Origin of the sequence: Idiomarina sp. UBA3162 (genome assembly GCF_002364475.1) — a bacterium.
Classification (GTDB): Bacteria; Pseudomonadota; Gammaproteobacteria; order Enterobacterales; family Alteromonadaceae; genus Idiomarina.
Window position 1 is genome coordinate 62,627 of record NZ_DEYI01000019.1, and the last position, 56,043, is coordinate 118,669.

The following is a 56,043-nucleotide window of genomic DNA, read 5'->3' on the forward strand; positions in this document are numbered from 1 at the left end:
ATGATTAATACCTTCCAAGCAATTACCTTGTTTGGTACGGGTGACCCGAAAATGATGGCGGGTGGTATCTCGCAAGCATTGGTGACTACAGTACTCGGTCTTGTTGTCGCGATTCCGATGACGTTGCTATTCGCAATGTTACATACACGCAGTAAAAACATGATCCACATTTTGCAGGAGCAAGCATCAGGCATTATTGCTGAACGCTCTGAGCGAGGAGAATAGTCGTGTTATTTCTGATTGAATTCAGCAATGCGATTAGAGATTTCATCGAGGCCGGCGGGCATGTCCTGCTGGTCATCGGAATCCTAATCTTCAGCATGTGGCTGATGATACTCGAGCGAATTTTCTACTTTTTCAATGGCCACCGTAAAGCGGTCAAAGATGCGCGCAAACGCTGGAAAGAGCGTGACGATAAATCGTCGTGGAATGCTGAACAAATTCGTCAGGCGATGATTTCTCGTGTTGCGCTGGGGCTAGGCGGCAACCTGCCAGTGATAAAGGCATTAGTCGCTTTGTGTCCTTTGCTTGGATTAATGGGTACCGTGACCGGCATGATCGAAGTGTTTGACGTGATGGCTATCACAGGTACAGGAAGTGCTCGCTCAATGGCATCGGGTGTTTCTAAAGCCACAATCCCAACGATGGCCGGTATGGTCGGAGCACTATCTGGAGTATTCGCCGCAACTTGGTTGCAACGGACGACACGCCGCGAGCGAATGAAACTAGAAGATCGAATTTTATTGGAGCGTCACTGATATGAAACAGCATTTTGCCAACTTAGTTGAAGAAGAAGAGAGCGCTATCGACATGACGCCGATGCTCGACGTCGTTTTTATCATGTTGATCTTCTTCATCGTGACAGCCTCATTCGTGAAAGAGTCGGGTATTGATGTTAACCGTCCAGACGCAGCGACTGCTGTGCAGAAGAATCGCGCCAATATTTTGGTGGCAATCAGTGACTCGAATGAAGTTTGGATTAATAAGCGTCAGATTGATTTACGTGCGGTTCAAGCGAATATCGAACGTCTTTATGCCGAAAATCCGCAAGGATCCGTCGTTATTCAAGCGGATGAGGAATCAAATACTAAGACCTTAATTGAGGTCATGGATGCGGCACGTGCTGCCGGCGTGTTTGATGTTTCAGTAGCAACGGATGAGCAGTAACTATGAGATATATTGCCGCGCTATTAGTTGCCGCCGCAGTCACCATTGGGCTGTTCTATTTAATGCAGTCGTTAATTAGCTCAGGCGAGGGCGCGATGTCGGAGCCGGTAAAGGGCAGTGTTTTGGACTTTGTGCGCACACCTGAACCTGAACAGGTGCAGGAAAAAGAACGCAAACCAGAACGTCCGCCGGAACCTGAGCAGCCACCGGAAGACTTACCACAACCCGACATGAGTTCGGATGTTGATACGGATAGCTCGGGGTCGTATGACTTTAGCGCCGATGTCAGCGCCAGTGCGGATATTGGTAATGGCGCGTCTCTACAAGCGAGCGATGGCGAGTATTTGCCTATCGTTAAAGTTCAGGCGACGTATCCTCGTCGTGCGCTGCAACGAGGAATTGAGGGCTATGTGGTAGTCGAGTTTACTGTGACCAAACAGGGCTCGGTGAAAAACCCCGTGGTTGTTGAAGCAGAGCCACAGGGGATATTTGAGGACTCAGCCATGGAAGCGGTGTTGAAGTTTAAGTATAAGCCACGGGTTATCGACGGTGAGCCGGTAGAAGTAGAAGGGGTCCGCAACCGCATGACCTTCGAAATGAATTAAGGTGAGGTGAGCAATGAAACATCTTTTATTAAGTGGCGTAATTGCTTGGGTTGTAGGTACAACGCTCGTTCAGCCTGTGCTGGCCCAGACAACGGAACGCGTACCGGCATTGCGTGAGAAAGTATATAGCCAGTTAGCTCGTGCACAAAAAGAAGCAGAAGATAATGGTGTGCAAGCCGGTTTAGCTGCGTTGAAGTCGGTCGAGGATCGTGCAGATAGCATGAATAGCTATGAACGTGCGATGCTCTGGAACTTCTACGGCTACACCTATTACGACAACGAGCAAGTGGATAAAGCCATCGATTACTTTGCCAAGGTGGTTGAGGAGTCGCCGATTCCTGTCTCTTTAAAAAAGAACACATTGTTTAGCCTGGCACAGTTAAGTCTGACCCAAGGCGATTTCGAGGAGACACTCGGTTACTTGGACCGTTGGGAAAAGGTCGCTAAGGCGGACGAGTTGAGTAAAGCGTGGGTACTTAAAGCTCAAGCATTATACCAAGCTGAACAGTTTGCTGAAGCATTGCCATTTATTCAGAAAGCAATTACGGCAGCTGATCAAGAAGACAAAGCGCCACAAGAGAACTGGTTAATACTCGCTCGCGCTATTCATTATGAACTGAAGCAAACTGAGCAAGTGGCAGCGGTACTGGAGCGTTTAGTAAAACTCTATAGTAAACCGGAATATTGGCTACAACTAGCAGGAGTTTATGGCCAACTTGAGCAGAGTAAAAAGCAACTGGCAGTGCTTGAAGCCGCAAACCAGCAAGGGTTCATCGATACGGCAGGAGAATTACGTAATCTTGCTCAGGTTTATTATATTAATCAGTTGCCTTACAAAGCTGCAAAAATTATGCGAGATGGCTTTGACGCTGAAAAAATGGAAGCGAATTTAGCCAACCGTAAGTTCTATGCGCAAAGTTTGATGCAGGCGCGGGAATATCAGCAAGCGCTGGATGCTTATTTATGGGCTGACGAAGTTAGCGAAGATGGTGAGATGCTAGCTCAGGCAGCACACGTTGCACTCAATCTGGACAAAAACGAGCGCGCGACCATGTTAGCTAAAAAGGCCCTTGAGAAGGGTGAGGTGCGTAATGAGGGTAACTTATGGTTACTTCAGGGAATGGCCGCAGTTAACCAGCGTCATTATGAGGACGCTGTTGACTCATTTGCTAAAGCCATTGAATTCCCCGAGAGTAAGGCGGCAGCGCAGCAGTGGCAGCGGTACGCAAAGAGTCAGGTCGATTACCAACAGCGCGTTAACGAAACCGCAATGAATTAGTCACACTTTTGCAATAAAAGGTACATAAAGTAAGAAAACTGTAATAAAATCTACACGGTGTTTTAACTAAACGTTCATTTTTAGGCGTAGTTTCCTAAGAAGCCCGTAAACTACGATTAATAACTGAAACAATCGTGTGGATTTTATGTTTCGATATTTTATGTATGCAGCACTGGTGTGCAGCTCGGTAAGCGCATACGCTGACGATAACAGTGATGCGCTTACTGTTTATGGTCGTGCCAACGTCGGCTTGTTATACAGCGATATTGCGGACCAAGATGATACGGAGGTCAAAAGCTACTCTTCACGCTTTGGCTTAAAAGGCCAGCAGTCGCTCGATAATAATCTTGAAGTGTTCTATCAATTTGAGTGGGGCGTAGACCTCGCAGGCTTTGATGAAGATGACTCTATTAGTGACCGTAATCAAATCGTTGGTTTACGTGGCGACTTTGGTACTGTCATGCTGGGCCGTTACGATACCTTCCTGAAAGACTCTCAAGGCGCTATTGACCAGTTCAAAGACTATACCGCAGACCTTAAGTACTTGTTCGAAGGTGAAGTTCGCGCTGATAACAGTCTGACTTATTACTCGCCCGCCTATAAAGGCTTCAAACTGGGCTTTACCTACGTGTTTTCGGACGATGAAGGCGTAGATAATGGTCAATCCTTTGGTCTGATCTACGGTGATGAGAAGCTCAAAAGCAGCGACATCTATGCCGCGCTAGCATTTGATAATGAGGTCGATGGCTTTGACATCGTGCAATTCTCTTTCGCTACTAAAGTGAATGATATTAAGCTCGGTTTTGCTGCGCAAGATTATCAGTCAGTTGATGGTATTATCAGTGCTCAGGGCGTTTTGGTCAGTGCCGCAAAACGCTATGGGGCGTGGGTGCCTAAGATTCAGTATCAAGTTATTAAAGATGACGACCGAGATCATTCGATCTCTGTCGGAAGTGATTATTATCTCGGCGACAATACGCGTTTGTTTGCTTTTTACACCGCGCGTAACCGCGATATCCGGCAGCAGTTAACAGAAGACTACCTTTCTATCGGTATACGTCACGATTTTTCTTGGTAAGATAGATAGGCGATGAGCAGCCACCCTTTGGCTGCTCTATCTATTGAGCCAGATAATCGAGTGACGTCATGACGAATCTTATTGTACTTGCCATCTATTTGTTGATTGGAGTGGTGATTAAACGCGCTGGGAAGTTCCCTGATAACACTGCGCAAGTGCTCAATTTGTACGTCATTTACGCTGCTTTACCGGGGGTTATTTTTACCAAGATCCCTGATTTACACTTTTCTTCCGATCTCATTATTCCAATTATTACCCCGTGGCTATTGCTGGCAATGAGTGCAGTTATGGTGTTGCTGCTAAGTCGTTGGTTCAATTGGTCGCGCGAGGTGACGGGTGCGCTGCTGATCTGTGTACCACTTGGAAACACATCATTTTTTGGCTTCCCGATGATTGAAGCCTTCTATGGTAGTGATGCGATTGTATATGGACTGCTCTACGACCAGTTCGGCTCTTTTTTTGGATTAGCTATTTATTCAACAATTATCATAGCGCTGTATCGTCCGCTTGCTGCCGGTGAGTCTGCAGAGCGTCCGCGCATTATGGATATCATCAAGAAAATCGTGCTGTTTCCACCGTTCATTGCGCTGATAATCGCTCTAATTATCAAGGATATGGCTTACCCCAAGGTGTTCTCGGTACTCACCGAGTCGCTGGCAGTCACGTTGGTGCCTGTCATCATGGTCGCTGTCGGGTTTCAGTTAAAATTCCGTTTACCGAAAGGCAGTAAAACACCACTCACCGTCGGCTTGCTGCTGAAATTACTGGTGATGCCCGCGGTGACATTGTTGGTATTGGCATCTACCACGGGTATTGAATCCACTCTGGTGCAAGTCACTATTTTTGAAGCCGCAATGCCGCCCATGATTACGGCGGGCGCCGTTGCCATAATGGCCGGTTTGGCACCCATATTGTCGGCCGCCATGGTCGGCTATGGAATCTTACTGGCGTTCGTGACGCTACCGCTTCTACATCAGTTACTGCAGTGGCTGCAATGAAATCGTGACAATGTCACAAAAGTGACCTAGTTTAATAAAACTGTCATAATAATTGTTAATACTATGTCGCATAGTTTAACGAGTCAGGAAACCAATCAATGCCGCGTAGAATTCTCATAGTAGAAGATGAAGCACCAATTCGCGAAATGCTGAGTTTTGTTATGGAGCAACACGGCTACCAAGCCGTTGAAGCTAAAGACTATGACAGTGGTCTAGCAAAAATTGCAGAACCTTATCCAGACATGGTTCTTCTGGACTGGATGTTACCGGGGGGCTCAGGCATTCTACTCGCTAAGAAAATCAAAAGCGATGATTTCACCCGTAATATTCCGATTATCATGCTAACAGCACGCGGTGAGGAAGAAGATAAGGTGCGCGGACTCGAAGTCGGTGCCGACGACTACATCACTAAGCCATTTTCTCCGAAAGAACTCATGGCACGTATGCGCGCAGTTTTTCGTCGCGTTGCTCCGACGGTACTTGATGAGCCGCTCGAGATAGAAGGTTTGAAACTCGACCCTGTATCACACCGCATCTCTACTCAGGAGAGTAGTATCGACATGGGCCCTACCGAGTTTAAACTGTTGCACTTTTTCATGACTCATCCCGAGCGTGTTTATAGCCGCGAACAGTTACTTGACCAAGTTTGGGGAACTAACGTCTATGTAGAAGACCGTACGGTTGATGTCCACATTCGTCGCCTCCGTAAAGCATTACATGAGCACGGTTACGATCGTTTGATTCAGACGGTTCGTGGCGTCGGCTATCGCTTTTCGAGCCGGTAACTAGACGTTTATGGATAGGGAATATAGTAGCTTCGGCGCACTTAAGGGGTTAGTGCTTTACTTAGTGCCTTTTGCTATTGTCGGTGCCATTTTCGATATATTTTGGCAGGCGATGTCGCTATCCATGGCGGGTCTATTGGTCTGGCATTATTACTACCAACAAAAGCTGACCGATTGGCTTTGGAATAGCCGCAATATGATGCCACCGACGGCACCTGGTAGTTGGTCTTATATCTACGATGGCATTTACCGTAATCAACGTCGAAGCCAGCAAAGGCGTCGATCGTTAGCTCAGTTACTCCGTCGCTTCCGTGAGGCGGCCGAAGCGTTGCCAGATGCAGCCATCGTGTTCCGACGCGATGGCTCACTATTGTGGAGCAACCAACTCGCGCAATTCTATTTTGGGCTAAAATGGCCAGATGATGCCGGCATGAGGTTATCAAACCTAATTCGTCATCCTGAGTTTTTCAGTTATCTGAGTAAAGGTAACTTTGAGGAAGCACTTACGATACCTTCTCCAGCGCGCGACTCGCTTGATATCGAAATTCGCGTTATGCCTTACAGTGACGACCAGTACCTATTGGTTGCGCGTGATGTAACGCAAATAAAGCAGTTGGACAACTTACGTAAAGATTTTGTCGCCAATGTTTCACACGAGTTAAAGACCCCATTGACGGTACTGCAAGGTTACCTAGAAATGGTCGAAGATCCCTCAATGACACCGCCGGCGATGATGACTAAAGCGGTCGGTGAGATGCAGCGTCAAAGTGAACGCATGCGTCTACTGATCGATCAATTATTAGAGCTGTCGCGCATGGAAACGCCTTCTCATGATGTATTTGATCGGGTCGTCGATGCGCCAGTGCTATTGCAGCAACTACAAACTGAAGCTGAAAAGTTAGCAAAAGCAAAATCAATTAATGTCCACTTCGAAGTTGCTCCAATTAAGGTCTATGGTAAAGAGGATGCGCTACGAAGCGCTATGCAAAACCTTATCACTAACGCGATTCGATATAACCAAGAAGGTGGTGATATTCGCGTCACGTGGCAAATGGTTGGTAGCGAAGTTGAGTTTAGTGTTGAGGATACCGGTCCAGGAATTGGCTCCGAGCATTTACCTCGTTTAACCGAACGTTTTTACCGTGTTGATAAAGATAGAAATAGTGAGCGAGGCGGAACGGGCTTAGGTTTGTCTATCGTTAAGCAAGCGCTGCAACATCATAACTGTGAGCTACAAGTTAATAGCGCGCTGGGTAAAGGTTCGCGCTTTTGGTTTAGGCTGCCGGCGGGACTCAGAGTGACTGGTAAACGTCACTAAACTGACTTTTTTTTGTCATAATTGTCATCAAACTGTCACACAAATCTCATAAACTGCTGAAAATACGATCAACTCGTTTCGTGAAGGTCACATAAGGACACATACCATGAACAGGTTCAACAAGGCAGTCAAACAGCTCTTAGGCGTCAGTGCGGTAATCGCTCTGGCAGGTCCTGCACACGCGACAGATGATTTACCTAAATATGAGAAAGTGTCGGGCTTGTCCGGCAATCTATCCTCTGTAGGTTCTGATACCTTAGCCAACATGATGACATTCTGGGGTGAAGAGTTTAAACGCATGTACCCTAGCGTAAACATCCAAATTCAGGCTGCGGGCTCCTCGACGGCACCTCCCGCATTGACCGAAGGTACAGCGAGCTTCGGTCCGATGAGCCGCGCGATGAAGTCAAAAGAAATAGAAGCATTTGAACAGCGGCATGGTTATAAGCCTACACCGATTCGCGTGGCTATTGATGCGCTCGCGGTGTTTGTTCATAAAGATAACCCGATTGAAGGGCTGTCGATTGCAGAAGTGGATGGCATCTTTTCTTCGACACGCAAATGTGGCTTTTCAGAGCCAGTCACCCGCTGGGGGCAACTCGGCTTAACAGGTGATTGGGCGAGTAAAGATCTGCAACTGTACGGTCGTAATTCGGTGTCAGGTACTTATGGTTACTTTAAAGAAGCGGGCCTATGTGACGGTGACTTTAAGGCCAATGTAAATGAGCAACCTGGCTCTGCCTCTGTTGTACAATCGGTCTCAACGTCGCTGAATGCCGTGGGTTACTCAGGCATCGGTTACGTGACTTCAGGTGTTCGGGCGGTACCGATTGCACGCGGTGACAGTCACGAATTTGTTTCAGCAACCCGTGAAAATGCATTGGCGGGTAAATATCCGTTGGCGCGTTTCCTATATGTGTACTTGAACAAACATCCAAATCAACCGTTGAGTAAAGCGGAAGCTGAATTCGTCAAAATGATTCTGTCGCAACAAGGACAGGATATTGTCGACAAAGACGGCTACATTGCATTGCCACGTGCGGTTGTTGATGCCGAGTTAAAGAAGCTGGGCTTACATAACGCAGAATAGAGTAGTGTTAGAATGTAAATAGCCAGCGCTTATGCGCTGGCTTAACACGTTAATAGGAAAGGTATGGAAAGTCAGACAGAACAGCAGCTTAAAGCGAACCAAACGCGCCTAATAAAAGATAGACTCGCTCGTGTCGGCGTTACGACAGGTGGTGTGCTGGTACTTGTTGCGCTGTTGTTGATATTTTTCTATCTACTTTACGTTGTACAACCCATTTTTGAGTCGGCTTCGGTTAAGCCGATACATAGCTTTGAAATCAAAGCCAACGACCAAACCTTAGCGCTCGGGATGGAAGAACAGGCCGAAATTGGTTATCGCTTTGGCGCATCGGGTCAGGGCGAGTTTTTTGCCTTACAAGATAATAAGTTTGCAGACCGCAATACGGGCGACATCATCGAACAACGTATGTTGGTGCCAGAGGGGCAAATTACCAGTTTTGCGCGGTCCTTACCGGTCAATCAACAGTTCGTCTATGGTTTGGATAATGGTGAAGCCATTATCGTGCAACCCAAGTTCACAGTAACTTTTCCTGAAACAGCTCGTACTCAAGGCACTCGTCAAGTCGAACGACTCATTGTACCGCGCTTTGAGACACTCAATGACGAGCGACCTCTGCAAGTTGATCAGCAAGGGCGTGCACTGGAACAGTTAGCCTATGCCACGGATGGAGAGGGCATGTTGATGGCCGCTGTCACTGGCGCTGATACGTTATTAATCACAAAGTTTGCGGCAGAGCAAAACTTTTTGACGGGTGAGACATCACTCACACCTAAATATGAGCAGCGTACACTGAACGCTGCTATACGCGATATCGCGGTTACGCCCGATTTAAACAAAGTGTTTGCGCTTATAAATAACCGTATTGTGGTATATGCCGTCAGCATGTCGGGTACAGTCAGTGAAAGCCAAGTAATCACGCTTAACGGACGGCAGTTCGGCCAGGCACAGTCATTACACTTGATGCCGGGGGCCGCGACCGTATTGGTCACGCATGAAAGTGGCATTATCTCACAATGGTTTGAAGTCCCCACCGATGAAGGCCGAACGTTTAAGTATATTCGTCAGTTTGATGCAGGCGGGCCGATTATTGATTTAGAAGTCGAAGACTACCGTCGTACGTTTTATGCGGTGACCAATGATGGCAAACTCAACGTGTTTCATACCACATCAGAGGCCGATCTGTATCATGAAGCACTGCCTAACCTAGACACACAGATGATCACTATTGACCCGCGTGCTAACCACCTGTTAGCCGAAGCGGGGAATGAGCTGACGTTGTTTAAACTGAATAACGAGCATCCTGAAGTGACTTGGAGTGGGCTGTGGCAACAAGTGTGGTATGAAGGTTATCCAGAACCTTCTTACACCTGGCAGTCGACATCGGGCTCAGATGACTTCGAGCCTAAGTTTAGTCTGGTACCTATTTCATTTGGTACAATAAAAGCCGCTCTTTATGCGATGTTGTTTGCCGTGCCGATTGGCTTGGCGGCGGCGGTTTACACGGCTTACTTTATGTCGCCTTCAGTGCGCAAGGTGGTTAAGCCGACCGTGGAAATCATGGAAGCCTTACCCACGGTTATCCTAGGTTTCTTGGCGGGACTTTGGCTAGCACCAATCATTGAAGCTTACTTACCCGGTGTGCTTGCGGTGATTATCTTAACGCCGTTGTCGATTATTGGCTTCGCAGCACTTTGGCAGTTACTGCCGTCCCATATCCGCACTACGTTAGGCGAGGGACGTGCGTCGCTCATTCTTGTGCCGCTTGTATTATTCGTTGGCTGGTTATCGTTCTCGATGAGTCCGTGGGTGGAAGCACAGTTATTTGATGGTAATGTGCGTGGCTATTTGACCAATGAGCTTGGCGTCACCTTCGATCAGAGGAACTCATTGGTCGTCGGGATTGCAATGGGGTTTGCCGTGATACCGACCATTTTCTCTATTGCTGAAGATGCGGTATTCAGTGTCCCTAAGCATCTTTCCAATGGCTCGTTAGCGCTCGGTGCCACACCTTGGCAGACCCTGACAAAAGTCGTGTTACTGACAGCTAGTCCGGGTATCTTCTCGGCGGTGATGATGGGTTTAGGACGCGCCGTCGGTGAGACTATGATTGTACTGATGGCGACCGGCAATACACCGATTATGGATTGGAATATTTTCGAGGGTATGCGCACCTTATCAGCAAACATCGCGGTGGAGATGCCAGAGTCTGAAGTGGGGAGTTCGCATTACCGCATCTTGTTCTTAGCTGCATTCGTGTTGTTTATCTTCACGTTCTTCTTTAACACCATCGCCGAATTTGTCCGTCAGCGGTTACGCGACAAATACAGTTCGATGTAGGCTGACAGTTAGAGGTTACTCATGAAGCAATGGTTTAGAACTGGAAAGCCTTGGATTTGGTTGACGGCTGGCGCGGTAAGCGTGAGCTTGGTGGCGGTCATAGGCTTAGTGTTAATGATTGGCTGGCGCGGATTATCATTTTTCTGGCCGACAGCGATTCATCAAATGACCATCGAAACGACAACGGGCGAGACACGTACGTTAATTGGCGAAGTCTACGATAGCGAGGAAGTGCCTATTGACCGTGTTCGTCAATCGGGTGTTGAGGTCGATGCAAGCGAAGGTGAATTAATTACACGTTACTTGATGAAAATCGGTAACCGTGAATACGTGCCGTTGGATTTTACTTGGGTCGTTGAGCCAACCATCATTGACGATCAAACACCAACCGATATGGCGATAATCGAACGTACAAAAGACGGCAACTTTTATGGTCGTATCGTCGCCATTGAACAACAGGGTGAGCGAATTGCTAATCACCAAGAGCGTGATTTTCGCGACGTCTTATTTGAACGTGTTGAGCGCGCTGTCGAACTGCATGAGCAAGGTCTGGATCTGCAAGAAGATGAGATCGGTCGTATTAACTACCTGCTGAGTGAGTTAGGTCTCGAGGAGCGTCGCTTAAAATTAGAAGGTCAATTAACTGAACAGGCGCTGGCAGAACTTGATGCGGAGCGAGAACGGCTACAAGCCGATTATCAACAGCTAGAAAAGCAGCTGTTTGCGATACGCGATAAAGCCTCGCGCGATACGCTTATTGTCGAGGACTTTCGAGGAGAAGAGGTCGCTATCCCGTTGTACCGTGTGTTGGATGTTAACTTCCCGAACGATATGCATTTACTTGCAAAGATCGGCCACTTCTTCCAACAGATTGGCAAGTTTGTCTCTGAACCACCCCGCGAGGCGAATACTGAAGGCGGTGTTTTTCCAGCCATCTTTGGCACGGTTTTCATGGTGTTGTTGATGTCGGTCATTGTCACACCTTTTGGTGTGGTTGCGGCGATTTACTTACACGAGTACGCAGGCAAAAATCCGGTGACCAAGCTGATTCGGATTGCCGTGATTAACCTCGCCGGCGTGCCTTCAATCGTTTATGGGGTATTTGGTCTCGGCTTTTTCGTCTATATGGTGGGGGGAAGCATTGACCAGGTGTTTTATCCTGAGGCATTACCGAATCCAACTTTTGGTACACCAGGCGTGCTGTGGTCTGCGATTACCTTAGCGATCTTAACCTTGCCAGTGGTGATTGTATCAACGGAGGAAGGGCTTGCCCGTATTCCAAGTACCTTGCGTGAAGGTTCGCTTGCGCTAGGCGCCACCAAGTGGGAAACCATCTGGCGAATTATCGTGCCAATGGCGTCTCCGGCAATAATGACCGGCCTTATTCTTGCTGTGGCACGGGCGGCAGGCGAAGTGGCGCCGTTGATGTTGGTGGGCGTGGTTAAATCTGCACCAATGCTTCCGGTTGATGGTAACTTTCCTTACTTCCACCTTGATCGCAAGTTTATGCATTTAGGATTCCATATTTATGATGTCGGCTTTCAGAGTCCAAACGTAGAGGCTTCGCGGCCATTGGTTTATGCCACATCGTTTTTACTGATTACTGTGATAGTAGGGCTCAACCTTACGGCTATCGGTGTGCGTAATCACTTACGCGAGAAATATCGTGCACTTGAGCAATAATCACTTACCAATAGAAGGGCAGCATTGATGATTTCGGTTAGTCCAAATAGCGCCAGCGAAAAATTGGATCTGGCGAATTTAACAGACGAACAGCGCGCACTCGAAATTAAGAATTTGAGTCTATACTATGGAGAAGATCGTGCGTTGCACGACATCTCGATGAGTGTCCCTAAACACGGTGTCACTGCATTCATTGGTCCATCTGGCTGTGGTAAATCGACATTGCTGCGCTGCATAAACCGCATGAACGATCTGGTTGAGAGCTGCAAAGTTAAAGGCGATATTTTACTGCACGGTAAAAACATCTATGACAAGGGCGTGGATGTTGCCGCGTTACGACGCCGTATTGGTATGGTTTTCCAGCGCCCAAATCCTTTTCCAAAATCGGTGTATGAGAACGTGGTCTATGGTTTGCGTTTGCAAGGCGTTAAAGATCGCCGTGTGTTGGACGAGGCTGTTGAGCGCTCGCTGAGAGGCGCGGCACTGTGGGATGAGGTAAAAGATCGACTGAATGCGAGTGCCTTTAGCTTATCGGGTGGTCAGCAGCAGCGCTTGGTCATTGCTCGGTCGATCGCGATTGAGCCGGAAATTTTACTGTTAGATGAGCCGACCTCAGCGTTGGACCCGATTTCGACATTGACGATTGAAGAGCTCATCACCGATTTAAAGCAAAAATATACCGTCGTGATTGTCACGCACAACATGCAACAGGCGGCACGTGTGTCTGATCAGACCGCATTCTTGTATATGGGTCAGCTCATTGAATATGCCAACACCGACACGTTGTTTACCACGCCCATGGAAAAACGTACGGAAGATTACATCACTGGACGGTACGGTTAAGGAGTACAGGCATGGATAAATTAAACATGGGTAAGCACATTTCCAACAAGTTTAACGAGGAGTTGGAAGCCGTGCGTAACCGCGTATTGAGTATGGGTGGTTTAGTTGAGCAACAATTAAGCGATGCCATTACCGCGATTCAAACCGCTGATGTTGAGTTAGCTGAAAAAGTGCTGAGTAATGACCACAAGGTCAATAAACTCGAAGTCCAAATTGACGAAGAATGCGTGCACATTATTGCCAAACGACAGCCCGCCGCCAGTGACTTGCGGTTAGTTATTGCCATTATCAAGACGATTGCTGATTTAGAACGTATTGGTGATGAAGCTGAGCGCATTGCTAAAGTGGCGAAGGAGAGCTTCAGTAATGATCAACAGCAGTTACTGGTCAGCTTAGAGAATTTAGGTCATCAAATTTTGACAATGTTACGTAAGGTACTCGACGCGTTTGCCCGCATGGATCTTGATGCTGCCTATGAAGTACACCGCCAAGATGAGCAGGCGGACCGTCAGTATGAGGCACTGACACGTCAGTTGATGACTTACATGATGGAAGATTCGCGCTCAATTCCTAAAATTATGAACGTATTGTGGTCCGCGCGTTCACTGGAGCGCATGGGCGATCGTTGCCAGAATATTGCCGAATACATCATCTTTTTTGTTAAAGGAAAAGATGTGCGCCATGTCTCTCCCGAGAGCATCGAGCGCACAGTCAAAGGTGACAAGGCCCCTTAGAACAATTGCCGGGCACGGATCGTGCCCGGAATCGCTTTCATTTTTTCGAGCAGTTCGGTGCCATTGTCGGTATCGATATCCATCACCACATAACCGACGTTTTCATCTGTCTGTAGATATTGGCCTGCGACGTTAATCTCAAAATCACTTAAGATACCGTTAATCGCATTCATCATACCGGGTTGGTTTTTATGGATATGCAATAAACGACGAGCGGTTGCGTGCTGTGGTAATGAGACCTCCGGAAAATTCACCGCCGACAGCGTTGAACCGTTATCAGAGTAATGCACCAGCTTACCGGCGACTTCGATACCAATATTTTCTTGTGCCTCAACAGTCGAGCCACCAATATGCGGCGTTAGTAAGCAGTTTTCGATACCACATAACGGTGATTCAAAGGTGTCTTGGTTGCTCTGCGGTTCGACTGGGAATACGTCGATTGCGGCTCCGGCTAAATGACCGCTAGTTAATGCTTCAGCAAGCGCTTCGATGTCAACGACGGTGCCACGAGAAGCATTAATCAGCAAACTATTTGGCTTCATTTTAGCCAGTTGGGCAGAACCTATCATCCAGCGAGTTGAGGGTGTTTCTGGCACGTGCAAAGTCACCACATCGGCTTTTGCGAGTAGATCATCCAGGCGTTTGATAGAGCGCGCGTTACCCATAGGCAGTTTGGTCTCGACATCGTAATAGATAACCTGCATGCCGAGCTGCTCAGCCAATACGCTCAATTGACTACCGATATGACCATAACCGACGATACCAAGCACTTTTCCGCGCACCTCGTACGCATGGTTGGCCGACTTCAGCCAGCCTCCCTTATGCGCTTGTGCGTTTTTTTGCGGAATTCCACGCAACAACATAATGGTTTCGGCTAGCACCAATTCAGCGACGCTGCGTGTATTTGAAAACGGTGCATTGAATACGACTACGCCGTGCTTTTGTGCGGCTTTTAAGTCGACTTGATTAGTACCAATACAAAAGCATCCAACCGCGATAAGCTTCTCTGCCGCAGCGAACACTTTCTCAGTTAACTGCGTGCGCGAGCGGATACCAATCATGTGTACGTCTTTGATTTTCTCGCACAGTTCATCTTCATCGAGTGAGCCTTTGAGAATCTCGAGCTGATCATAGCCTTGTTGCTTAAGTAACTCGATGGCGCTGTCATGGACACCTTCGAGTAGTAGTACTTTAATCTTATCTTTTGCGAGTGATGTAACGGTCATTTAGTTTCCCCAAGTCAGCTCTTTAACACCCGCTGAGGTTGCCAGTAAGGCAACATCGGCAGAACGGGCTGCAAAGAGTCCGTTGGTGACAACACCGACGACATTGTTCAGTTGTTCTTCGAGTTCAACGGCATTAAGGATATCGAAGTTGTGCACATCAAGTATCCAGTTACCGTTGTCGGTGGTCACGCCTTGACGCCAAACAGGATCGCCGCCGAGTTTGACTATTTCACGCGCAACATAGGAACGTGCCATGGGAATCACCTCAACGGGCAACGGAAATGTACCCAGTCGACCGACTAATTTGCTTTCATCTGCGATGCAGACGAACTTTTTGGCAACCGCAGCGACGATTTTCTCACGTGTAAGCGCGGCACCGCCGCCTTTAATCATTTGACCGTGTTCGTCAATTTCGTCCGCGCCATCAATATAAACAGGAACCTCGGGGGCGCTGTTAAGTTCGAAAACCTCAATGCCATGTTGTTTTAATCGTTCGGTTGAGGCGTCGGAGCTTGAGACAGCGCCTTCGATATCGTCTTTGATCTTAGCCAGTTCATCAATAAAGAAGTTAACAGTAGAGCCAGTACCGACGCCGACAATAGCGCCTTTCTCGACATACTTAATGGCAGCTCGCGCGGCTTGTTGTTTTAACTTATCGGAAGCGGACATAGCGGGGTTCCCATACAGATTGTTGTGATACTTGATGGCACATCAGTATACCTATTTTGATGACTCATCGCTAAGAAAACTTAGGCTCTTGTTTAAAGCACCAATGGCGTGTCGGTGTGATCACTTCAGGTATCGCCACATCCCACGCTTGTATTGGTAATTGTTCAACATATTGCTCATCGTAGGCGATACCAATCGGTTGCAGTTGAGGTAGTCGACCGGCGCGCCAAGCGGCGAGTGTGCGGTCATAGTAACCACCGCCCATGCCTAAACGGTTACCCTGTGGATCGAACCCAACCAACGGCATAAACATACAACCAATGTCGCTAAGCGGAACCACGTTGTCGACACGCAGTTGTGGCTCTTCTATGCCATATCGGTTTTTAGTCAGTCGCGTATCGGGGGTTAACTTTAAAAATAGTAAATGACCAGGGCTAAATGGGTGTAAGACAGGCACCACGGTAGCCATGTTGGCTTGCCATAATGCCTCGATAGCCGGTGTCGTATTGAGCTCGTTGGCAAAACTTAAAAAAATGGCAGCGTATCCCGATGATTGTTGTGCGCGCTCTGCAACACGAGCGGCAACATCGTGGCTCGCTTGCCGTTGCATCGGTTCAGAAATAGCGGCTCGACGTGCTTTTAACTTGCGTCGCCATTCATCTCGGGTCATGCTTACTCCGATCTTTTTAACATGAAACAGAGCATACCTTATGAAAATGATAAAAACGATATGCCTTTTGTGTGGTTTTATCATCGCGTCCAGTGCAGTGGCGCAACAGGGACCACCGAAAGCACCTGAGCGTGATCGCGGCGAAGGTCCATATGAGCGCTTGATCTTGCGCGGAGCAACTTTGGTCACTGGCGAGGGTGCACCACCACAGGGACCGGTTGATATCGTGATCGAGAATGATCGAATCGTAAATATCGTCAGTGTCGGGCATCCCGGTGTGCCCATTAAACCCGACGGTCGCCCAGAGGCTAGATCGGGTGATAAAGAGATGGACGTTAGTGGTCATTACATCTTACCTGGGTTTGTTGATATGCACGCGCATATTGGTGGCTCAGCGGAGGGAATTCCCGCTGAATATGTACTCAAATTGTGGCTGGCGCATGGCATTACTACCATTCGTGAGCCCGGCAGTTTTAATGGCTTAGACTGGGTGAAATGGCATCAACAACGCGCAGCAGATAACCGCATTACGGCACCGCGGATCGTACCGTATGTAGGATTTGGTATGGGACGTGAAGAGCCTATCTATACGGCTGAGCAAGCTCGCGATTGGGTGCGTTATATCAAATCGCAGGGCGCAGCAGGGATTAAGTTCTTTGGCGCTTCACGACGTGTCATGGAAGCAGCACTCGACGAGGCGAACAAACAAGGTTTAGGTACCATGATGCATCATGCACAACTGAACGTGAAATCGATGAATGCATTGGATTCAGCGCGACTGGGCCTGACGTCGATGGAGCACTGGTATGGCTTACCCGAGGCATTATTTGAAGACCAAACGATTCAGAACTACCCGGCTGATTATAACTACAACGACGAGCAGAATCGTTTTGAGGAAGCCGGTCGCCTCTGGAAACAAGCAGCAGAACCGGGGTCTGAAAAATGGAATGCGGTGCGTGACGAGTTAATTGAACTCGATTTCACTATCGATCCGACGTTAACCATTTACGAGGCGTCACGAGACTTAATGCGTGAGCGTCAAGCAGTATGGCACGAAGATTACACCTTACCGCGTTTATGGGATTTCTTTGAGCCAAGCCGCTATGCACACGGTTCCTATTGGTTTGATTGGACGACGGAAGATGAAATTGCTTGGAAGCATAATTACCAAAAATGGATGACCTTCTTAAATGATTTTCACAACCACGGTGGTCGACTCACGCTGGGTTCTGATGCGGGTTACATTTACAAGATTTACGGCTTTGGCTACATCCGAGAAATGGAACTGCTGCAAGAGGCGGGGCTCAATCCGCTCGAAGTTATTTATGCGGCCTCCATGGGCGGTGCTGAAGCGCTCAACATGGATGATGATATCGGCAGTGTCGCGATTGGCAAAAAGGCGGACATGGTCATTGTAAAAGAGAATCCGTTAGCGAACTTTAAAGTGCTGTATGGTACAGGCCACTTTAAGCTTAATGAAGATAACCAGCCGATCCGCACGCAGGGCATTCGTTATACCATTAAGGACGGCATTGTTTTTGATGCGCAACAATTGCTCAAGGATGTGCGTGAGATAGTAGCCAAAGAAAAAGCCTCACGAGAATCGTGAGGCTTTAAGCAAACAAAGGGTGGTTTCCCGGTGACGCCGCCATCTGACGGTAGCCCTTGAACCCATTGGTTCAAGGCGGGGAGCAAGTGGGATCCATCGTAGGCTTCCCGGTGCGTGCCGGGCTTGCTCATGACGGGCCAGTGATCCCCTTAAGTAAAAGCATCGGCTCAGGGACATACGTCTATTAGCGTACGACCCAGGAAACCCTAAACTGTTAACGCTGCGGGCCGCGTTGAGCGCGTTGTTCGCTCATGGCTTGTTCAATCGTTGCCTGCAGCAATTGAATCTTTTCTTCAAGCTTCGCCGTTTTAGCGGCTTGCTCTTTTTGATCGTTCATCCACTCATGACACAAGTTCAGCGCTGTCATGACGGCAATTTGCTCAACATTGTGCAAATTGGTGCGTTCTTTTGTGTCATTAAGCCGTTCGTTCAACGCATCAGCCGCTTCTTGCAAAGCACTTTCTTGACCTACCGGACAGTTTACCCGATAGCTTCGGTCCAATAAAGTGATGTCCATTGTGCGACTCGCCATGATGCCGACTCCCTGCTACACATTGTGTTAAATGCATGCGCTGCATGCGTTCTGATGCTTATTATGGCATGTCTTAGCGATGTTTGTCAGCTAGCGAATTGCAAAGCCGAGTGTTAGGATGACAACACCAGATTTTAAATAGAACGATATCTATGACAGCTCGATTTAACTATGATCGCATCTCATCACTTTATGCGCAACATGATGTGACGCCGCAGCCTGCCGAAGTACAAGGGATACTGGCTGGTCTCGTGGCAACAGGTACACAGCCCGATTCACCCGATCTTGACGGGTTGCTCAGTGACCTGATTTACGACGGTCAACAACTACCTGCGGAACTTGCCAAGTTATTAAAGCAGCAGGCCACGGAAATTCAACATGCTTTGGCTGACCGTGACCTCGGCTTTCAACTGTTGTTGCCGGAAGACAATGCCCCCTTGCAAGAGCGCTTAAATGCGCTAGCGGGTTGGGTGCAATCATTTTTAGTAGGCTTTGGGGTTAACCAAGCGAATATCGCGGCCACCAGCGGTGACTTGCGTGAGGCGCTCGATGACATGATCGAGATCGCCAAGCTGGAGTTTGAAGTTGATGACTCAGAAGAGTCCGAGCGCGCTTACTTTGAAATCGTAGAATATTTACGTGTATCAGCGATGATGTGTTTTACAGAACTCGGTGCACGTGAGCTAGCTCAATCTAAACCCGATTCAAAAACGTTACATTAAGTACAGACTTCATAGGAGCGGCTATGCAACCGGTTATTCCTCAAGATGAGTTTTTACAGCGTCGTGAACGAGTATTATCTCGTATGCCTCAAAACACCGTCGCAATTGTATCGGGACACAGTGAGCTGACGCGTAGCAACGATACAGAGTACCCGTTTCGGCAGAACAGCTACTTTCATTATCTGACTGGGTTTAACGAGCCGGATGCCGTGTTGGTACTGAGTAAAATTGAGGGACAGCCAAGAAGTCTTCTTTTTTGTCAAAATAAAGATCCAGAGGCCGAGGTCTGGCATGGGCTTCGGTTAGGTTTCCACAATGCGGTGCATGCGTTGGCGGTCGACGAGGGTCGAGATATTGATAGTTTCGAGGATGATGTCAGCGAACTGCTCAATGGTGCGAGCAGTGTGCTTGTGTTAATGGGTGAAGACAGTGTGCTTGAAGCACAAGTGCGCGATGCCATTGATTTTCTTCGTGCCAATGAACGCAAAGGGTACGTTGCTCCGCACCGTATTGAGGATTTACGTCCGACATTGGATGCTATGCGGCAATTTAAGTCGACTCAGGAGCTTGCAGTGATGCGTGAAGCTGCGCGTATTAGTAGTGATGCGTTTAAGCGCATCATGAAGTTCTGCAAACCCGGCGCCATGGAATACCAACTTGAAGCAGAATTGCAGCATGAGTTTGCGATGCAAGGCGCGCCAGCACCTGCCTATGGCATTATCTGTGGCGGTGGTGCTAATGCTTGCATTTTGCATTACACCGACAACCGTGACGTTCTACATGACGGAGATTTAGTACTGGTCGATGCGGGGGCAGAGTATCAGGGCTATGCTGCGGATATTACGCGTACGTTTCCGGTTAACGGCCGCTTCTCTGAAGAACAAGCGATGATTTACAATATCGTGTTAAAAGCACAACAAGCGGCATTTGCGCACATTAAGCCTGGTGACACACTCAAGGCGGCCACCGAAGCGGCGGCAAAAGTCATTAATGATGAGCTGACTTTATTGGAAATATTGTCAGGTGATGCCGAAGAGAACTTTGCCAACAACCGTTGGAAGAAATTCTTTATTCATGGGCTGGGTCACTGGCTAGGATTAGACGTTCATGATGTGGGTCGCTATAAGTCGACCGATGGCGAGCCGCTTACATTCCAACCCGGTATGGTGCTAACGGTCGAACCGGGCATTTATATTTCACGTGAATCAGGCGTCGATGAACGCTGGCGCGGCATCGGCGTGCGAATCGAAGACGATTTAATTGTGACAGAGGACGGCTTTGAAAACATGACTCAAGCCGTACCAAAAACTATTGAAGAGATAGAGTCTTGGATGCAAAACAAATAACAGCTGACGTTGTCATTGCCGGCGGTAGTTTGGTCGGCGCTTTGACCGGTGTGATGCTGGCGCGACAACGTCCAGATTGGCAGGTCGTGGTGTGCGAACCGCGCTTAGAGGGGCCACCTAACGATAAGCGTATTATTGCTCTTGCAGCTGCTTCGGCTGCGCGACTACAACGGCTTGGCGTATTGGGCGAGCTGACCGATGCCACGCCCATTCGACATATCCATATTAGCGATAAGGGCTACTTAGGGGCGACAGAAATCCATGCAGAGCAAGAGCAGGTAGACGCATTAGGCTATGTCGTATCCGCCGCAGAGCTCGTTAATCGCTTTTATTTAGCCTGTCAGCAACTGGATAACGTCACCTGGTTAGCGGGAGAGTCAGTTGAACAGCTGCATCACGAGACCGACAAAGTGCAGGTTGAAACCGTAAGCGGTGCAGTCATCGATGCTCAGCTCGTGATTGGTGCGGACGGACAGAACTCAAAGATCCGCTCGTTATGCCAGTTACCTTGGCAGGTTGAGGATTACCAACAAATTGGCTGTATCAGTACCGTTAAACTCGATCGTGATTTGCAAGGCTGGGCGTACGAACGCTTTACCGAGTTTGGTCCCATGGCACTTCTGCCCATGGCAAACCAACAGGCATCGCTCGTCTGGACCTTCAATCCGGAACAGGCCGAGACCGCGAAACAATGGAGTAGCGCGGAATTTTTGACCCGCTGTCAGCGCGCGTTTGGCTACCGCGCAGGGCGCCTTACAGCCCGTTCAGAGCCGGTGTTCTATCCACTACAACTTAAAAAGGCATTGCGCTCGACCTATCACCGAACAGTGATTATCGGCAATGCATCGCACGCATTGCACCCAATCGCGGGTCAGGGCTTTAATCTGGGTTTACGTGATGTGGAATGCCTTGTGCAAGTGCTCACAGAGGCAGTTGATCCGGGAGCATTTGCCGTGCTTGATGCTTATCAGCAGTCACGCACGCGGGATTATGACGCCATCATCAACTTGACGGACGGCTTAGTGCGGGGTTTCTCAAATAATAATCGCTTGATGGTGGTGCCACGCAACTTAGCTTTAATGACGTTACAGCACTGCGCACCGTTACGTAGTCGCTTTGCACGACTTACCATGGGAATGAAGTCATGAATTACGATGTGATTGTCATCGGTGGCGGCATGATCGGGCTCACCATGGCGCTAGGACTAAAGCAACAGGGTCGCTCCGTGATGGTGATTGAGCAGCATGAGCAGCCCGCATTACCCAATGAGTTAGAATTGCGTGTTAGCGCACTTAATCATCGTAGCCGAGCGTTACTCGATGAGTTAGGTGTCTGGCCGTTGGTCAGTGCTTTTCGCGTCGGTCCCTATACCGATATGCATGTATGGGATAAAGACAGCCCGGCCGACATTCATTTTTCAGCAACCGAGGCTAATGCCGAAGACTTAGGCGCGATTACAGAAAACCGAGCGCTCGAGCACTTTTTGTGGCAACGCGCAGAAGCCGCCGGTGTTGTGATTGCGAAAACCGCACAATGGCGCTTGCGTGACAGTGGTAGCGCACATCAGCCTGCAGAAATTGAGTACGGAGCGCAACAACGCGCGCAAGCTCATTTGGTTATTGGCGCTGACGGCGGACGCTCGCGATTGCGACAACAAGCGGGTTTATCGGTGCGATTTTGGGATTACGAGCAAGTGGGCGTAGTTGCGAACCTCCGTATGGAGAAACTGCACAACGGTGTTGCACGCCAAGTGTTTTTACCCACGGGGCCATTAGCCTTACTGCCAACTCCTGATGCCGATGTCGTATCTATTGTGTGGAGTATGGATAGCTCACTGGCGCAGGCGCGCTTAGCGAATAAGGCACAGCTGGCGCAGTTTGTAACCGCCGAAAGTGGACGGTGCCTAGGCGAAGCTGAGCTGATTTCTGATGTGAAAGGCTTTCCTCTACGTATGCAATATGCACAACAGTGGCATGCGCAACGCGTCGTGTTGGTAGGTGATGCCGCGCACACCATTCACCCCCTTGCGGGACAAGGCGCTAATTTAGGGTTTGCGGACTGCGTTTGCCTATTAGAGAACTTAAAGCAGCGTGAGCTAGCGGACCTGAATAGCCTGACCCGTAGCCTTGGGCGTTATCAACGCGAGCGCAAAGCCGATACACAAACGATGATCGCAGCGATGGAGCTGTTTAAACGAGGTTTTGGTACGTCGAATCCGTTAATCAAAGCGGTTCGCTCGCTTGGGTTTCTCGCCGCAGAGCGAATCACGCCGCTCAAACAAAAGTTAGCAGAGGTCGCGCTCGGCCGCTAAGCGCCGAGTTAAATCCGAGCGCTTAGGTACTCGGCAAGCTGTTTTGCTGCGGATGACGCACGGCTATCCAAACGTAATACGATATTAATATCGCCTGGTGAAGGTAATCGTTCCTTCAACTGTGGACTACTGATTAAGCTTTGGCTATCCGGAATGGTACTTTTGGCGAGTACCGTAACGCCTAAGTTACTGTTTAGGGCGGCGGTTAAGCCGGAGTAGTCTGAGTTCGTATAGCTAATGCGATAATCGATGCGCGCACGTTGCAACGCTTGTTCAGCCCGTTTGCGATAGATACAGCCTTCCGGTGCAACGACCAATGGTAGCGGGCGTTGCTCAAATGCAGCGGGTGTGCCGACCCAGACTAAGGCATCGTTTTGTAACAGCATGTCGTTGGGGTTACGTTGCTCCCTGAGCGCCAAAATCATATCAAAACGCTCACCTAAACCCGCAAAGAGATCCTTGCTCAATGCCGAGGTGACCTGCAATGCGATTTGTGGATAAACCTGCGCGAACTGGCCCAGCACGTTGGGTAACAAGCTCGACGCGAATTCGCTGGTAATCCCCAGCCGGATATCACCGGATACCGCTTGCGGCTGAAACTGCGCAAGCAGTTGCTCATGTAAACTGATAATACGTTGCGCATAATCGTAAACGCGCTCGCCATCGGGGGTGAGCGATAAGCGTTGCCCTTGGCGCTGCAATAATTCAGCACCTAATTGTTGCTCCAGTTTTTTGATTTGGATCGAGATGGCCGGTTGTGAGCGACCTAAACGTTCGCCGGCGGCGGTAATGCCTCCAAACTCAATCACTGCAACGAAACTGCGCAGGGCATCCGTGGATAAATGTTTCATAAATTAAATGCTTAAATAGTTAACGTTTCGGGTATTTAAAAAATAAATGCAATTATAAGCATTATTGATTTTAAACTTAAGTGCAAGACGCCTATAATTTGCGCCCATATTACTGGCTAAATTTAAAGCAAAAGGATGTCTTATGGGCAGCAGAACTCCGCTCTATGATGCGCACGTTGAAGCCGGCGCAAAAATGGTCGATTTTCACGGTTGGGATATGCCGTTGAACTATGGCTCACAAATTGAAGAGCACCACGCCGTTCGCCGTTCTTGCGGCATGTTCGACGTGTCGCACATGACCATTGTTGATGTAGCGGGGCAGCAAGCCCAAGCGTTCTTACGCTACTTATTAGTCAACGACGTTGCTAAATTAAAAACCGAAGGCAAGGCGCAGTACACCAGCATGCTGAACGAGCAGGGCGGCGTCATTGATGACCTGATTGTTTATCACTTTAGCGACACCTCTTACCGTTTAGTGGTTAACTCAGCGACTCGCGAACGTGACCTCGGTTGGATCGAAAAAGTCGCTGCTGACTTTGATGTCACCATTAACGAACGTGACGACATGGCGATGATCGCCGTGCAAGGCCCCGAGTCAGAAGCTAAGTTAAAAGCTGTGTTGAGCAGCGAAGACTTCGCAACCATCGAAGGCATGAAGCCTTTCTTGGGTAAGCAAGTGGGCGATTTATTCATCGCAACCACGGGCTACACAGGCGAAAAAGGTTACGAAATCATCGTGCCTGCTGACCAAGTCAATGATTTGTGGAAGCAACTACTCGCTGCTGACGTGGCCCCTTGTGGTTTAGGTGCGCGCGATACGTTGCGTTTAGAAGCCGGTATGAACCTTTACGGACAAGACATGGATGAGTCGGTCACCCCACTTGAGTCAAATATGGGCTGGAGTGTTGCATTTGAACCGACTGACCGCGACTTTATTGGTCGCCAAGCGCTCGAACAGCAAAAACAAGCCGGTCACCACAAACTGGTTGGCTTGGTGATGGAAGACAAAGGTGTCCTGCGCCACGGTCTGAAAGTGATCGTTGATGGTGGCGAGGGTGTCATCACTTCTGGTACATTCTCACCATCACTTGGTTTTTCAATCGCAATGGCACGCGTGCCTGCGAACGTGGGTGATACCGCACAAGTTGAGATGCGCAAAAAACAGGTCACTGTGAAGGTTGTGAAACCTGCATTCGTGCGAAACGGTCAATCTGTTTTATAATAGCGTCAGAATTTAGTTAAATAGTCAGACAACCTGCCAGCGGCAGTTGGATTGAGAAGGATAGAGTTATGAGCAACATTCCAGCGGATCTTAAATATGCGTCAACTCACGAGTGGGTACGTGACGAAGGCGATGGCACTTTCACTATCGGTATCACCGAGCACGCGCAAGACCTTTTGGGCGACATGGTGTTTGTTGAGTTACCCGAAGTGGGTGACAAAGTGTCAGTCGGCGATGACGTAGCGGTTGCGGAGTCTGTTAAAGCAGCTTCAGACATCTACGCACCGATTAGCGGTGAAGTTATCGCGATTAATGAAGACCTTGAAGACGCGCCAGAAAACGTCAACAACGACCCGTATGGTGACGGTTGGTTGTTCCGCATTAAAGCGGAAGACAGCGGTGAGCTAGGTAACTTGCTCGACGCCGACGCGTATGAAGCGTCTATCGACGAAGATTAAGCGTTAATGTAACGCCACAAGGAAAGTGAAGGACCCCGGCATGCTCCGGGGTTCCGTGTTTTTTTGCACTGTTCGATTCCCAATTTGTACGAGGCCGAGGTAAATGACCAGTACTACCCTTACGCAGTTAGAACATCACGATGAATTTATTGGCCGTCACATCGGTCCCAGTCATGATGAGCAGCAAGCCATGCTCAAAGAGCTTGGCGTAGATACTTTAGAAGCGTTGACCAAAGATACGGTTCCAGGCTCTATTTTACGCGACCCCTTTTTAAAAGTCGGCGAGCCTAAAACTGAGCGTGAAGCATTGGCTGAACTCAAAGCCATTGCGAAAAAGAACCAGATCTTTACCTCGTACATTGGTATGGGTTACTACGATACGGTAACGCCCAACGTTATTTTGCGTAACGTATTAGAAAACCCAGGTTGGTATACCGCATACACGCCTTACCAGCCCGAAATCGCACAAGGTCGTTTAGAAGCCTTATTGAACTTCCAACAAATGACCATGGACTTAACCGGTTTAGATCTTGCGAGTGCCTCATTGCTTGATGAAGCCACGGCAGCTGCCGAAGCAATGGCGATGGCGAAGCGAGTATCGAAAAACAAAAAATCAAACGCGTTTTACATTGCGGACAACGTGTACACGCAAACCATCGACGTGGTGAAAACTCGCGCTGAATACTTTGGCTTTGACATTATTGTCGGCCCGGCGCGCGAAGCATCTGACCACGATGTGTTTGGTGCGTTATTGCAGTACCCCGACAAAACCGGCGAACTGCACAACATTGAACAGCTGATTGGCGAGCTACAAGAGAAGAAAGCGATTGTTTCGGTGGCTTCCGATCTGATGAGCTTGTTGATGCTGAAATCTCCGGGAGAAATGGGTGCGGATATCGTATTTGGTAACGCACAACGCTTTGGTGTACCAATGGGCTATGGTGGTCCACACGCCGCATTCTTTGCAACTCGTGATAAGTTCAAACGTTCACTGCCCGGCCGTATCATTGGTGTGTCTAAAGATTCACGTGGTCGCCCTGCGTTGCGTATGGCAATGCAAACTCGCGAACAGCATATTCGTCGCGAGAAGGCTAACTCGAACATCTGTACCGCGCAGGTATTACTGGCCAACATGGCATCGTTTTACGCGGTGTATCATGGCCCACAAGGCTTGCGTCGCATTGCTAACCGTATCCACCGATTAACCGATATCGTGGCGCTGGGCATGCAAGATAAAGGCGTGCAAATCACCAACGCACATTGGTTTGATACGCTGACTTTTGAGATGAAAGAGAACGCGACCGACGTGTTGGCGCGCGCTAAAGCGGCTGGCATTAACCTGCGTAATGACGGTGAAGCCGTGTTTGGTATCAGCATGGACGAAGCCAAAACACGTGCAGACGTTGAAGTTCTATTTAACGTCTTGTTCGGTGATGACCATGGTCTGGATGTTGAAGTCCTCGATAGCCGCGTAGCGAGCAAAGAAGTCGAATCAATTCCAGCGCAATTGGTACGCGAATCGGACTACCTAACGCACCCCGTATTTAACGAGTATCACTCAGAAACCGAGATGCTGCGTTACATCAAAAAGCTGGAAAACAAAGATTTAGCATTGAACCACTCAATGATCTCTTTGGGTTCATGCACCATGAAGCTGAACGCCACCGCTGAGATGATCCCAGTGACTTGGCCTGAGTTTGCTCAGTTGCACCCATTCTGCCCTGTCGAGCAAGCGCAAGGCTACGCAGAAATGATTTCATCATTGTCTGAGTGGTTGGTTGATATCACCGGTTACGATGCGCTTTCAATGCAACCGAACTCAGGAGCGCAGGGCGAGTATGCTGGCTTATTGGCGATTCAGAAATACCACGAAAGCCGTGGTGAAGGTCACCGTAATATCTGCTTGATCCCAAGCTCAGCGCACGGTACCAACCCGGCTTCAGCACAGATGATGAACATGAAAGTGGTCGTGGTTGATTGCGATAAAAACGGTAACGTGGATATGGCAGACCTGAAAGCTAAAGCCGAAGAGGCGGGCGATCACCTGTCATGCATCATGGTGACCTACCCATCGACACACGGTGTGTATGAAGAAGGCATCCGCGAAATTTGTGAGCTAGTTCACGAGTTTGGTGGCCAAGTTTACATGGACGGTGCCAACATGAACGCGCAGGTGGGTGTTACTTCTCCAGGCTATATTGGCTCGGATGTATCGCACTTGAACCTACATAAGACCTTCTGTATCCCACACGGTGGTGGCGGTCCAGGTATGGGTCCGATTGGCGTGAAAGAGCACTTAAAACCGTTCTTGCCAAACCACAGCATCATCAACTTGAAGACCACTGAGTTGGGTAATGGCGCGGTATCAGCAGCACCTTATGGTAGTGCAAGCATTTTGCCTATTTCGTGGATGTACATCGCGATGATGGGCGGTCGTGGTTTACGTGAAGCGTCAGAAACTGCGATTCTGAATGCTAACTACGTTGCCGAGAAACTCAGCAAGCACTTCAAGATCTTGTACCGTGGCCGTAACAACCGCGTTGCGCACGAATGCATCATCGACTTGCGTCAAATGAAAGAAGACGCGGGTATTGCCGAGATTGATGTGGCTAAGCGTTTGCAGGATTACGGCTTCCACTCACCAACGATGAGCTTCCCAGTTGCGGGCACCATCATGGTTGAGCCAACGGAATCTGAATCTAAAGCGGAACTCGATCGCTTTATTGAAGCGTTGGTTTGCATCAAGCAAGAAGCCGACAAAATCGCCGCAGGCGAATGGCCGCAAGACAACAACCCGTTGGTTAATGCACCGCACACGCTCGCCGACATCACCGATGCTGAGTGGGATCGTCCATACGACCGTCACACCGCAACCTATCCGGTTGACGCGGTAAGCTACGACAAGTTCTGGCCAACCGTAAATCGTATTGATGACGTATATGGCGACCGTAACCTGATGTGCTCGTGCCCGAGTATTGAAGAATATCGGTAAGTTGATGGGTTAGTTGTTCCCATAGTCGCAAAAAGCGAACCTCCGGGTTCGCTTTTTTTATGCCTGACGCAGAGCTTTGCATAAACCTTACCGAGCCTTTACAGAAGCGGTTGGCGGAATCGCGTATGCTACGCGCGGTTCAATTAAGCGGAGATAATAATGAAATACGTATGGCTTGGTATGGTGTCGCTATTGATGTCGGCGTGTAGTTCTATTCCAACGCATAGCCCAGCGCATTTGGTGGGTCAGGTAGAGACTGGTAAGGCGTCTTATTATGCGATGAAGTATCAATTTCGCACCACCGCCAGTGGCGAGCGTTACAGCCATTTTGACGATACCGCAGCACATAAAACCTTGCCGTTCGGCACCTTGGTGCGTGTGACCAATCTCGCCAATGGTGAGTCGGTGGTGGTGAAAATCAATGACCGGGGTCCGTTTATCAAAGGGCGTATTATTGATCTTTCCCGTTCCGCTTTTGACGAAATTGCCGACCTCGATGTCGGTATCATTGATGTAAAAATGCAAGTGATTACTGACTAACTAAAGCACATGCCAGGGCTCTGCGCGTAATACGTCGCGGAGCTCTTCCTCATAGCTCGGTTTAAGATGTGTTATCCAGACGTTGCGTGGCGGCTTTTCGAGTCGCTCTAATAAGCGGCTGACTAATGACGGTGTCATGTGTTGGGTTTTGACCGCAACTTCCTCCAGTCTGTCTGGGAACGAACATTCCACCATCAGTGTGCTAATGGGCGGTAATTCATTGAGCGTTGAGACAAGGGCGTCGGTCACGATGCAGTCGGCACAAAAAACAAAATGTGAGTGTTCACTGACTTTGGGTTGTTGCACTGCGTACCCAATGGTGGGTATGGCGTGTGGCACTTCGAACGCGGTGAGCGTCATGCCTTGATGCTCAATGACTTGGCCTGGCTTAATCTCCACCAACTCGAGCATGGACGTGCCGTTATCTTGCACCTGAGTAAAGTCGGGCCAAATATCATTATTAAAAATATGCTGTTTAAGGCGCGCTAAGCTATGGGCGAGGCCATACACTTTGAGCGGTAAACGACTTTGGTCAAATAGGTTACTGACGAAAGTTGGCAGAGCAGCGATATGGTCCATGTGGGCATGGGTCAAAAAAATATGGCGAATGGCTTTCATTTCGCTGAGTTGTAGCGACGATAAGCCGGTTCCGGCATCAATGAGCGTTTCACCGTTTAATTGGATGCAGGTCGACCCTTTTTGCGGGTTACCGCTGAGCCCACCACTACTGCCTAGCACTCGAAACATTGCACACCTGTTATAAAAAGAGGACACTTATCGTTACAACTATAGTATCGATTTAATTGCCAGTTCGAAATAGGATTCGTTAGGATTATTCCAGACAACTCGAAGGAGAATGAGATGATAAAAACAACAACTGCAACCATCCAGGGTCATGAAGTAGAACAGTATCTCGATATTGTGGTAGGTGAGGCGATCCTAGGTGCCAATGTATTCAAAGATATTTTTGGTGCGGTACGCGACATCGTCGGCGGACGCGCTGGCGCTTATGAACGTGAGATGACCCGGGCGCGTGAAATTGCGTTTGCAGAGGTTGAAGAAAAAGCCAAGTTATTAGGCGCTGATGCGGTGATTGGCATTGATATCGACTATGAAGTGGTTGGTCAAAAAGGTGCTATGATGATGGTCAGCGTCAGCGGTACCGCCGTTAAACTTAAAAAATAAGGAGCAACAGTGCAGACATCAACACCCGATCACACGTCCGCAAAACAAGCGATGACGCCACAACTTGTGGTGGTATCGATTTTTTGGCTGGGCTTACTGTTGGTGGCAAGCTGGGTTAAACCCGATTACAGCCACATGAGCCAATACATCAGCGAAATTAATGCCACCGGCACAACGGCAGCCGGCGTTCTAGGCTGGGTGGGCTTTGTACCCTTTGCGATTGTGGTGTTAAGTTTCTTGGTGTCTGCGCGTAGCCGAGTACGTGTTGAGGGTATCAGTGCACTCGGCTACGCATTACTGTTCTTTTACCCCTTTGCTTATTTGGGCGCAGCGCTTGCGCCTTGCGATGCGGGTTGTCCGATTGACGGTTCGGCATCGCAGACGATTCACAATTGGATCGGTATTCTAAGTTACTTGGGCTTTGCCGCCGGTACGTTGTTGCTCGCCTTTACCCCTCGCGCGCATTGGGTGTTGCGAATTGTCTTTGTGTTATTGGCGATCATTATCGGGTTAGGCTTTTTCATCATGCCAACCGAAAATCTCGAACCGGTTCGAGGCGCAATTCAACGGTACCTCGAAATTGCCCAGTTAGCTGTATTCTGGCTACTACTTGGAATCACCGGTAAACACTCCTCAAACGAATAGAGGGCAGTATGGCACGCACACAAATACGTTTATCGGTCGAAGGAATGAACTGCGGCTCCTGTGCGAGTCGCGTTGATAAAGCGTTAAATAGTGTCAAAGGTATTGAGGATGTAAGTGTTAACTTAGCGTCTGATGCCGCAGAAATGACGCTAGTCACCGCATCAAAAGAGGATGCGATTCAGGCGATAAGGGACGCAGGTTATGACGCCCATGCAATTGTCGATCGCGAGGCGGAAATGGCGCGACAAGAGCAGCAAAAGGCGAACGAATTTAAACAATTAAAGCGCGACCTGATCATCGCAGTGCTGTTTACCTTGCCCGTTTTTGTTATTGCAATGGGCAGCCATTTGATCCCAGCATTTGGCGAGTGGGTTGACTCCAGCTTAGGCCAAACCACCAATTTTTGGATACAAATGCTGCTGACAACAGTGGTGTTGGCATGGCCTGGGCGTCGCTTTTATCAAATAGGTATTCCTGCGCTACTGCGTCGTGCGCCTGATATGAATTCACTTGTCGTGCTAGGTGCGACGGCTGCGTGGGGATATTCGGTTGTCGCCACGCTCATGCCACAGTGGCTTCCTGCGCATGCGGTGAATGTCTATTTCGAAGCCTCCGCAGTGATAGTAACGTTGATTTTGGCTGGTCGCTTTCTAGAAGCGCGAGCGAAAAGTCACACGTCCGATGCGATTAAACGCTTATTGAACTTACAAAGCAAAACGGCGCGTCGTGTCAGTGACGACGACAGTAGCGAGACTGTTGATATTAAGTCACTGAGTAAAGGCGATATTATCGAAGTACGTCCGGGCGAGCAGGTGCCTGTCGATGGCACCATCGTGAGTGGCGACAGTTATGTGAATGAGTCGATGATTACCGGCGAGGCCGAGCCTGTCGCGAAAGAAACCGGCGACAAGGTGGTTGGCGGCACCATTAATCAGCAGGGAAGTTTCCGCTTTAAAGCAACTGCGATAGGCGAAACTACGGTGCTGGCGCAAATTATCCGCATGGTTGAACAAGCACAAGGCGCGAAGCTACCTATTCAAGATACCGTTAACCGCATCACGCTGTGGTTTGTCCCAGCGGTTATGGCGGCGGCGGCATTAACCTTTTTGGTGTGGTTCTTTGCTAAAGGCGACAATGCGCTCACGTTTGCCTTAATTAACGCAGTAGCGGTACTCATTATTGCCTGCCCTTGTGCTATGGGGCTTGCTACACCGACTTCGATCATGGTTGGCACCGGGCGAGGTGCCGATGAGGGCGTATTGTTTCGACAAGGCAGTGCGTTACAGCAAATTGAGAACGCGCGTATTGTAGTATTTGATAAGACTGGAACGCTGACCGCGGGTCACCCCGAGGTGGTGAGCTGGGAGGCAATACAAGCCGATAATGATGCGTTAATGCTAGCGGCGAGTCTAGAGCAACGCTCAGAGCACCCAACGGCTCAGGCGCTGGTTAATTACGCTGAAGAACAAAGCAAGCAGTTGATCCAACCGAATAACTTTAATGCTCTAGCAGGCCTTGGTGTTGAGGGCGAGGTTGATGATCGAGCGCTATTAGTCGGCTCACGTACCTTAATGGACGAGCAGTCTATTGCAGTTGACAACGCGCAGAAACAGACTCAAACCATCGAGCGCAATGGTCAAACGCCCCTTTATGTAGCCATTGATGGCCAGCTAGCCGCGGTGTTCTCGGTCGCTGATCCTATTCGACCTTCGGCCAAGACTTTGATTGAACATTTAGCGGAACAGAACATACGTACCGCGATGGTCACCGGCGATGCCGAGGCGACCGCACAAAAAGTAGCAAAAGAACTTGGTATCAGTGACGTGGTGGCCGGTGTTAAGCCCGATGGCAAAGTGGCTGCGGTGGAAAAGCTGCAAGCTCAGCACGGTAAGCTCATTTTTGTCGGTGACGGTATTAATGATGCGCCCGCACTGGCGGCTGCGGACATCGGTATTGCCGTTGGAACAGGTACAGACGTGGCGATCGAAAGTGCTGATGTAGTGATGATGTCAGATGACTTGAATGGAGTGCGTAATGCATTCAGTCTATCGCGTCAGACCATGCGCAATATCCGCCAAAATTTATTTTGGGCGTTCGCCTACAATACGGCGTTGATTCCAGTGGCGGCAGGCTTATTGTACCCGTTTTGGGGCATTACGCTGTCACCAATGCTAGCCGCAGGCGCTATGGCGCTCTCAAGTGTTTTTGTGATCTCTAATGCGTTACGTCTTAAACGTATTACTTTGTAAGGAGCCTCAGTGAAGTTAGGCGTTTTTGATAGCGGGGTGGGCGGTTTGACTGTTGCCCGCTCATTGCAACGGAGTCGTTATTTTTCCGAATTACTCTATTTTGGAGACACGGCGCGCGTACCCTACGGTAGTAAGGATAGTAATACCGTGACTCGCTACGCACTCGAAGCGGTCGAGTTTTTTAACGGTACCGATGTCGATGCCTTAATCGTTGCCTGTAATACGGTCAGTGTAGTGGCGCTGGAAACCATGCAGAAGTTTTCTAATAAACCCGTGTATGGGGTGTTAGAGCCGGGCGTGATGGCGCTTGAACAAGCAACCGAAGTAGACCATGAAAGCCAGGTACTGGTGATTGCAACACGCTCGACGATTCAATCCGGCGAATACCAACGGCGTATAAAGCAGCTTGGTTTTGAGCATGCCACGGCGATGGCGACGCCTTTGTTTGTGCCGATTGTCGAGGAGGAACTTTACGACGGCGCGATTTTACATGCCACCTTTGAGCATTACTTTAGCGCGCTAGAGCGGCCAGACGTTGTGCTGTTAGGATGTACTCACTTTCCACTGATTAGCGATGCGATCAGTGAATATTTCAGTGGCGCAAAAACGATCCATTCGGGCGAAGCAATGGTACAGTGGTTAAGTCAGCATTTAGAACTAAAACGTCAGTTTGACGAAACACCGATAACCATCCACGCTTCAGAAAATGTCGAAGCGGTGCGTCGGGTGGCAAAACGGTGGCAACTTAACTTATAAGGAAGAGCCATGTTTGAAGCGTACAATGGAACCTTTATTGCCCTTGCAGTGATATTGGCAACGGTCCTACTACAATGGTTGATTGCCAGTGGTAGGAAAGCAAAAGAAGACGGTGCAATTCCAGGCAAGCCGCCTCAGCAACAAGGCCATGAGAGTTTTACCTTTAGAGCGTGGCGCACGCACCAAAACAGCATCGAAAACTTAAGTGTCATGTTAGGCACGGTATTTTTAGCCGTACTAAGTGGCGCCAACCCGTTTTGGACCGCTTTACTGACGGGCTTTTTTGCGGTCGCGCGTATTCTTCACATGATTCTTTATTATGTGATAGCGACAAACAAAAATCCGAGTCCGCGTAGCTACTTTTTTATGTTGGGTTGGTTAGCTAACGTGGCTCTATTAGTGTTTACGCTTGTTCACTTAGTGACGAAGTAAGGCTAAAGCGGTTTCTTATCCGGGCTCACGAACGTACGTCTGGCTGTTGGTGAGTCCAGTGTCTCTGGCTTATAGTGCTGTGCGAGTACGGCTTTTAAGTCGTTGACTAAGTCAGCGTTCTGTTGTTTAAACTCTGTGAAGTCAGAGCAGGGTTGCTCGCTTAAACGTTGGCTCATAATACGTAGTGTCGCGACCGTTAAGGTATGATGATAGCGTTCGTTCAATGACATGATATGTTGGTTGGCACGCAACGTGGCGACCACCTCGGCAAGTGCGATCGGCCAAGGTGCACGTTTTAAATGTATCCATGCCAAACGCAAGTGCCAACTGTGATCGGTACTATCTCGAGAAAACTCGCCTTGTTTAATTGCGTTAAGAAACGCCTCGTCTGATAGCGTACAGTTATCCATAACTCTTAAGTTCTAAAAAATTTAATCTATTGTGCATCAGATACTGGTTTCTTGTCGAATAAGTTCATCTATTATTATAGGAGATTAACCGCATCTGGTCAGTCCTGTTTTTTGAGTGTGTGTTTCGTTCAACCTAACCGCTGGATTTTCTGCTATCATCTCGGCAGTCAATTTATCTTGGTTTAGGAGTCCGAGCGCATGTCTGACGAACAAAAACGTCCTTTGTATATTCCCTATGCTGGACCATCGTTGTTAGAAACACCGTTGCTGAATAAAGGCAGCGCGTTTAGTAAAGAAGAGCGAGCGGCATTTAACTTAACGGGCTTGTTACCGCCCCGTTATGAATCCATTGAAGAACAGGCCGAACGTGCCTATATGCAGTATAAAAGCTTTGAGACTCCACTCAATAAGCATATCTATTTGCGCGCCATTCAAGATAACAACGAAACCTTGTTTTATCGCTTGCTGACCGATCATTTAGAAGAAATGATGCCGATTATTTATACTCCTACAGTAGGCGATGCGTGCGAAAAATTCTCTGATATTTATCGCAGTTCACGAGGCTTGTTTATCTCCTATTCCGAGCGCGATCAGCTCGACGATATTTTACGCAATGCGACCAAGCAAAAAGTTAAAGTTATCGTGGTCACCGACGGTGAACGTATTCTTGGTTTGGGTGACCAAGGCATCGGTGGGATGGGCATCCCCATTGGTAAACTGTCGCTTTACACTGCCTGCGGCGGCATCAGTCCAGCGTATACGCTGCCCGTGATGCTTGATGTCGGCACGAATAATGAAAAATTGCTGAATGACCCGATGTATATGGGCGCACGTCACAAACGCATCAATCAAGAGCAGTATGATGAGTTCTTAGAGAAGTTCATCAAGGCAGTAACACGGCGTTGGCCGGGCGTCATGTTGCAGTTTGAGGACTTCGCCCAGCCTAATGCAATGCCGTTGCTTCGCCGCTATCGTGATGAAGTGTGTTGTTTCAACGATGATATTCAAGGCACTGCGTCTGTCACAGTCGGTACGTTGCTCGCTGCGTGTCGTCAGAAAGGCAAAAAGCTGAGTGAGCAGAAAGTCGTGTTTGTTGGCGCAGGGTCGGCCGGTTGTGGTATCGCTGAACAAGTGATGATTCAGATGGTTGCTGAAGGGCTGAGCGAAGAACAAGCTAAAAAGCAGATTTTCATGGTCGACCGCTATGGCTTAGTAGTCGATAGCATGAGTGACCTACGTGACTTCCAGCAGGCGTTAGCGCAACCGATTGATAGCCTAAAAGACTGGCAATACAGTGGCGACTATCCGTCGCTGTTGGATGTGATTCATTGTGCTGAACCGGATGTATTGATTGGTGTTTCGGGTCAGGCGGGGTTATTCACTGAACAAGTAATTACCACGATGGCACGTTACGTGGAGCAGCCGATTATTTTCCCACTATCGAACCCGTCTAAACACGTTGAAGCGCATCCCCACGACGTAATTAAGTGGACGCAGGGCAAAGCGATTGTCGCAACCGGCAGTCCATTCGGCGAAGTTGAGTGGGAAGGTACCACGTATCCGATAGCGCAGTGTAATAACAGCTACATCTTTCCGGGCATCGGTTTAGGTGTTATCGCGGTGAAGGCGACACGTGTCAGTGATGAGATGTTCCGAGTGGCCAGCAAGACGCTGGCGAAAGCCTCGCCGAGCGCCAACGGTAAGAATAAGAACTTATTACCCGGTTTTACCGAGCTGGCTCAATTGAGTAAAGACATTGCCTTTGCGGTTGCGAAAGTGGCACAAGAAGAGGGCGTTGCGCTTGAAATCGACGATGAGGTACTCAAGCAACGTATTGAGAAAAACTTCTGGTCACCTGAGTACCGTCGTTACAAGCGCGTCAGCATTTAAGCTGACGCCTCGATGGCATGAACTAAATCGGCGAGTAAATCTTCTTTTCGCTCAATGCCAACAGACAGCCTGAGTAAGTCGTCGGGTACAGGCGTGCCCGACCCTTCAATACTGGCACGATGCTCAATGAGGCTCTCGACGCCGCCAAGCGAGGTGGCGCGGTGCCATAGCCGTGTTTTGGCAGCAGTGCCGACCGCTTGGTGCTCGCCCCCGACTAATCGAATCGATAGCATGCCACCAAAGCCGCCTTGCATTTGTTTAAGGGCGATTGCATAACCAGTAAAAGACGGTAACCCTGGGTAGAGCACTTCGCAAACCATGGGGTGTTGCTCCAATTGCTCAGCAAGAAACATGGCCGAGTCACAGCTTTCGCGCACACGCAGATATAAAGTACGCATCCCTCGTAATAGCTGAGCTGCATCCATCGGGGACGGTACTGCGCCGCCTTGTGCACGTATTGCCAAAATACGCTGCCAGAAATCATCTTTTTCTCGCGTGGCGAGTGCGCCGGCGATAACATCAGAGTGGCCGTTCAGATACTTAGTCGCAGAATGCATAACGATATCAGCGCCCAATTCGAGTGGACGTGTTAGTATCGGTGTGGCTACGGTTGAATCGACAGCTACTCGCGCGCCATGTTGCGTAGCAATATCGGCAATGGCGCGAATGTCACTCACGGTCCACATCGGGTTGCCGGGCGTTTCGAGCCAAATCAGTTTGGGTTGGAGCTGCGTGACTTTATTTTCGACTTTATCGAGTTGCGTCATATCGACAAAGTGAACGTTAAGCCCGGCATCGGTTGCCAAACCCTTTAACCAATTACGTAATGCCCAGTACATGATGTCTGGCGCCAATACCGTGTCGCCGGGCTTCAGTGCTTGAAATACAGCGGTCGCGGCTGCCATGCCCGAGGCAAATAGTTTCGCGTCGGCGGCGTGCTCTAGTTGAGCGATTAACTTTTCTGGCGCATCGTAAGTTGGATTATCGGCGCGAGAATAGACTCTTCCGCTACGATATTGATTATCCTCATCTCTTTGATAGGTCGTTGATGTAAAAATACCCGGGATAATCGGCTTGAAAGGTTGTGTAGTGTTCTCACCGCCTTGTGCGAGAGATGTTTGAAAACTGTCATCTATCTTTTTTGTCATAAAATCGCTTACTCAGTAATCTAATTTAGCTCAATTGCGTATGATCTGAGTGTATTTTGGTCTCAAAATGAGAGGTAATGCAATGCGTTTGTTAAAAGCTTTAATCGCGGGTTCAGTGTTGTTAGTCGCAAACTCAGCACTTGCTAACGAATGTGAACTTACAATCACTGGTACGGATAACATGCGTTATGATAAAAGTGAACTTTCTGTACCTGCTAGCTGTTCTGAAGTAACCCTTACTTTAGAACACTCAGGCAAAATGGGTAAGAAAGTAATGGGTCACAACTGGGTGTTGAGCAAATCAAGCGATATGCAGTCAGTAGTGCAACAAGGTATGTCGGCAGGCCTAGATAACCAATACGTGCCTGACTCGGATAAAGTGATTGCTGCAACTGATGTTATCGGTGGTGGTGAATCAACGAGTGTGACTTTTTCTACTGAAGGAATGAGCGCAGGTGGAGACTATATGTTTTACTGCACATTCCCAGGTCACTCGGCGATCATGAAAGGTCAGTTTAAACTGACTCAATAATCTGAATCCAAGCGAGTTAAAAGACCCGCGGTTGCTCTGCACCCGCGGGTTTTTATAGGGAATTATGAAACGTTTTACATGGTGTTTGCAGGTTACTGCGTTAGTCTCATTATTGGTTGCATCGGCTGGAGCAACCGCTCAGAGCTACGGTGCGCGTGAAGCACTCGTTAATGTTGCGCCGGTTCAATTTGAAAATGAAAAAAATCGCGTTGAAGCTGTTGGTACGGCCGAAGCGCAGCGTGCTGTCACGCTATTTTCACCGGTCAGTGAACGTGTTACTCAGGTTAATTTTGAACCGGGTGATCGTGTGCAAGCGGGCGACTTACTCGTGCAACTTGATGACCGACGTGAGCAAGTTGCTTTGCGACAGGCACAAATCAGTTTAAAAGATGCCGAGCGCACAGTAGAACGTCTAAAACAAAGCTTCGAACAAGGTGCGGTGCCACAATCGGAGCTTGATAATGCTATCTTGTTGCGTGATTTGGCAGAAGTAGAAGTCGATCGCGTAGAGACCGAGATAGCTGATCGAAAGATTATCGCACCCTTTGATGGTATCGTGGGTATCACCGATGTTGAAGAAGGCGACCGTATCAATGAACAGACGCAAATCGCGACAATAGACGATCGCGATACGCTGCTCATTAATTTTCAAATCCCTGAAGCCGCGGTCTATTTACTTAAGCCGGGCGTGACACTTGAAGTCGAGCCTTGGCGCTATTCAGGACAGCCTGTCAATGCTGAAATTGTAGAACTCGATTCCCGTATTAATCCGACGACGCGCATGTTCAGAGCGCGTGCGAAAGTTGATAATAAAAACGACGACTTCCTGCCCGGTACCAGTTTTCGCACAGCGATAGAACTCGCAGGCGAAGAGTTTGCTTCAATTCCAGAAGTTGCGCTCTCGTGGGGCGCAGATAATCCTTATATATGGATTGCAGAAGATAGTAAGGCAAAACGCATTGAGGTTCAGATCGAACAACGTTTAGAAGGACGCGTTCTTGTTTCTGGGGATATCAACCGCGACGATACATTGATTGTTGAAGGTGTTCAGAGTCTTCGTAATGGTCAGCCTATTAAATATGAGATGAGTGAGTTGGATACGGGCACTGAAGAGGTGGTTGAGTAATGTCTGACAAACAACAGCTACCGGCACATGAGGGTAATGACTTACCGTCAGTCTCAATACGTCGGCCCGTCCTCATTGTTGTACTCAACATTTTAATTGCGCTTGCTGGCATCGCGGCACTTATGGGTGTCGAAGTACGTGAATTACCCGATGTAGACCAACCTGTAGTGACCGTTCGGGCTACGCTACCGGGGGGAGCGCCAGAAACCGTTGATGCTGAAGTAACGAGTATCTTAGAGGGAGCTGCAGCCCGTGTGTCTGGCGTGAAATCGATTCGTTCGCAGTCAGAAGAAAACTCTGCTCGCACCGTGGTTGAGTTCCAGCCGAGTGTTGACCTTGATGTCGTGGCAGCCGAAGTTCGCGAGGCGGTTAACCAAGTTAGGCGCGAACTACCCGAAGACGTTGAGCAAGTAAACGTTGTAAAAGCAGACGATGATGCGCGTGCAGTTCTGGATATTGCCGTATCGAGTGAAAGTTTAAGCTTAGAGGAACTAACACGTCGATTAGAGACAGATTTCGCGCCCGAGTTTTTGTCTATCGAGGGCGTGGCGGATGTTCGTCTGAACGGTGCTCGTGAGCGCGTGCTGCGCGTTGCGCTCGATCCCCTGCGTTTGACCAGTTTCGGGCTTTCGGTGACTGATGTTGCCGACGCATTGCGTCAGGCACCTTTTGACGTGCCTGCAGGGAGCTTACGCTCAACGGATCAACGTATTATTATTCGTGCCGATGCAACGTCGATTAATGCCGAGCAAGTTGAAAATATTATTATCTCCGGCGATACCCGTATCGGTGATGTAGCGCAAGCCTATTTTAGTCCTGCCGATGCGGATAGCTTCGTTCGCTTAAACGGAAAACCTGTGGTTGGTGTTGGTGTGATTCGCCAAGCCGGCTCAAATACTATTGAGATTTCGGATCAAGCGTTAGCGATGCTTGAGCGTTTGCGCGACCGTTTTCCCGATATGGAAATGACAGTGACTAACGATGATGCGCTATTTATTCGTAAATCAGTCGCTGAAGTGGTCACTACCTTGGCAATTACCATCGCGTTGGTTGTCGCCACGCTGTGGGTCTTTATTGGCTCGTTTCGTGCCACCATCGTGCCCGCATTATCGATACCGGTTGCGTTATTCGGCGCAGTTGCCGCGATATGGTTGATGGGCTTTTCTATCAATATTCTCACGTTGTTAGCATTGGTGCTTGCCACGGGGCTTATTGTCGATGACGCGATTGTTGTCGCCGAAAACATTCAACGGCGGCGCTCGATGGGGTTAGGTAGTCGAGCTGCAGCGGTACTCGCCACGCGTGAGGTGTTCTTTGCCGTTGTCGCAACAACAGCCGTGTTGGCAGCAGTTTTTGTACCTATCGCGTTTCTCCCATCGACTGCGGGTCGCTTATTCCGAGAGTTTGGTGGCGTGTTAGCGGTCGCTGTTGTCATATCCTCATTTGTAGCCTTATCACTTGTGCCTGCGTTTACCGCGCGATTACCGAAAAATGCCGGAAAAAATAATATTTTCGGTCCTGTCGGGCACTGGTTCAAGACGGGCTATGAACGCACGCTTAAAGTTGCGTTGAATACGTCATGGTTGATTGTTGCGCTATCTTTGGTAGCGGCTACCGGCGCTGTATTTGTCTATGATAAAGTGGCTAGTGAGCTACTACCGAATGAAGACCGCGGCGTCGTGCGTATTTTTGCGCGGGGTCCCGATGGTGTTGGCCTTAACTTTATGGATCGTCAGGCACGTGCACTTGAGGAAGTCTTAATCCCCTATCAACAGGAAGGCGCGTTCGAGACGCTTTATACTGTGGTGGGGCAGTGGGACCCGAATATCGTCTTTATCACGGCGAATATGTACCCGTGGGAAGAACGCGATATCACGCAACAGGAAGTGATCAACGAAATACGCGGGCCACTCGGACAAAACCCTGGCGCGCCCGGGCGTGCGTTTGGCAGCAATTCGTTAAATGTTCGCGGCGGCCAAGGCGGCGGTGCCGTGCAGATGGCCATTACGGGTGAGAGCTATGGCGATATTTTCCAAGCTGCACGGAAGTTCACTGCGGCGATTCAAGAACGCTCTGAAACGTACACCAACCCCAATATTTCATATCAACCCACGCAGCCGCAGTTGCGCTTTAAAATTGATCGCCGTCGAGCCGCTGAGCTAGGCGTATCGTTAAATGACGTTTCGTCGACATTGCGTGCGGCTATCAACGGCGATGACGTGGCCGATCTTAATGTAGGCGACCAGCAAATCCCGGTGATTTTACAGACCCGTTTAAGCTCAATTAAGTCGCCACAAGACATGCAGAATCTCTATGTGTCGTCGACATCAGGTGAGCTAGTGCCTATCTCAAGTGTGGCTGAAATTGTCGAGGAAGGGGTGTCTGCAGAACTCGAGCGACATGCTCAACGGCGCGCTATTGAGGTTGAAGTTGAAATTCCGCCAGAATATCCATTATCTGAAGCGACCGACGAGCTACGTGCGATTGCTCAGGATGTGTTGCCTGATAGTATGGGACTTATTTTCTTGGGCGAAGCACAAACATTTGAAGACACGAATCGCGAAGTGGCGATGACATACATCTTGGCATTCTTGATTGTGTTATTAGTACTCGCTGCTCAATTTGAGAGTGTAAATAGTGCTTTCGTGGTGATGTTGACGGTGCCTTTTGGTATTGCTGCAGCGATTTATGCCTTGGCGCTTACAGGTATTTCACTCAACATTTACTCGCAAATAGGTTTGGTGATGTTAATCGGGTTGTTGGCGAAAAACTCGGTATTGTTGGTCGAGTTCGCGGACCAATTGCGCGACCGTGGACTTTCGGTGCGTGATGCGGTGGAGCAAGCGGCATCTATCCGCTTACGTCCTATTATGATGACCTTGGTCTCAACCATTTTAGGTGGATTGCCACTGATTCTATCAACCGGTGCGGGTGCAGAAGCGCGTAACTCAATTGGTTGGGTCGTATTCGGCGGCCTAGGTTTGGCTACCGTGTTTACGTTATATCTAACGCCCGTTCTATACCTTTGGCTAGCGCGCTTTACCAAACCGCGTGCAGATGAAGCTCAGCGTTTGCACGACGAGTTAGAAGCGGCTAATCAACAGGGACATTAATCGACCATTTGTCCTTGATGCGTTGCAAAGTGCCGTCGGCACGCAGTGCATCAAGGGCATCATTAATCTGATTGACTAAATCAGGGTTATTGTTCGACACGCCAAAAGCCACTTGCGTGGGTTGTGGAGACTGCCATAGCACTTTCAGCTTGATGCCGATCTTATTGGCAAGATAAAACGCAACGCGCTTAGGCATAATCACAGCTTTCACGTTGCCTTTGGCTAAGGCAGATATTGCCTCTTTTTTCGATTCCATTTGTTCGATCCGGAACTGGGTTTTTAGACCCAGTTGACTGAGGTAGGCTTCCAGGGAAGAGTGGCGGTCGCCAGTGATATGCTGACCGATCAAATCCTTCACTCGTTGTACTTGTGTGTTATCTGCCAGTGTGAGCAACGCGGGTTGGCGGGTATAATACCCCTCAGTAAATAAAAAATAGGGCATTCGAGCTGCACTTATCTCTGCTCCTACCGCGACGTCAATCGCATTGTGGCGCAGCAGGCTCATGACATCATCCCAACTGTATGCACTAAACTGGTAATTGAGCTTTAGCTTATCAAAAACGGCTTTTGCAACATCAATATCAAAACCGCTTGCGAGGCCTTTGTCGTCAATAAACTGATAAGGCTCGTAGCCTTTAGCTAAACCAACAGTGAGCGCGTCCTTTGAATTCGCTAGGGGCGGTCCAAAGGCGGTTACGCCGATGAGTAAAAGCCAGTGGTAAGTTCTCATCCAACCGACTCTTGGGCTGCTAACTTACAACGAATATAATCTGAATGGTCGATATATAGTAAGTCGGCAAGTTTACGCAACATGCTTTCTTCTAACGGGTCGAGCTCACCATCGGCATAGGCGACTTCCCATAGCGACTCAAGCAGTACGACTTTGTCTGCGTATGCGAGTGCTTTGAGCGGGGCGGTTGACTCTTGCAGCGAGGCTGCATCGCGGACATGCAGTTTGGCGTGGGTGATGATTTCGTCTGCAGCTTCTTTAGCTTGGTCGAAGTCACGTTTTAGTTCACGGACTAAGTAGTCATGTTCGCTTTGCTCGAACTTGCCATCAGCCAGTGCAATTTCCATCATTAAAATAACGCTCAGTGTCTCGTTCGCATCTAAACTGCCGAAATGTGGACGCGTGTCACTTTCATCCGCGACACGGGTACTTAACCAGGTTTTTAATTTTTGTAGCATGATACTTCTTTCACTCTCATGTTCAGTCGATGATATTGGGCAAACGCACAGTAAAAGTGGTTCCTTTATTTAGTTGCGATTGCACATCAATGGTTCCATTTAACTTACGTTGTACTAGGTTGTAGACGATCGACAAACCCAACCCCGAACCACCATCATCCCTAGCCGTGGTATAAAACGGTTCAAATATCTTATGCTGAATATCAGGTGCGATTCCTGCGCCATTATCGATAATCCGCACCACCGCATCAGCATTTTCTTTTTCTACGAAAATATCAATTTGATGGTTTTCATCAGGGGTCTTAAAGGCATGTTCAGCACAATTACTGATTAAGTTGGTGATTACTTGAGCGAGTGCACCCCGGTATGTTTTTATGGTGAGTTCTTGCTCGCAGTGCGTTTGGATAGTGACTTTCTTCTTCTTCACCATCGGGCGTAAGCTGATCACAAGTGAGCTAATGTAGTCACCTAATGAGCACTCGACCAGCTCAAAGCTCGACTGGTCTACCGCGGTTTTCTTAAAGTTCTGAATGAGGCTTGCCGCGCGCTCTAAATTGCTATTCATTAAGGTGTATGCATCCAGCGTGTCATTGATGTATTGCGTGAGCGCGTTGCGGGATATTTTGCCCTCATCAAAGCTTTGTTTGAGTTTTTTTAGACGGTGTTCGCAGTGTGTCGTGGCTGTAACGGCAATGCCCAGTGGCGTATTGACCTCATGTGCAACGCCGGCTACCAGCTTTCCTAAAGCGGCCATTTTTTCCGTTTCAACGAGGCGATCTTGGGCCTGTTTAAAGTTACTGAGTGCGTCTTCTAGCGATTTCGTACGTTCTGCTACGCGTTGTTCGAGATCTTCATTATGTTTTATGAGAAGCTGTTCATATCGTACGCGTTCTGCTGCACTGACAGCGCGACCATAGATATCAGCGAGAATGCCGACGAATGCGACTTCATCACCGCTCCATTGACGCTCGGGTTTGATGCTTTCACAACACATTACACCTATCATTTTACCTTTATGGCGTAGTGGTACATCAAGCATCGCTACGATACCAAACTGTTCCAGGTAAGCTTTAAGTTCCGAGGTCGCAGGATGCTCAATCGCGCGATTAGCGATAATGGTACGTTCCTGCTTGAGTGCATTAAAGTAATTGGGGAAGTCGGTGGCGCAGATGGTCGCTGACGATTGTTCACCTTTATTTGCGTCTAGCAAATACTGACTGGTAATGCAGGCGCTTTCATCATCGTACAACCAGACGCCAACACGACTAATATCAAGCCCTTCAATGACTGATTTTATAATCAACTGGGTAGCTTCTTCGAGTTTTCCTTCGTCGATAATAGGCGACTTAGAAACCTGCAAGAGGATATTCTCGAGTTTCTCGACCATGACATTATTTATCGATTGCTTGTAGCCCCACTATACAACAGTGGAGCTTATTGTCGAATCCTTCATCAAAAGGCTTCGTTTGCTGCAGTATCAGCGACCAGTTGGCGGAACCAACGATGCCCCGCATCATGCTGTAGCAATGGACTCCAGATCATGGTCAAGGTCAGGCCAGGAATGCGAAACGGTGGCTCTTTTGTGACCAAGTGATCGTCGTCTTTGTATAGCGCGGCTGCTCGGGTCGGCAGCGTGGCAATCAGTCCTTGTCGAGCCAGGTACATAGCGACGTGGTAGTTGCGGGTAAATACTTTAATTTGTCGACGTTTACCTAGCTCTGCTAGAGCTTCGTCAACCCAGCCCAGCTTCTGTACGTCTTGAGGGTCCATACCGACACCCACGCCAAACCCCGTTTTTGATACCCATACGTGTTGGGCTTTTAAATATTCGTCTAACGTGTAGCTATTTAGTAGCGGATGCTCACGATGGATGAGACAAGAGAATTCATCCTGCCAAAGTACTTTTTGATGAAACGACTGTGGTAGTTTTTCAAAGCGATTAATGGCTAAGTCGACTTTACCATTTTCAACGTCGTGAAAACTGATGTCGCTTGGTGTCATGATATCTAAGGATACATGAGGTGCCTGCTCTTCAAGCTGACTGAGTAATCGCGGCATCAGTGTTGAAGCTGCATAATCGGACGCCATGATGCGAAAAACGCGCTTACTGGTGGGGGCATCAAACTCACGTACGGGCTGGATCATTTCTTCCACAGAGTAGAGCACCGTGCGCAATGACTCCTGCATGTCTAAAGCCCTTTGAGTGGGTGTCATGCCGTCGGAGGTTCGCACTAAAATCGGATCGTTGAGGAGGTTACGTAAACGTTTTAACCCATTACTCATGGCCGGTTGAGTAATATTCAATTGTGCTGCTGCGCGGGTGACGTTGCGTTCTCGCAACAGCACGTCTAGATAAACTAAGAGGTTAAGGTCGATGTCCTTGATGGTGTTCATAAAACGCAATAATCCCGATACAAAGCATGTATCGGGATTATAAATGTTATGAATGTGTAACGCTAGTGTTATACGTTACGAGTTGCAATAGCGGGCGATATTTGCGTAGCGCGCAAGGCAGGCCCCCATACCGCGATGAGCCCGATTGTCCACATGGCTATCATGGCAATGGGTAAGTAGATATAGCTCAACCTTGGTAAGTTAAAACTCGAAACAAGCCACATGTTGAGCGCAACACTGCCAGCGATGCCCAGTATCACACCCACGCTGGTAATCATCACGTTCTCGGTGAGGAAATAGCTCATGATGTCCGCTTTTTGAGCGCCGAGTGCCCGACGTGTGCCAATTTGGCGACGGCGACGGTTAATCGAAAAGCTGACTAAGCCGACAATACCCAAAGCTGTGATGATGCAGAGTACGACAATGATGGTCCACAGAATCGCTTGTAACGCAGAGTCGCCGCGATAGCTATCCATACGCACTTGAGTCATGGTTTCAGTTTCTCTGACCATACGACCTACTTCGCGTTGTTTCATAAACTGTTCAACTTGCTCGATGGCTTGTTCGCGTTGTCCAGGCTTAGCTCGCACCAGATAACGCGAATAAGGCGAGTCGAATTTGTTCGGTACTAGCATTGAGTGATTGACCGTTGTCCAGCCTGTCCATGGGGCTTGTAAATGATCCATAATACCGATAATGGTCAACGGCTCATTACTTTGAATGTAAACCGTTTGGCCAACGATTTCTGTTGGGCTCAAGTCAGGAAACAGACTCTTTGCTAACGCTTCGGTCAGTATTACCGACTGCGGCCAATCCCGAGTGTTGCGATCGCGATAACTGATTTCGGTGGCTTTAAAGTTCTCGCCAGCAATCAACTCAACATCGAGCGTATTAAGTCCGTGTTCATCGGTCATATAGAGCGCCGTTGGCACCGAGTTTTCGCCTTCACCGGCTTTGGTTTGTAAGCCCATTGACCAGCCACCGTTGCTCATCGGGATCGCATTAATCTGTACCGCATCATCCACACTCGGGAGTTGGCGGATGCCGTCCAAGTCGGTATCGATCACGTACGGCGCATCAAAATCATTGGCATAGCCGACACTGGTCACGTAAAGCTGGTTGGCTTCATCAAGGCCTGATGAACGACCCATGAGATCGCCGCGGGCATTAATAAGGTGTATCGCATTGACGATAATAGTCATGGTCACAGCCACTTGTAGTGCGATGAGCAGGGCACCGACTTTATTGCGCATCAGAGCTCTGAAAATGGGTCCTATCTGACTCATAATTATCTCCTTAATTACTCTGATTTAAGTTGTGAAGCAGGCGGAATACGACAAGTGCGCCAGGTTGGGTAGGCACCGGCCAATGCACTGCTTATGATGGCGAGCAAAATACCGATACCCAGCAGCGGCAGGTTGAGTGAGGCAAGATCTTTGACCTGATCACCGTATAAGTATTCAATACCCAGCAGACCTAATGCGGCCAAAATAAGGCCACCGATACCGCCAGCAACGCCAATGAATACCGTTTCTACCAACTGTTGTTGATAGAGCTGCATGCGGGTTGCGCCTACCGCACGTCGCAGTGCGATTTCGCCGGTTTTAAAGCTAAACTTGGTCAGTAATAGCCCGATAGTATTCAGTAAGCATACGGCTAAGAACATAAGCGACAGATACATCATCACTTCAGCATCGTCATCAACCACATTCTCATGCTCCATCCAGCCCATGACATCGGTAAGCCGATTGTTCAGAGGACGCTGAAAGCGACCGAGTTTCTTTTGTTCTTCGACATACGCGTTGAGAAAACTCATGTACTCTTGTTGTTCTTGCGCGCTGTTGAGCTGCACCCAAAATTGAAAGTTCACGCATTCAGAGGTCAAAAATGATTTAAAGCCTTCTCCCTCGGGCATCTTCCAGCAGTTCGTATTGCCGCTGTTGGGAAGCTCCATGGTTTCTTTCACCTTAAACGGTACGTAAGCATCTTCCATTTCGTTAAACGCACCGGTCGTGACATCGTAAAAACGAGGTTTAAGTACCCATTCATCGAGCACGCCGACCACACGAAATTCTTTACCTTCTAACCTGACTGTGCGACCCACTGAATTTTCGCCAGCAAAGATCGCCTCATTGGCATTTTTGCTCAGCACGATGCTTCTGTCGCCCGTTTCATCTGCGCTATCGCTCCAGCCTTGACCATATAAAAAGGGTGAATTGAACATGGTAAAAAAGTCGTTGTGGGTGAGGCGCAAGCGTGCCAAGAACGGTTCTTTACCCAAGCCTTGTGGTTCAATAACACCACCCGACTGCGCTAAAGCGGTTTGCAGTTGAGCAGGCGCTTGCGCTTTTAGTGCGGTTGCGTCGGTGTACGTCAACTGATCGGGTGGCTCATTGGGCTCATCATAGGGTTCATTAGGTGACCAATTGTCTAACTGTACATAAAACAAGCGGTCGCTTTTTTCAGGAATAGGATCCGCCGACATTAAATAATTGATGGTAATTGTCGTCATGGCAGCACCGATGCCTAATGCAATAGCACCGCTCATGAGTAGTGATAACAGCGGATGACGTTTTAAGCTGAGCCAAGCAAGTCGAGTATAATATAACCACATAAGCGTCTCCTATGCATTCACTGTGGTGAGTTCAGGGGCAACGCGCTTTTGCTCGGTGACTTGCCCATCGAGCACTTGAATATGGCGGTGGGCACGTTCAGCTTGTGACAAGTCATGGGTGACCATGACAATCGTCGTTCCAGACTGATTAATTTCCTCGAGCAAACTCATGACACTGTCGGCCATTTTGCTATCGAGGTTACCGGTAGGTTCATCGGCGAGTAGAAACAACGGGTTTCCCGCTAATGCGCGAGCGATCGCAACGCGCTGTTGTTGTCCGCCCGAGAGTTGTGATGGCAGGTGACGCATACGGTTGGCGAGACCCACGACATCTAAGCTATGTTCGATACGCTCTTTGCGCTCAGCTTTACTCAGTTTGCGATAGCGCAGTGGCACGTCGACGTTATCAAATAAATTGAGATCTGGGATGAGATTGAAGCTTTGAAAGATAAAGCCAATTTTTTCGTTCCGCAGTTGCGAGAGTTGCTTGTCGTTAAGGTTCTTAACTGAGCGCCCGTCAAGCGTGTACTCGCCGTCATCAAACGACTCGAGCAAACCTGCGATATTTAAAAAGGTCGTTTTGCCAGAGCCTGAAGGGCCGGTGACCGCAACGAAATCACCTTCATTAACGGTGAGACTAAATTGCTTAAGTGCGTGTGTTTCGACAGTCTCTGTACGAAATACTTTAGTGATGTTGTTCATTACAAGCATGGTGTATTCCTTATTGATTGATAACGACGCTTTCGGCACCGTTGAATGATTGAGTATCAGAAATGATGACGCGATCGCCGACCTTCAGACCCGAAATGATTTCCACTTTTGATAGGCTACTAGCGCCTGTTTGAATAGGCGTTTTTAGTGCGATACCGTCGCTAACCACGTAAGCAACGCGACCACCTTGATTCTGCAGGAAAGGTCCCCGCTGCAGAGTCATCACGTCGTCTTTTTGGTCGAGAATAATGCGGCTTGTTAAACGTTGGTTTTGGCGCAGCCCCGCGGGTGTGTCTTCGCTGAAACGCAATGTGCCGATGACTTCGTTATTGCGAATTTCAGGCGAAACCGCGACGAGAGTGGCTTTATGGAGTTGGCCGTTGTAATTGATTTCAGCCGCCATACCAATGGCGAGGTCATCGGCGTAGCTTTCTGGAATACCGAGTTCAACCTCAAACTCTGATAAGTCGACAACACCCAACACGGCTTGGTTTTTGGCGACTTGATTCTTTTGATCGACTTCTAAGTTACCCACAATACCGTTAACTGGCGAAGCGATAGTCAAACCATCGACTTGACGTTGCAATTCATTCACGAGTAATTGTTGGCGGTCCACTTTAAGTTGCAGCGACTGAATATCGAAAGCCAAGCTCTCGCTATTGAGTTTGGCGTCCTGCACCGCGTGCTTATACACGACTTGCGCGTTATCTAATTCGTCTTGCGCTTTTTCATAGTCGATTTCGCTGATGGCTTGCTTTTCCCAAGCTCTGTCAGCACGGCGCTTTTCGCGATCCGCGGCTGTCAGGGTGACGTGTGCTAAATCAACTAATTTTTGATTTTCTAAAGCGGCTTTTTTGGAGTTGATGCGCTGGCGGTCCAGTTCCATTTTTAAGCTGGCTAAACTCGCCTGTTCTTGCTCGAGCTTGCTTTTTAGCTCGGGACTTTCGATGGTCGCCAATGCTTGGCCTTGCTCCACCGCATCGCCTGCTCCCACGTGATAAGTAATCACCCCTTCAGCTGGCGCATACAAAGTGGGACTCACGGCAGCAACCACTTTGCCCTGAATCGATACATCGCGCGTAAAGTTGCCTTGCTCTACGGTTGCATAGCGCAGCTCACTTGACTCTACAGCCGCCTCGGCTGAAGACCAGGTGGTGAGCATCGGAATACTCACAGCGATAAGGGCCGCAGCGGCAATACCGCCCATCCCCCATTTGATCCAAGGTGTTTTTTTAGGTGCGCGAACAACGTCTTGTCCGCTGGTGTCTGATATCTTAGTCATAAGGTTCCCTCTGATTTAACTTGATTAATAAGTCGCTATAAGAGAGAAAAGGGTTGTATTTTGATGTGTGTAAGAATGTAAGCAGATATATCAACCGTGAGAAAAAGCTGAATGAGTACTGATTTAAACCAAGCCGATGAACTTGCACGACTTATCTTAGCGGGCTTTCACAGTCACTTTAGTCGTTTCCAACTGCTTACGCAGGGCGCTGCTGAACGCTTTTTAGCGCAACGTTGGCAAGACGTGATTGGCGCGGCGGCAGAGCGGATAAGTTACTATGACAAGCAAGTGGCGCTAACCAGCGATGAGTTGTTGCAGTATCAAACGCAATTTGATGAAGCCTTATGGTTGAGCGTTCGGCAACGCTACCAGTCGCTGTTGCAGTTTCATCCGCAAGCGGATTTAGCCGAAACTTTTTATAATTCGGTGTTCTGTAGTGCGTTTGAACGTCAGTACTTTCATAATGCCTTTATTTTTGTCGAGTCGACGCTAGAGGAACGTACCCCGGTTCCTATTGAGCACGTTTATCAGTCTTATTTCCCTGTCTATCAAGGCTTCACTCAAACATTAGAGCAGCTATTTTTAGATTTAGGCTTAGGGGATACCTTCGAGAATCTTAAGCATGATGTCGAACAGCTGCGTGCCACCTTTTTGCAACGTGCTATAGAAGACGAAGTAGAACCGCACGAAGTGCGTATCGATGTACTGAAAACGCCCTTTTATCGAAATAAAGCAGCCTACGTAGTTGGCCGTATAGTCACTCAGCAACACAGCTATCCGTTCATTGTACCCATCTTGATTAACCCGGAAGGACGGTTGTATGTGGATGCCTTTATTACCCAGTCGGACAGAATGGCGGCGATATTTGGGTTTGCGCGTTCGTATTTTATGGTGCGAACCGAGGCACCGTCGGCATTAGTGCGTTTTTTGAAACAACTCATGCCACGTAAGACTTTTTCCGAACTCTATTCTTCAATTGGCTTTCATAAGCAGGCTAAGACCGAGTTTTATCGCGACTTTTTAAGGCAACTTGCTAACTCAAATGAGCAACTTAGCGCAGCCCCTGGGGTAAAAGGAATGGTGATGACGGTATTTACACTCCCATCGTTCCCTTACGTGTTTAAAGTGATTAAGGACGAGCTAGGCGATACCAAAGGCTTCGGTCGTAGTACGGTGGTCGAACGCTATCGCATGGTTAAACAACACGACCGTGTAGGACGCATGGCAGATACGCTCGAGTTCTCTGACGTGGCGATCCCTAAACACCGTATTGCTGATGACTTAATGGATGAGCTGCTAGCGACCGTTGGCAGCAGTATTCGTTTCGAAGGCGATTTGCTGGTGATTAGCCAGTGTTTTGTTGAGCGTCGTATGATACCGCTCAACATGTATTTAGAGTATGCCAGTGAGGCTGAACAGGCAGCGGCTATCGATGACTATGGTCGTGCGATTAAAGATATGATCGCAGCGAATATATTCCCTGGCGATATGCTACTCAAGAACTTCGGCGTGACACGCCACAAGCGCGTGGTTTTTTACGATTATGACGAAGTGCGTTATCTCACTGATATGAATTTCAAATCCCTTGCGAAAGCCGACCATGAGGTGTCTTTTGCGCCGGACGATGTGTTTCCCGAACAGTTGGCTATATTCGCGGTGCCACAACCACGCTACCGCGAACTCCTGTTAAGTGCTCACCCCGAGTTGGTCGACCCGATGTATTGGCGGCAGCGCCAGCAAGATATCAAGGAGGGGGTGATTAAAGATATCTTCCCGTACGCTGCCGATTTACGCTTTACGCGGTCGTTTTAAACTGATCTTCTTCAGTTGAACCGGTTAATGCGGTGACAGATGAGCTGCCGCCTTGAATCGCATTAGTGAGTGAATCAAAGTAGCCAGTTCCAACTTCTTGTTGGTGAGCCACGAACGTATAACCTTTTTCTGCTGCATCGAACTCTTGCTGTTGTAGGCGAACGTACGCTGACATATCGTTACGAGCATAGTCGTGTGCGAGCTCAAACATGTGATACCACATGTTGTGAACACCCGCTAAGGTAATGAACTGGAACTTATAGCCCATGGCAGCCAGTTCGCGTTGGAACTTCGCGATAGTGGCATCGTCGAGGTTGCGCTTCCAGTTAAACGAAGGTGAACAGTTGTAGGCTAAGAGTTTGCCCGGATACTTAGCATGCACCGCCTCGGCAAATTGACGTGCCTCGTCGAGGTCAGGCTTTGCTGTTTCACACCAAATTAAATCCGCATAAGGCGCATAAGCAAGACCGCGCGAAATAGCTTGCTCAATACCGGGTTTCACACGGTAAAAACCTTCAGCGGTGCGTTCACCGGTAACGAATGGTTTATCGTTATCGTCGAAGTCCGACGTTAGCAGGTCGGCGGCATTGGCGTCGGTGCGTGCTACGATCAACGTAGGTACGCCCTCAACATCGGTCGCAAAACGCGCTGCTATGAGTTTTTGCACCGCCTCTTGGGTAGGTACTAAAACCTTACCACCCATATGGCCGCACTTTTTAACTGACGCTAACTGATCTTCAAAGTGCACGCCCGCCGCACCACATTGAATCATACGCTTCATCAATTCATAGGCGTTTAATACCCCACCAAAGCCTGCCTCGGCATCCGCGACGATAGGCGCAAAATAGTCAATGTATTGCTCATCATCTGGGCTGATACCTTTTGACCATTGAATTTGGTCAGCACGAGCAAACGAGTTGTTGATGCGCTCAACGACAGTTGGTACAGAATCGACCGGATAGAGCGACTGATCAGGATACATATTGCGTGACGAGTTATTGTCAGCTGCAACCTGCCAGCCGGAGAGGTAAATCGCCTGTAATCCCGCTTTGACTTGTTGAACCGCTTGACCACCGGTCAAAGCGCCGAGTGCATTGACGTAGTCTTTGCCAAACTTTTGCTGAGCTTCACCGTTAATCAAGCGCCATAGTTTGTCGGCACCGTGTTGCGCGTATGTGTGTTGCACTTGCAATGAGCCTCTAAGCTTTACCACCTCTTCGGCGCTATAGGGGCGTTTAACCTGTGCCCAACGGGCATCGTTTTTCCAGCTTTGCTCAAGCGCTTTAGCTTGTTCTGCTTGTTGTGTTGATAAAGTCATGATGTTGTCCTGTTGTCTGGTTAATTAATCAAGTTGTTGGTAGCCGGGCAGTGTGAGGAACTCCACTAACTCATCGGCAGTTGTGATGTCCTCGAGTAACGCGACGGCTTTATCAAAAGGCTGCTGTTGCCACATTGATTCGCCCACTTCTTGTTTCACTTTCGCTGCTTCTTCGGCGAGGAATTGTTTGAATAGAGCCTTAGTGACAGAAGTCCCGTTACTGAGGGATTTTTCGTGTTTGATCCACTGCCAAATTGATGCCCGCGAAATTTCTGCGGTGGCAGCATCTTCCATCAATCCGTATATAGGCACGCAACCGCGGCCATCGAGCCAAGCGCTGATGTATTGCAATGCAACCCGGATATTGGTGCGCATGCCTGCCTCAGTGCGCTCACCGTCACATGGGGTGAGTAACTGTGATGCAGTGATGGCGTGATCTTGCTCACGCAAGACATGCAGTTGATTATCGCCGCTGAGCTGGTCTACAAATATCGCGCTAACGGTGTCGGCAAGTCCAGGATGCGCAATCCAAGTACCATCATGGCCATTATCAAACTCGAGCTGCTTGTCCTTGGCGACTTTAGCGAGAATTTGTTCATTCTCACTGGCATCTTTACTCGGAATAAACGCCGCCATACCGCCCATTGCGAGCGCGCCCCGTTTGTGGCAGGTATATACCAGTAAGCGAGAGTAAGCGTTAAGGAACGGCTTAGACATGGTGACTTGCTGGCGATCAGGGAGCACTCGGTCAGGATGGTTTTTCAGGGTTTTTATATAACTAAAAATATAATCCCAACGACCGCAATTGAGGGCTGCGATATGGTCACGAAGTGCATGCAAAATTTCATGCATCTGAAAAACGGCTGGTAGTGTTTCGATAAGTACAGTGGCACGAATGGTACCCGGCTTGAGCTGAAAACGCTGTTCCGAGTAGTGAAACACGTCGCTCCACCACAGTGCTTCGCTACTGTGTTCTAATTTGGGCAAATAGAAATAGACGCCCGTACCTTCATCTAATCGGACGCGATAGTTGTGGTAAAAATACAATGCAAAATCAAGCAGAGCGCCCGGCACGGGCGTATCTTCAAAGCACAAATGCTTTTCTGGCAGATGTAATCCACGTACCCGCGCAATTAACAGCGCGGGGTTGGGGTTCACGTTGTATGCTTTGCCGCTCTTAGGGTCTTGGTAACTCAGCGTGTTGCGGTTGGCGTCAATTAAATTAACTTGGCCGTCGAGCAATCCATCCCAAGTCGGTGATTGGGAGTCCTCGAAGTCGGCCATATAGCAGTCAACATTGGCGTTGAGAGCGTTAATAACCATTTTACGATCAACCGGACCGGTGATTTCAATGCGACGACGAGTCAGATCTTTGGGTAATGGGCGAATATGCCAATCGCCCTCGCGAATGGTTTGGGTGCTCGGATCAAAGTCGGGTAGTTCGCCTGCATCGATACGCTGTTGTCTTTTTGACCGAGTATCTAGCAATTCTGCATGACGTGGCATGAAGCGTTCGCACAAGTCGGCAAAATAGGACATAAATTGTGGCGTAAATAAGCGCGCTTGATGGGGCACTGATTTCGCATTAAATGAAAGTCGAGATGTCATAACCTGAACCTGATGTTAGTAGTTTGTTAACACAGATTCAGCTTAGAGTGGGGTGTGATATTCGTCTAATTTATACGGATGATGGTGGCTATTTTCTATACTTATTTTACTTATGGTCTCTAGGCGATTAAAAATTGTGCGGGGACATCTATCCCCGCACATTGAGTCTTACACTTTGAAGCGCTCGACTAAATTATTCAACTCAACCGCTAACCGCGATAGCTCTTGGCTCGAAGCGCTGGTTTGCTCAGCACCTGAGGCGGTGGAATTAGATAAGTCGCGAATACTGACTAAGTTCTTATCAACATCACGCGCTACGTTTGCTTGTTCTTCTGATGCACTCGCAATCGACGTATTGTGCGTATTGATTTCGCTCACGGCGGTCGCTATTTGCTTCAACGCAGTCCCAGCCTCACGCGCGATATCGAGTGTTTTGGCAGCGCGTTCGAGACTCTGCTTCATAGTAGAAACTGAACGGTCACTGGATTCGTTTATGGCTGAAACCATTTCTTCAATTTCGACCGTTGACTGTTGAGTCTTGTGGGCCAATGACCGCACTTCATCA

The 56,043-nt window shown here is 48.8% G+C and carries 52 protein-coding genes and 1 other RNA gene; 33 read left to right on the top strand and 20 right to left on the bottom strand.

The window, feature by feature from the left end:
• From B2X00_RS02550 to phoU, 14 genes are all read left to right on the top strand, one after another.
• Window positions 1–225: MotA/TolQ/ExbB proton channel family protein (locus tag B2X00_RS02550; RefSeq protein WP_290485984.1), on the top strand; the 225-nt coding region annotated here is incomplete at its 5' end.
• Window positions 226–227: 2 nt separating this feature from the next.
• Complete coding sequence (locus tag B2X00_RS02555) at window positions 228–758, top strand: MotA/TolQ/ExbB proton channel family protein (RefSeq protein ID WP_290485985.1); 531 nt, start codon at window positions 228–230, stop codon at window positions 756–758.
• A gap of 1 nt (window position 759) precedes the next feature.
• On the top strand, window positions 760–1,167 hold the full coding sequence (locus tag B2X00_RS02560; protein ID WP_006956345.1) for an ExbD/TolR family protein: 408 nt from the start codon (window positions 760–762) through the stop codon (window positions 1,165–1,167).
• Window positions 1,168–1,169: 2 nt separating this feature from the next.
• The gene (locus tag B2X00_RS02565) at window positions 1,170–1,772 is read left to right on the top strand and encodes an energy transducer TonB (protein WP_006956344.1); all 603 of its coding nucleotides are present in this window, start codon (window positions 1,170–1,172) and stop codon (window positions 1,770–1,772) included.
• A gap of 13 nt (window positions 1,773–1,785) precedes the next feature.
• Window positions 1,786–3,051, top strand: a complete 1,266-nt coding sequence (locus B2X00_RS02570) for a tetratricopeptide repeat protein (RefSeq protein ID WP_290485986.1) — start codon at window positions 1,786–1,788, stop codon at window positions 3,049–3,051.
• Window positions 3,052–3,196: 145 nt separating this feature from the next.
• Window positions 3,197–4,129 carry a porin gene (locus tag B2X00_RS02575; protein ID WP_290485987.1) on the top strand — a complete coding sequence of 311 codons (933 nt, stop codon included), beginning with the start codon at window positions 3,197–3,199 and terminating at the stop codon, window positions 4,127–4,129.
• A 68-nt stretch (window positions 4,130–4,197) separates the two neighbouring features.
• Window positions 4,198–5,127, top strand: a complete 930-nt coding sequence (locus B2X00_RS02580; protein WP_290485988.1) for an AEC family transporter — start codon at window positions 4,198–4,200, stop codon at window positions 5,125–5,127.
• Window positions 5,128–5,225: 98 nt separating this feature from the next.
• Window positions 5,226–5,912 carry a phosphate regulon transcriptional regulator PhoB gene (gene phoB / locus B2X00_RS02585; protein WP_290485989.1) on the top strand — a complete coding sequence of 229 codons (687 nt, stop codon included), beginning with the start codon at window positions 5,226–5,228 and terminating at the stop codon, window positions 5,910–5,912.
• A 10-nt stretch (window positions 5,913–5,922) separates the two neighbouring features.
• Entirely contained in the window at window positions 5,923–7,230 is a 1,308-nt protein-coding gene (gene phoR, locus B2X00_RS02590; protein ID WP_290485990.1) for a phosphate regulon sensor histidine kinase PhoR, read from the top strand.
• 106 nt (window positions 7,231–7,336) lie between these two features.
• On the top strand, window positions 7,337–8,320 hold the full coding sequence (locus B2X00_RS02595) for a PstS family phosphate ABC transporter substrate-binding protein (protein ID WP_290485991.1): 984 nt from the start codon (window positions 7,337–7,339) through the stop codon (window positions 8,318–8,320).
• Window positions 8,321–8,383: 63 nt separating this feature from the next.
• Window positions 8,384–10,657 carry an ABC transporter permease subunit gene (locus tag B2X00_RS02600; protein ID WP_290485992.1) on the top strand — a complete coding sequence of 758 codons (2,274 nt, stop codon included), beginning with the start codon at window positions 8,384–8,386 and terminating at the stop codon, window positions 10,655–10,657.
• A gap of 21 nt (window positions 10,658–10,678) precedes the next feature.
• Complete coding sequence (gene pstA, locus B2X00_RS02605; protein WP_290485993.1) at window positions 10,679–12,340, top strand: phosphate ABC transporter permease PstA; 1,662 nt, start codon at window positions 10,679–10,681, stop codon at window positions 12,338–12,340.
• 27 nt (window positions 12,341–12,367) lie between these two features.
• Complete coding sequence (gene pstB / locus B2X00_RS02610) at window positions 12,368–13,183, top strand: phosphate ABC transporter ATP-binding protein PstB (protein WP_290485994.1); 816 nt, start codon at window positions 12,368–12,370, stop codon at window positions 13,181–13,183.
• Window positions 13,184–13,194: 11 nt separating this feature from the next.
• Window positions 13,195–13,917: a phosphate signaling complex protein PhoU gene (gene phoU / locus B2X00_RS02615; protein ID WP_071464132.1), complete on the top strand. Its 723-nt coding sequence runs from the start codon at window positions 13,195–13,197 to the stop codon at window positions 13,915–13,917.
• On the opposite strand, the gene serA is transcribed toward phoU, so the two are convergent.
• The 3 genes from serA to B2X00_RS02630 form a co-directional block, all read right to left on the bottom strand.
• Window positions 13,914–15,143: a phosphoglycerate dehydrogenase gene (gene serA / locus B2X00_RS02620; protein WP_290485995.1), complete on the bottom strand. Its 1,230-nt coding sequence runs from the start codon at window positions 15,141–15,143 to the stop codon at window positions 13,914–13,916. The two genes, phoU and serA, sit on opposite strands and share 4 nt — an antisense overlap.
• Window positions 15,144–15,812: a ribose-5-phosphate isomerase RpiA gene (rpiA, locus tag B2X00_RS02625; protein ID WP_290485996.1), complete on the bottom strand. Its 669-nt coding sequence runs from the start codon at window positions 15,810–15,812 to the stop codon at window positions 15,144–15,146. It abuts the gene before it with no gap.
• Window positions 15,813–15,882: 70 nt separating this feature from the next.
• The gene (locus B2X00_RS02630; protein WP_290485997.1) at window positions 15,883–16,482 is read right to left on the bottom strand and encodes a 5-formyltetrahydrofolate cyclo-ligase; all 600 of its coding nucleotides are present in this window, start codon (window positions 16,480–16,482) and stop codon (window positions 15,883–15,885) included.
• 40 nt (window positions 16,483–16,522) lie between these two features.
• Here B2X00_RS02630 and B2X00_RS02635 point away from each other — a divergent pair, with 40 nt between their 5' ends.
• Window positions 16,523–18,091 (top strand): amidohydrolase family protein, encoded by a 1,569-nt coding sequence (locus B2X00_RS02635; RefSeq protein WP_290485998.1) that lies wholly within the window; start codon window positions 16,523–16,525, stop codon window positions 18,089–18,091.
• 20 nt (window positions 18,092–18,111) lie between these two features.
• Here the strand turns inward: B2X00_RS02635 and ssrS are convergent.
• Together ssrS and zapA are read right to left on the bottom strand one after the other, a co-directional pair.
• Window positions 18,112–18,297: non-coding RNA, 6S RNA (gene ssrS / locus B2X00_RS02640), on the bottom strand.
• An 8-nt stretch (window positions 18,298–18,305) separates the two neighbouring features.
• Window positions 18,306–18,623: a cell division protein ZapA gene (gene zapA / locus B2X00_RS02645; RefSeq protein WP_071464127.1), complete on the bottom strand. Its 318-nt coding sequence runs from the start codon at window positions 18,621–18,623 to the stop codon at window positions 18,306–18,308.
• A gap of 152 nt (window positions 18,624–18,775) precedes the next feature.
• On the opposite strand from zapA, the gene B2X00_RS02650 reads away from it, so the two are divergent.
• Genes B2X00_RS02650 through B2X00_RS02665 form a run of 4 tightly spaced genes read left to right on the top strand, consistent with a single transcriptional unit; the run spans window position 18,776 to window position 23,002 of the window.
• Entirely contained in the window at window positions 18,776–19,345 is a 570-nt protein-coding gene (locus tag B2X00_RS02650) for a UPF0149 family protein (protein WP_071464126.1), read from the top strand.
• Window positions 19,346–19,368: 23 nt separating this feature from the next.
• Window positions 19,369–20,691, top strand: a complete 1,323-nt coding sequence (pepP, locus tag B2X00_RS02655) for a Xaa-Pro aminopeptidase (RefSeq protein WP_290485999.1) — start codon at window positions 19,369–19,371, stop codon at window positions 20,689–20,691.
• Window positions 20,673–21,839: a 2-octaprenyl-6-methoxyphenyl hydroxylase gene (ubiH, locus tag B2X00_RS02660; protein ID WP_290486000.1), complete on the top strand. Its 1,167-nt coding sequence runs from the start codon at window positions 20,673–20,675 to the stop codon at window positions 21,837–21,839. Before pepP ends, ubiH begins: the two co-directional genes overlap by 19 nt.
• Window positions 21,836–23,002, top strand: a complete 1,167-nt coding sequence (locus B2X00_RS02665) for an FAD-dependent oxidoreductase (RefSeq protein WP_290486001.1) — start codon at window positions 21,836–21,838, stop codon at window positions 23,000–23,002. The genes ubiH and B2X00_RS02665 overlap by 4 nt, the downstream gene beginning before the upstream one ends.
• Window positions 23,003–23,010: 8 nt before the next feature.
• Here the strand turns inward: B2X00_RS02665 and B2X00_RS02670 are convergent, their stop codons facing one another.
• Window positions 23,011–23,853: a LysR family transcriptional regulator gene (locus tag B2X00_RS02670; RefSeq protein WP_006956322.1), complete on the bottom strand. Its 843-nt coding sequence runs from the start codon at window positions 23,851–23,853 to the stop codon at window positions 23,011–23,013.
• A 142-nt stretch (window positions 23,854–23,995) separates the two neighbouring features.
• Here B2X00_RS02670 and gcvT point away from each other — a divergent pair, with 142 nt between their 5' ends.
• The 4 genes from gcvT (at window position 23,996) to B2X00_RS02690 (ending at window position 29,065) form a co-directional block, all read left to right on the top strand.
• On the top strand, window positions 23,996–25,075 hold the full coding sequence (gcvT, locus tag B2X00_RS02675; protein WP_290486002.1) for a glycine cleavage system aminomethyltransferase GcvT: 1,080 nt from the start codon (window positions 23,996–23,998) through the stop codon (window positions 25,073–25,075).
• Window positions 25,076–25,143: 68 nt separating this feature from the next.
• Window positions 25,144–25,533 carry a glycine cleavage system protein GcvH gene (gene gcvH, locus B2X00_RS02680; RefSeq protein WP_006956317.1) on the top strand — a complete coding sequence of 130 codons (390 nt, stop codon included), beginning with the start codon at window positions 25,144–25,146 and terminating at the stop codon, window positions 25,531–25,533.
• Window positions 25,534–25,636: 103 nt separating this feature from the next.
• Window positions 25,637–28,525, top strand: a complete 2,889-nt coding sequence (gcvP, locus tag B2X00_RS02685; RefSeq protein WP_290486003.1) for an aminomethyl-transferring glycine dehydrogenase — start codon at window positions 25,637–25,639, stop codon at window positions 28,523–28,525.
• A 159-nt stretch (window positions 28,526–28,684) separates the two neighbouring features.
• A complete protein-coding gene (locus B2X00_RS02690; protein ID WP_290486004.1) occupies window positions 28,685–29,065 on the top strand; it encodes a septal ring lytic transglycosylase RlpA family protein in 381 nt (126 codons plus the stop codon).
• On the opposite strand, the gene B2X00_RS02695 is transcribed toward B2X00_RS02690, so the two are convergent.
• Window positions 29,066–29,812 (bottom strand): 3',5'-cyclic-nucleotide phosphodiesterase, encoded by a 747-nt coding sequence (locus B2X00_RS02695; protein ID WP_290486005.1) that lies wholly within the window; start codon window positions 29,810–29,812, stop codon window positions 29,066–29,068.
• A 114-nt stretch (window positions 29,813–29,926) separates the two neighbouring features.
• On the opposite strand from B2X00_RS02695, the gene B2X00_RS02700 reads away from it, so the two are divergent.
• The 5 genes from B2X00_RS02700 to B2X00_RS02720 are packed head-to-tail and all read left to right on the top strand — an operon-like array spanning window position 29,927 to window position 34,332.
• Window positions 29,927–30,250 (top strand): heavy metal-binding domain-containing protein, encoded by a 324-nt coding sequence (locus B2X00_RS02700; protein ID WP_006956310.1) that lies wholly within the window; start codon window positions 29,927–29,929, stop codon window positions 30,248–30,250.
• Between the two features lie 9 nt (window positions 30,251–30,259).
• Window positions 30,260–30,895 (top strand): DUF998 domain-containing protein, encoded by a 636-nt coding sequence (locus tag B2X00_RS02705; protein WP_290486006.1) that lies wholly within the window; start codon window positions 30,260–30,262, stop codon window positions 30,893–30,895.
• Between the two features lie 8 nt (window positions 30,896–30,903).
• Window positions 30,904–33,144 (top strand): heavy metal translocating P-type ATPase, encoded by a 2,241-nt coding sequence (locus B2X00_RS02710; protein ID WP_290486007.1) that lies wholly within the window; start codon window positions 30,904–30,906, stop codon window positions 33,142–33,144.
• Window positions 33,145–33,153: 9 nt separating this feature from the next.
• A complete protein-coding gene (gene murI, locus B2X00_RS02715; protein ID WP_290486008.1) occupies window positions 33,154–33,900 on the top strand; it encodes a glutamate racemase in 747 nt (248 codons plus the stop codon).
• A 9-nt stretch (window positions 33,901–33,909) separates the two neighbouring features.
• Entirely contained in the window at window positions 33,910–34,332 is a 423-nt protein-coding gene (locus B2X00_RS02720) for an MAPEG family protein (RefSeq protein WP_006956302.1), read from the top strand.
• 2 nt (window positions 34,333–34,334) lie between these two features.
• Here B2X00_RS02720 and B2X00_RS02725 read toward each other — a convergent pair whose 3' ends face one another.
• Window positions 34,335–34,742, bottom strand: coding sequence for a hypothetical protein (locus B2X00_RS02725; protein WP_290486009.1), 408 nt, complete (start codon window positions 34,740–34,742; stop codon window positions 34,335–34,337).
• Between the two features lie 198 nt (window positions 34,743–34,940).
• Here B2X00_RS02725 and B2X00_RS02730 point away from each other — a divergent pair, with 198 nt between their 5' ends.
• Complete coding sequence (locus tag B2X00_RS02730) at window positions 34,941–36,632, top strand: NAD-dependent malic enzyme (RefSeq protein WP_290486010.1); 1,692 nt, start codon at window positions 34,941–34,943, stop codon at window positions 36,630–36,632.
• Here B2X00_RS02730 and B2X00_RS02735 read toward each other — a convergent pair.
• Window positions 36,629–37,780: a trans-sulfuration enzyme family protein gene (locus tag B2X00_RS02735; protein ID WP_290486011.1), complete on the bottom strand. Its 1,152-nt coding sequence runs from the start codon at window positions 37,778–37,780 to the stop codon at window positions 36,629–36,631. The genes B2X00_RS02730 and B2X00_RS02735 overlap by 4 nt on opposite strands.
• A gap of 82 nt (window positions 37,781–37,862) precedes the next feature.
• On the opposite strand from B2X00_RS02735, the gene azu reads away from it, so the two are divergent.
• The 3 genes from azu to B2X00_RS02750 all read left to right on the top strand — a co-directional run bounded on the left by azu (window position 37,863) and on the right by B2X00_RS02750 (window position 42,551).
• On the top strand, window positions 37,863–38,312 hold the full coding sequence (gene azu, locus B2X00_RS02740; RefSeq protein WP_290486012.1) for an azurin: 450 nt from the start codon (window positions 37,863–37,865) through the stop codon (window positions 38,310–38,312).
• Between the two features lie 64 nt (window positions 38,313–38,376).
• On the top strand, window positions 38,377–39,438 hold the full coding sequence (locus tag B2X00_RS02745; RefSeq protein WP_290486013.1) for an efflux RND transporter periplasmic adaptor subunit: 1,062 nt from the start codon (window positions 38,377–38,379) through the stop codon (window positions 39,436–39,438).
• Window positions 39,438–42,551, top strand: coding sequence for an efflux RND transporter permease subunit (locus B2X00_RS02750; protein WP_071464098.1), 3,114 nt, complete (start codon window positions 39,438–39,440; stop codon window positions 42,549–42,551). The genes B2X00_RS02745 and B2X00_RS02750 overlap by 1 nt, the downstream gene beginning before the upstream one ends.
• Here the strand turns inward: B2X00_RS02750 and B2X00_RS02755 are convergent.
• The 8 genes from B2X00_RS02755 to B2X00_RS02790 form a co-directional block, all read right to left on the bottom strand.
• The gene (locus B2X00_RS02755; RefSeq protein ID WP_290486014.1) at window positions 42,532–43,281 is read right to left on the bottom strand and encodes a substrate-binding periplasmic protein; all 750 of its coding nucleotides are present in this window, start codon (window positions 43,279–43,281) and stop codon (window positions 42,532–42,534) included. The two genes, B2X00_RS02750 and B2X00_RS02755, sit on opposite strands and share 20 nt — an antisense overlap.
• Window positions 43,278–43,739 carry a TerB family tellurite resistance protein gene (locus tag B2X00_RS02760; RefSeq protein ID WP_290486015.1) on the bottom strand — a complete coding sequence of 154 codons (462 nt, stop codon included), beginning with the start codon at window positions 43,737–43,739 and terminating at the stop codon, window positions 43,278–43,280. The genes B2X00_RS02755 and B2X00_RS02760 overlap by 4 nt, the downstream gene beginning before the upstream one ends.
• Before the next feature lie 22 nt (window positions 43,740–43,761).
• Window positions 43,762–45,126 carry a GAF domain-containing sensor histidine kinase gene (locus tag B2X00_RS02765; protein WP_290486016.1) on the bottom strand — a complete coding sequence of 455 codons (1,365 nt, stop codon included), beginning with the start codon at window positions 45,124–45,126 and terminating at the stop codon, window positions 43,762–43,764.
• Between the two features lie 65 nt (window positions 45,127–45,191).
• On the bottom strand, window positions 45,192–46,133 hold the full coding sequence (locus tag B2X00_RS02770; protein WP_071464094.1) for a LysR family transcriptional regulator: 942 nt from the start codon (window positions 46,131–46,133) through the stop codon (window positions 45,192–45,194).
• Between the two features lie 68 nt (window positions 46,134–46,201).
• Window positions 46,202–47,419 (bottom strand): ABC transporter permease, encoded by a 1,218-nt coding sequence (locus B2X00_RS02775; RefSeq protein ID WP_290486017.1) that lies wholly within the window; start codon window positions 47,417–47,419, stop codon window positions 46,202–46,204.
• Window positions 47,420–47,433: 14 nt separating this feature from the next.
• Window positions 47,434–48,747, bottom strand: coding sequence for an ABC transporter permease (locus B2X00_RS02780; protein WP_290486018.1), 1,314 nt, complete (start codon window positions 48,745–48,747; stop codon window positions 47,434–47,436).
• A 9-nt stretch (window positions 48,748–48,756) separates the two neighbouring features.
• Window positions 48,757–49,458 carry an ABC transporter ATP-binding protein gene (locus B2X00_RS02785; protein WP_290486019.1) on the bottom strand — a complete coding sequence of 234 codons (702 nt, stop codon included), beginning with the start codon at window positions 49,456–49,458 and terminating at the stop codon, window positions 48,757–48,759.
• Window positions 49,459–49,468: 10 nt separating this feature from the next.
• Window positions 49,469–50,740, bottom strand: a complete 1,272-nt coding sequence (locus tag B2X00_RS02790) for an efflux RND transporter periplasmic adaptor subunit (protein WP_290486020.1) — start codon at window positions 50,738–50,740, stop codon at window positions 49,469–49,471.
• Between the two features lie 111 nt (window positions 50,741–50,851).
• Between B2X00_RS02790 and aceK the strand changes: the two genes are divergently transcribed.
• The gene (gene aceK, locus B2X00_RS02795; RefSeq protein WP_290486021.1) at window positions 50,852–52,552 is read left to right on the top strand and encodes a bifunctional isocitrate dehydrogenase kinase/phosphatase; all 1,701 of its coding nucleotides are present in this window, start codon (window positions 50,852–50,854) and stop codon (window positions 52,550–52,552) included.
• On the opposite strand, the gene aceA is transcribed toward aceK, so the two are convergent.
• The 3 genes from aceA to B2X00_RS02810 form a co-directional block, all read right to left on the bottom strand.
• Complete coding sequence (gene aceA / locus B2X00_RS02800; protein ID WP_006956281.1) at window positions 52,536–53,870, bottom strand: isocitrate lyase; 1,335 nt, start codon at window positions 53,868–53,870, stop codon at window positions 52,536–52,538. The genes aceK and aceA overlap by 17 nt on opposite strands.
• A gap of 24 nt (window positions 53,871–53,894) precedes the next feature.
• On the bottom strand, window positions 53,895–55,478 hold the full coding sequence (gene aceB, locus B2X00_RS02805; RefSeq protein WP_290486022.1) for a malate synthase A: 1,584 nt from the start codon (window positions 55,476–55,478) through the stop codon (window positions 53,895–53,897).
• Window positions 55,479–55,646: 168 nt separating this feature from the next.
• Window positions 55,647–56,043, bottom strand: a 397-nt coding sequence (locus tag B2X00_RS02810; protein WP_290486023.1) for a methyl-accepting chemotaxis protein, incomplete at its 5' end; no start/stop codon positions are given.

Excerpts from the sequence above, each read along its gene's own strand:
- B2X00_RS02750 (WP_071464098.1), top strand. The coding sequence starts at position 39,438 with ATGTCTGACAAACAACAGCTACCGGCACATGAGGGTAATGACTTACCG.
- pepP (WP_290485999.1), top strand. The coding sequence starts at position 19,369 with ATGCAACCGGTTATTCCTCAAGATGAGTTTTTACAGCGTCGTGAACGA.
- B2X00_RS02785 (WP_290486019.1), bottom strand. The coding sequence starts at position 49,458 with ATGCTTGTAATGAACAACATCACTAAAGTATTTCGTACAGAGACTGTC.
- pstA (WP_290485993.1), top strand. The coding sequence starts at position 10,679 with ATGAAGCAATGGTTTAGAACTGGAAAGCCTTGGATTTGGTTGACGGCT.
- B2X00_RS02780 (WP_290486018.1), bottom strand. The coding sequence starts at position 48,747 with ATGTGGTTATATTATACTCGACTTGCTTGGCTCAGCTTAAAACGTCAT.
- phoU (WP_071464132.1), top strand. The coding sequence starts at position 13,195 with ATGGATAAATTAAACATGGGTAAGCACATTTCCAACAAGTTTAACGAG.
- B2X00_RS02735 (WP_290486011.1), bottom strand. The coding sequence starts at position 37,780 with ATGACAAAAAAGATAGATGACAGTTTTCAAACATCTCTCGCACAAGGC.
- azu (WP_290486012.1), top strand. The coding sequence starts at position 37,863 with ATGCGTTTGTTAAAAGCTTTAATCGCGGGTTCAGTGTTGTTAGTCGCA.
- B2X00_RS02755 (WP_290486014.1), bottom strand. The coding sequence starts at position 43,281 with ATGAGAACTTACCACTGGCTTTTACTCATCGGCGTAACCGCCTTTGGA.
- B2X00_RS02700 (WP_006956310.1), top strand. The coding sequence starts at position 29,927 with ATGATAAAAACAACAACTGCAACCATCCAGGGTCATGAAGTAGAACAG.
- B2X00_RS02650 (WP_071464126.1), top strand. The coding sequence starts at position 18,776 with ATGACAGCTCGATTTAACTATGATCGCATCTCATCACTTTATGCGCAA.
- B2X00_RS02690 (WP_290486004.1), top strand. The coding sequence starts at position 28,685 with ATGAAATACGTATGGCTTGGTATGGTGTCGCTATTGATGTCGGCGTGT.
- B2X00_RS02790 (WP_290486020.1), bottom strand. The coding sequence starts at position 50,740 with ATGACTAAGATATCAGACACCAGCGGACAAGACGTTGTTCGCGCACCT.
- B2X00_RS02665 (WP_290486001.1), top strand. The coding sequence starts at position 21,836 with ATGAATTACGATGTGATTGTCATCGGTGGCGGCATGATCGGGCTCACC.
- phoB (WP_290485989.1), top strand. The coding sequence starts at position 5,226 with ATGCCGCGTAGAATTCTCATAGTAGAAGATGAAGCACCAATTCGCGAA.
- zapA (WP_071464127.1), bottom strand. The coding sequence starts at position 18,623 with ATGGCGAGTCGCACAATGGACATCACTTTATTGGACCGAAGCTATCGG.
- gcvT (WP_290486002.1), top strand. The coding sequence starts at position 23,996 with ATGGGCAGCAGAACTCCGCTCTATGATGCGCACGTTGAAGCCGGCGCA.
- B2X00_RS02565 (WP_006956344.1), top strand. The coding sequence starts at position 1,170 with ATGAGATATATTGCCGCGCTATTAGTTGCCGCCGCAGTCACCATTGGG.
- aceA (WP_006956281.1), bottom strand. The coding sequence starts at position 53,870 with ATGACTTTATCAACACAACAAGCAGAACAAGCTAAAGCGCTTGAGCAA.
- phoR (WP_290485990.1), top strand. The coding sequence starts at position 5,923 with ATGGATAGGGAATATAGTAGCTTCGGCGCACTTAAGGGGTTAGTGCTT.
- aceK (WP_290486021.1), top strand. The coding sequence starts at position 50,852 with ATGAGTACTGATTTAAACCAAGCCGATGAACTTGCACGACTTATCTTA.
- B2X00_RS02745 (WP_290486013.1), top strand. The coding sequence starts at position 38,377 with ATGAAACGTTTTACATGGTGTTTGCAGGTTACTGCGTTAGTCTCATTA.
- B2X00_RS02765 (WP_290486016.1), bottom strand. The coding sequence starts at position 45,126 with ATGGTCGAGAAACTCGAGAATATCCTCTTGCAGGTTTCTAAGTCGCCT.
- aceB (WP_290486022.1), bottom strand. The coding sequence starts at position 55,478 with ATGACATCTCGACTTTCATTTAATGCGAAATCAGTGCCCCATCAAGCG.
- B2X00_RS02725 (WP_290486009.1), bottom strand. The coding sequence starts at position 34,742 with ATGGATAACTGTACGCTATCAGACGAGGCGTTTCTTAACGCAATTAAA.
- B2X00_RS02720 (WP_006956302.1), top strand. The coding sequence starts at position 33,910 with ATGTTTGAAGCGTACAATGGAACCTTTATTGCCCTTGCAGTGATATTG.
- pstB (WP_290485994.1), top strand. The coding sequence starts at position 12,368 with ATGATTTCGGTTAGTCCAAATAGCGCCAGCGAAAAATTGGATCTGGCG.
- B2X00_RS02570 (WP_290485986.1), top strand. The coding sequence starts at position 1,786 with ATGAAACATCTTTTATTAAGTGGCGTAATTGCTTGGGTTGTAGGTACA.
- rpiA (WP_290485996.1), bottom strand. The coding sequence starts at position 15,812 with ATGTCCGCTTCCGATAAGTTAAAACAACAAGCCGCGCGAGCTGCCATT.
- B2X00_RS02560 (WP_006956345.1), top strand. The coding sequence starts at position 760 with ATGAAACAGCATTTTGCCAACTTAGTTGAAGAAGAAGAGAGCGCTATC.
- B2X00_RS02710 (WP_290486007.1), top strand. The coding sequence starts at position 30,904 with ATGGCACGCACACAAATACGTTTATCGGTCGAAGGAATGAACTGCGGC.
- B2X00_RS02600 (WP_290485992.1), top strand. The coding sequence starts at position 8,384 with ATGGAAAGTCAGACAGAACAGCAGCTTAAAGCGAACCAAACGCGCCTA.
- serA (WP_290485995.1), bottom strand. The coding sequence starts at position 15,143 with ATGACCGTTACATCACTCGCAAAAGATAAGATTAAAGTACTACTACTC.
- B2X00_RS02695 (WP_290486005.1), bottom strand. The coding sequence starts at position 29,812 with ATGTTTCGAGTGCTAGGCAGTAGTGGTGGGCTCAGCGGTAACCCGCAA.
- gcvP (WP_290486003.1), top strand. The coding sequence starts at position 25,637 with ATGACCAGTACTACCCTTACGCAGTTAGAACATCACGATGAATTTATT.
- B2X00_RS02595 (WP_290485991.1), top strand. The coding sequence starts at position 7,337 with ATGAACAGGTTCAACAAGGCAGTCAAACAGCTCTTAGGCGTCAGTGCG.
- B2X00_RS02760 (WP_290486015.1), bottom strand. The coding sequence starts at position 43,739 with ATGCTACAAAAATTAAAAACCTGGTTAAGTACCCGTGTCGCGGATGAA.
- B2X00_RS02630 (WP_290485997.1), bottom strand. The coding sequence starts at position 16,482 with ATGACCCGAGATGAATGGCGACGCAAGTTAAAAGCACGTCGAGCCGCT.
- B2X00_RS02635 (WP_290485998.1), top strand. The coding sequence starts at position 16,523 with ATGAAAATGATAAAAACGATATGCCTTTTGTGTGGTTTTATCATCGCG.
- B2X00_RS02775 (WP_290486017.1), bottom strand. The coding sequence starts at position 47,419 with ATGAGTCAGATAGGACCCATTTTCAGAGCTCTGATGCGCAATAAAGTC.
- B2X00_RS02770 (WP_071464094.1), bottom strand. The coding sequence starts at position 46,133 with ATGAACACCATCAAGGACATCGACCTTAACCTCTTAGTTTATCTAGAC.
- B2X00_RS02670 (WP_006956322.1), bottom strand. The coding sequence starts at position 23,853 with ATGAAACATTTATCCACGGATGCCCTGCGCAGTTTCGTTGCAGTGATT.
- B2X00_RS02575 (WP_290485987.1), top strand. The coding sequence starts at position 3,197 with ATGTTTCGATATTTTATGTATGCAGCACTGGTGTGCAGCTCGGTAAGC.
- gcvH (WP_006956317.1), top strand. The coding sequence starts at position 25,144 with ATGAGCAACATTCCAGCGGATCTTAAATATGCGTCAACTCACGAGTGG.
- B2X00_RS02580 (WP_290485988.1), top strand. The coding sequence starts at position 4,198 with ATGACGAATCTTATTGTACTTGCCATCTATTTGTTGATTGGAGTGGTG.
- B2X00_RS02730 (WP_290486010.1), top strand. The coding sequence starts at position 34,941 with ATGTCTGACGAACAAAAACGTCCTTTGTATATTCCCTATGCTGGACCA.